52 protein-coding genes and 1 riboswitch are annotated in these 55,991 nt (G+C 70.9%); of the genes, 20 read left to right on the top strand and 32 right to left on the bottom strand.

Annotation, left to right across the window (positions count from 1 at the left end):
• Positions 1-62: 62 nt before the first annotated feature.
• The 4 genes from ACWEPL_RS42575 to ACWEPL_RS42560 all read right to left on the bottom strand — a co-directional run bounded on the left by ACWEPL_RS42575 (position 63) and on the right by ACWEPL_RS42560 (position 5,779).
• Positions 63-1,280 carry an alpha/beta hydrolase gene (locus tag ACWEPL_RS42575; RefSeq protein WP_452439526.1) on the bottom strand — a complete coding sequence of 406 codons (1,218 nt, stop codon included), beginning with the start codon at positions 1,278-1,280 and terminating at the stop codon, positions 63-65.
• Positions 1,281-1,761: 481 nt separating this feature from the next.
• A complete protein-coding gene (locus ACWEPL_RS42570) occupies positions 1,762-3,123 on the bottom strand; it encodes a phenylacetate--CoA ligase family protein (RefSeq protein WP_452439525.1) in 1,362 nt (453 codons plus the stop codon).
• A gap of 261 nt (positions 3,124-3,384) precedes the next feature.
• Positions 3,385-4,041, bottom strand: a complete 657-nt coding sequence (locus ACWEPL_RS42565) for a response regulator transcription factor (protein WP_350726749.1) — start codon at positions 4,039-4,041, stop codon at positions 3,385-3,387.
• A 19-nt stretch (positions 4,042-4,060) separates the two neighbouring features.
• Entirely contained in the window at positions 4,061-5,779 is a 1,719-nt protein-coding gene (locus ACWEPL_RS42560) for a sensor histidine kinase (protein WP_452439524.1), read from the bottom strand.
• Between the two features lie 177 nt (positions 5,780-5,956).
• Between ACWEPL_RS42560 and lon the strand changes: the two genes are divergently transcribed.
• Both lon and ACWEPL_RS42550 read left to right on the top strand, forming a co-directional pair.
• The gene (lon, locus tag ACWEPL_RS42555; protein WP_452439523.1) at positions 5,957-8,314 is read left to right on the top strand and encodes an endopeptidase La; all 2,358 of its coding nucleotides are present in this window, start codon (positions 5,957-5,959) and stop codon (positions 8,312-8,314) included.
• Between the two features lie 67 nt (positions 8,315-8,381).
• A complete protein-coding gene (locus ACWEPL_RS42550) occupies positions 8,382-9,509 on the top strand; it encodes a Fic family protein (protein WP_452439522.1) in 1,128 nt (375 codons plus the stop codon).
• Here ACWEPL_RS42550 and ACWEPL_RS42545 read toward each other — a convergent pair.
• Positions 9,506-9,931 carry a MarR family winged helix-turn-helix transcriptional regulator gene (locus ACWEPL_RS42545; RefSeq protein ID WP_452439521.1) on the bottom strand — a complete coding sequence of 142 codons (426 nt, stop codon included), beginning with the start codon at positions 9,929-9,931 and terminating at the stop codon, positions 9,506-9,508. The two genes, ACWEPL_RS42550 and ACWEPL_RS42545, sit on opposite strands and share 4 nt — an antisense overlap.
• 117 nt (positions 9,932-10,048) lie before the next feature.
• On the opposite strand from ACWEPL_RS42545, the gene ACWEPL_RS42540 reads away from it, so the two are divergent.
• From ACWEPL_RS42540 to ACWEPL_RS42510, 7 genes are all read left to right on the top strand, one after another.
• Complete coding sequence (locus tag ACWEPL_RS42540; RefSeq protein WP_452439520.1) at positions 10,049-11,053, top strand: FUSC family protein; 1,005 nt, start codon at positions 10,049-10,051, stop codon at positions 11,051-11,053.
• Positions 11,037-12,323 carry an alpha-amylase family glycosyl hydrolase gene (locus tag ACWEPL_RS42535; protein WP_452439519.1) on the top strand — a complete coding sequence of 429 codons (1,287 nt, stop codon included), beginning with the start codon at positions 11,037-11,039 and terminating at the stop codon, positions 12,321-12,323. The genes ACWEPL_RS42540 and ACWEPL_RS42535 overlap by 17 nt, the downstream gene beginning before the upstream one ends.
• A 266-nt stretch (positions 12,324-12,589) precedes the next feature.
• Entirely contained in the window at positions 12,590-13,543 is a 954-nt protein-coding gene (locus tag ACWEPL_RS42530; protein WP_363964191.1) for a methionine ABC transporter ATP-binding protein, read from the top strand.
• Entirely contained in the window at positions 13,540-14,196 is a 657-nt protein-coding gene (locus ACWEPL_RS42525) for a methionine ABC transporter permease (protein ID WP_363964193.1), read from the top strand. Before ACWEPL_RS42530 ends, ACWEPL_RS42525 begins: the two co-directional genes overlap by 4 nt.
• Before the next feature lie 9 nt (positions 14,197-14,205).
• Positions 14,206-15,039, top strand: coding sequence for a MetQ/NlpA family ABC transporter substrate-binding protein (locus ACWEPL_RS42520; protein WP_363964195.1), 834 nt, complete (start codon positions 14,206-14,208; stop codon positions 15,037-15,039).
• A gap of 102 nt (positions 15,040-15,141) precedes the next feature.
• Positions 15,142-16,677, top strand: a complete 1,536-nt coding sequence (locus tag ACWEPL_RS42515; RefSeq protein ID WP_452439518.1) for an AMP-binding protein — start codon at positions 15,142-15,144, stop codon at positions 16,675-16,677.
• 154 nt (positions 16,678-16,831) lie between these two features.
• The gene (locus ACWEPL_RS42510) at positions 16,832-18,067 is read left to right on the top strand and encodes a S1C family serine protease (protein ID WP_355192235.1); all 1,236 of its coding nucleotides are present in this window, start codon (positions 16,832-16,834) and stop codon (positions 18,065-18,067) included.
• 65 nt (positions 18,068-18,132) lie between these two features.
• Here the strand turns inward: ACWEPL_RS42510 and ACWEPL_RS42505 are convergent, their stop codons facing one another.
• From ACWEPL_RS42505 to ACWEPL_RS42470, 8 genes are all read right to left on the bottom strand, one after another.
• A complete protein-coding gene (locus ACWEPL_RS42505) occupies positions 18,133-18,873 on the bottom strand; it encodes an ABC transporter permease (protein ID WP_363964200.1) in 741 nt (246 codons plus the stop codon).
• A complete protein-coding gene (locus tag ACWEPL_RS42500; protein WP_452439517.1) occupies positions 18,866-19,747 on the bottom strand; it encodes an ABC transporter ATP-binding protein in 882 nt (293 codons plus the stop codon). The genes ACWEPL_RS42505 and ACWEPL_RS42500 overlap by 8 nt, the downstream gene beginning before the upstream one ends.
• Positions 19,744-20,067 carry a winged helix-turn-helix domain-containing protein gene (locus ACWEPL_RS42495; protein ID WP_350726774.1) on the bottom strand — a complete coding sequence of 108 codons (324 nt, stop codon included), beginning with the start codon at positions 20,065-20,067 and terminating at the stop codon, positions 19,744-19,746. Before ACWEPL_RS42495 ends, ACWEPL_RS42500 begins: the two co-directional genes overlap by 4 nt.
• Complete coding sequence (locus tag ACWEPL_RS42490) at positions 20,064-20,687, bottom strand: hypothetical protein (RefSeq protein WP_363964203.1); 624 nt, start codon at positions 20,685-20,687, stop codon at positions 20,064-20,066. Before ACWEPL_RS42490 ends, ACWEPL_RS42495 begins: the two co-directional genes overlap by 4 nt.
• Positions 20,688-20,769: 82 nt before the next feature.
• A complete protein-coding gene (gene cydC, locus ACWEPL_RS42485) occupies positions 20,770-22,446 on the bottom strand; it encodes a thiol reductant ABC exporter subunit CydC (protein WP_452439516.1) in 1,677 nt (558 codons plus the stop codon).
• On the bottom strand, positions 22,443-24,143 hold the full coding sequence (cydD, locus tag ACWEPL_RS42480) for a thiol reductant ABC exporter subunit CydD (protein ID WP_452439515.1): 1,701 nt from the start codon (positions 24,141-24,143) through the stop codon (positions 22,443-22,445). The genes cydC and cydD overlap by 4 nt, the downstream gene beginning before the upstream one ends.
• A gap of 16 nt (positions 24,144-24,159) precedes the next feature.
• Positions 24,160-24,924: a cytochrome d ubiquinol oxidase subunit II gene (locus tag ACWEPL_RS42475; RefSeq protein ID WP_350726782.1), complete on the bottom strand. Its 765-nt coding sequence runs from the start codon at positions 24,922-24,924 to the stop codon at positions 24,160-24,162.
• A gap of 13 nt (positions 24,925-24,937) precedes the next feature.
• Positions 24,938-26,107 (bottom strand): cytochrome ubiquinol oxidase subunit I, encoded by a 1,170-nt coding sequence (locus ACWEPL_RS42470; RefSeq protein WP_363964209.1) that lies wholly within the window; start codon positions 26,105-26,107, stop codon positions 24,938-24,940.
• Between the two features lie 156 nt (positions 26,108-26,263).
• Here ACWEPL_RS42470 and ACWEPL_RS42465 point away from each other — a divergent pair, with 156 nt between their 5' ends.
• Positions 26,264-26,629, top strand: coding sequence for a PadR family transcriptional regulator (locus ACWEPL_RS42465; RefSeq protein WP_350726786.1), 366 nt, complete (start codon positions 26,264-26,266; stop codon positions 26,627-26,629).
• Here ACWEPL_RS42465 and ACWEPL_RS42460 read toward each other — a convergent pair.
• On the bottom strand, positions 26,601-27,269 hold the full coding sequence (locus ACWEPL_RS42460) for a permease prefix domain 1-containing protein (RefSeq protein WP_350726788.1): 669 nt from the start codon (positions 27,267-27,269) through the stop codon (positions 26,601-26,603). The genes ACWEPL_RS42465 and ACWEPL_RS42460 overlap by 29 nt on opposite strands.
• Before the next feature lie 105 nt (positions 27,270-27,374).
• Between ACWEPL_RS42460 and ACWEPL_RS42455 the strand changes: the two genes are divergently transcribed.
• From ACWEPL_RS42455 to ACWEPL_RS42445, 3 genes are read left to right on the top strand one after another with little or no spacing between them, the layout of a single operon-like run.
• On the top strand, positions 27,375-27,728 hold the full coding sequence (locus tag ACWEPL_RS42455) for a VOC family protein (RefSeq protein WP_363964212.1): 354 nt from the start codon (positions 27,375-27,377) through the stop codon (positions 27,726-27,728).
• Positions 27,725-28,057 carry an ArsR/SmtB family transcription factor gene (locus ACWEPL_RS42450; RefSeq protein ID WP_350726792.1) on the top strand — a complete coding sequence of 111 codons (333 nt, stop codon included), beginning with the start codon at positions 27,725-27,727 and terminating at the stop codon, positions 28,055-28,057. Before ACWEPL_RS42455 ends, ACWEPL_RS42450 begins: the two co-directional genes overlap by 4 nt.
• Positions 28,047-28,502 (top strand): SRPBCC family protein, encoded by a 456-nt coding sequence (locus ACWEPL_RS42445; protein WP_363964214.1) that lies wholly within the window; start codon positions 28,047-28,049, stop codon positions 28,500-28,502. Before ACWEPL_RS42450 ends, ACWEPL_RS42445 begins: the two co-directional genes overlap by 11 nt.
• Here the strand turns inward: ACWEPL_RS42445 and ACWEPL_RS42440 are convergent.
• The gene (locus tag ACWEPL_RS42440) at positions 28,499-29,863 is read right to left on the bottom strand and encodes a pentapeptide repeat-containing protein (protein WP_452439514.1); all 1,365 of its coding nucleotides are present in this window, start codon (positions 29,861-29,863) and stop codon (positions 28,499-28,501) included. The genes ACWEPL_RS42445 and ACWEPL_RS42440 overlap by 4 nt on opposite strands.
• 756 nt (positions 29,864-30,619) lie before the next feature.
• Between ACWEPL_RS42440 and ACWEPL_RS42435 the strand changes: the two genes are divergently transcribed.
• Positions 30,620-30,985 carry a thioredoxin family protein gene (locus tag ACWEPL_RS42435; RefSeq protein WP_192792540.1) on the top strand — a complete coding sequence of 122 codons (366 nt, stop codon included), beginning with the start codon at positions 30,620-30,622 and terminating at the stop codon, positions 30,983-30,985.
• Between the two features lie 15 nt (positions 30,986-31,000).
• Here ACWEPL_RS42435 and ACWEPL_RS42430 read toward each other — a convergent pair whose 3' ends face one another.
• The 3 genes from ACWEPL_RS42430 to ACWEPL_RS42420 all read right to left on the bottom strand — a co-directional run bounded on the left by ACWEPL_RS42430 (position 31,001) and on the right by ACWEPL_RS42420 (position 34,837).
• Positions 31,001-31,768 carry an SAM-dependent methyltransferase gene (locus ACWEPL_RS42430; protein WP_363964220.1) on the bottom strand — a complete coding sequence of 256 codons (768 nt, stop codon included), beginning with the start codon at positions 31,766-31,768 and terminating at the stop codon, positions 31,001-31,003.
• 442 nt (positions 31,769-32,210) lie between these two features.
• Complete coding sequence (locus ACWEPL_RS42425) at positions 32,211-33,548, bottom strand: class II 3-deoxy-7-phosphoheptulonate synthase (protein ID WP_363964222.1); 1,338 nt, start codon at positions 33,546-33,548, stop codon at positions 32,211-32,213.
• 92 nt (positions 33,549-33,640) lie between these two features.
• The gene (locus tag ACWEPL_RS42420) at positions 33,641-34,837 is read right to left on the bottom strand and encodes an FAD-dependent oxidoreductase (RefSeq protein ID WP_363964224.1); all 1,197 of its coding nucleotides are present in this window, start codon (positions 34,835-34,837) and stop codon (positions 33,641-33,643) included.
• Positions 34,838-34,957: 120 nt separating this feature from the next.
• Between ACWEPL_RS42420 and ACWEPL_RS42415 the strand changes: the two genes are divergently transcribed.
• Positions 34,958-35,920 carry an anti-sigma factor gene (locus ACWEPL_RS42415; protein WP_452439513.1) on the top strand — a complete coding sequence of 321 codons (963 nt, stop codon included), beginning with the start codon at positions 34,958-34,960 and terminating at the stop codon, positions 35,918-35,920.
• Between the two features lie 51 nt (positions 35,921-35,971).
• Entirely contained in the window at positions 35,972-38,191 is a 2,220-nt protein-coding gene (locus ACWEPL_RS42410; protein WP_452439512.1) for a M64 family metallopeptidase, read from the top strand.
• Here the strand turns inward: ACWEPL_RS42410 and ACWEPL_RS42405 are convergent.
• From ACWEPL_RS42405 to ACWEPL_RS42360, 10 genes are all read right to left on the bottom strand, one after another.
• Positions 38,135-39,130: a phosphotransferase family protein gene (locus tag ACWEPL_RS42405; RefSeq protein WP_452439511.1), complete on the bottom strand. Its 996-nt coding sequence runs from the start codon at positions 39,128-39,130 to the stop codon at positions 38,135-38,137. The genes ACWEPL_RS42410 and ACWEPL_RS42405 overlap by 57 nt on opposite strands.
• 9 nt (positions 39,131-39,139) lie before the next feature.
• Entirely contained in the window at positions 39,140-40,138 is a 999-nt protein-coding gene (locus ACWEPL_RS42400; protein WP_363964229.1) for a LacI family DNA-binding transcriptional regulator, read from the bottom strand.
• Positions 40,119-41,528 (bottom strand): GH1 family beta-glucosidase, encoded by a 1,410-nt coding sequence (locus ACWEPL_RS42395; RefSeq protein WP_452439510.1) that lies wholly within the window; start codon positions 41,526-41,528, stop codon positions 40,119-40,121. Before ACWEPL_RS42395 ends, ACWEPL_RS42400 begins: the two co-directional genes overlap by 20 nt.
• A complete protein-coding gene (locus ACWEPL_RS42390) occupies positions 41,525-42,355 on the bottom strand; it encodes a carbohydrate ABC transporter permease (protein WP_350726814.1) in 831 nt (276 codons plus the stop codon). The genes ACWEPL_RS42395 and ACWEPL_RS42390 overlap by 4 nt, the downstream gene beginning before the upstream one ends.
• Positions 42,352-43,308 (bottom strand): carbohydrate ABC transporter permease, encoded by a 957-nt coding sequence (locus tag ACWEPL_RS42385; RefSeq protein WP_363964233.1) that lies wholly within the window; start codon positions 43,306-43,308, stop codon positions 42,352-42,354. The genes ACWEPL_RS42390 and ACWEPL_RS42385 overlap by 4 nt, the downstream gene beginning before the upstream one ends.
• Before the next feature lie 69 nt (positions 43,309-43,377).
• Positions 43,378-44,724 (bottom strand): ABC transporter substrate-binding protein, encoded by a 1,347-nt coding sequence (locus ACWEPL_RS42380; protein WP_350726817.1) that lies wholly within the window; start codon positions 44,722-44,724, stop codon positions 43,378-43,380.
• Positions 44,725-45,328: 604 nt separating this feature from the next.
• The gene (locus ACWEPL_RS42375; protein ID WP_452439509.1) at positions 45,329-46,612 is read right to left on the bottom strand and encodes an RNA polymerase sigma factor; all 1,284 of its coding nucleotides are present in this window, start codon (positions 46,610-46,612) and stop codon (positions 45,329-45,331) included.
• An 87-nt stretch (positions 46,613-46,699) separates the two neighbouring features.
• Positions 46,700-47,140: a YciI family protein gene (locus ACWEPL_RS42370; protein WP_452439508.1), complete on the bottom strand. Its 441-nt coding sequence runs from the start codon at positions 47,138-47,140 to the stop codon at positions 46,700-46,702.
• Between the two features lie 82 nt (positions 47,141-47,222).
• Positions 47,223-47,957: a TetR/AcrR family transcriptional regulator gene (locus ACWEPL_RS42365; protein ID WP_452439507.1), complete on the bottom strand. Its 735-nt coding sequence runs from the start codon at positions 47,955-47,957 to the stop codon at positions 47,223-47,225.
• Positions 47,958-48,021: 64 nt separating this feature from the next.
• On the bottom strand, positions 48,022-48,885 hold the full coding sequence (locus ACWEPL_RS42360; protein WP_452439506.1) for a LysR family transcriptional regulator: 864 nt from the start codon (positions 48,883-48,885) through the stop codon (positions 48,022-48,024).
• A gap of 71 nt (positions 48,886-48,956) precedes the next feature.
• On the opposite strand from ACWEPL_RS42360, the gene ACWEPL_RS42355 reads away from it, so the two are divergent.
• Positions 48,957-49,763 carry an alpha/beta fold hydrolase gene (locus ACWEPL_RS42355; RefSeq protein WP_452439505.1) on the top strand — a complete coding sequence of 269 codons (807 nt, stop codon included), beginning with the start codon at positions 48,957-48,959 and terminating at the stop codon, positions 49,761-49,763.
• Here the strand turns inward: ACWEPL_RS42355 and ACWEPL_RS42350 are convergent.
• The 4 genes from ACWEPL_RS42350 to ACWEPL_RS42335 form a co-directional block, all read right to left on the bottom strand.
• Positions 49,729-50,475 carry a YoaK family protein gene (locus ACWEPL_RS42350; protein WP_452439504.1) on the bottom strand — a complete coding sequence of 249 codons (747 nt, stop codon included), beginning with the start codon at positions 50,473-50,475 and terminating at the stop codon, positions 49,729-49,731. The genes ACWEPL_RS42355 and ACWEPL_RS42350 overlap by 35 nt on opposite strands.
• 283 nt (positions 50,476-50,758) lie before the next feature.
• Entirely contained in the window at positions 50,759-51,445 is a 687-nt protein-coding gene (locus ACWEPL_RS42345; RefSeq protein ID WP_452439503.1) for a CHAP domain-containing protein, read from the bottom strand.
• 13 nt (positions 51,446-51,458) lie between these two features.
• Positions 51,459-51,596, bottom strand: a riboswitch (cyclic di-AMP (ydaO/yuaA leader).
• A gap of 117 nt (positions 51,597-51,713) precedes the next feature.
• Positions 51,714-52,667 carry a Gfo/Idh/MocA family protein gene (locus tag ACWEPL_RS42340; RefSeq protein WP_452439502.1) on the bottom strand — a complete coding sequence of 318 codons (954 nt, stop codon included), beginning with the start codon at positions 52,665-52,667 and terminating at the stop codon, positions 51,714-51,716.
• 19 nt (positions 52,668-52,686) lie between these two features.
• The gene (locus tag ACWEPL_RS42335; RefSeq protein ID WP_452439501.1) at positions 52,687-53,508 is read right to left on the bottom strand and encodes an aldo/keto reductase; all 822 of its coding nucleotides are present in this window, start codon (positions 53,506-53,508) and stop codon (positions 52,687-52,689) included.
• A 97-nt stretch (positions 53,509-53,605) separates the two neighbouring features.
• On the opposite strand from ACWEPL_RS42335, the gene ACWEPL_RS42330 reads away from it, so the two are divergent.
• The 3 genes from ACWEPL_RS42330 to ACWEPL_RS42320 form a co-directional block, all read left to right on the top strand.
• The gene (locus tag ACWEPL_RS42330; protein ID WP_350726835.1) at positions 53,606-54,550 is read left to right on the top strand and encodes a hypothetical protein; all 945 of its coding nucleotides are present in this window, start codon (positions 53,606-53,608) and stop codon (positions 54,548-54,550) included.
• Positions 54,551-54,552: 2 nt separating this feature from the next.
• Positions 54,553-55,722, top strand: coding sequence for a DUF6716 putative glycosyltransferase (locus tag ACWEPL_RS42325; protein WP_452439529.1), 1,170 nt, complete (start codon positions 54,553-54,555; stop codon positions 55,720-55,722).
• Positions 55,723-55,797: 75 nt separating this feature from the next.
• Positions 55,798-55,991: hypothetical protein (locus ACWEPL_RS42320; protein WP_452439500.1), on the top strand; the 194-nt coding region annotated here is incomplete at its 3' end.

Raw genomic sequence — 55,991 nt, 5'->3', positions numbered from 1 at the left:
CTGATGACGACACCATGTCATCAAAATCCGGCTCTTCTGTCTCGTACCCAGGAAACACCACGTCAAGAGGTCACCTCGCCTTCGCGTCCGAGAGCGATGAGGGTCAGGTTACGCAGTGATGGGGTCCCGGGGGCGAAGTAGTCGCTGTGGCCGCCCGAGCCCACCGCGAAGACGCGAGCTCCGAACGAAGGGCTCATAGGGTCGGCGCCGAAGCCCACGGGCCCGAGCTTGACCTTCGGCACGAACCTGACCCAGTCGTTCTCGCCCAGCCCCGCCCACACCCGCAGCGGCACCACCGCCACACCTTCCGCGCCGCCCTGAGCACCCTTTACGCCTGCCGTGCTCCAGGAGTCGGGCAAGTCTGCCGCGTCCCCGGTATCGGGCGGGCCTGGCGTGCCTGTGGCGTCCGGCGAGTCCGCCTCCTGCGCGCCTTTGGGATCCTGTGCTCCGACCGAGCCTGTCGCCCTTCGGATGTCGTATGAGTCTGACGTGTCCTGGTCGTCCTGCGTGCCGGTCGTGCCGAGGGCGTCCTGCGGGTCTGTTGCACCTTGAGCGTCGTGTCCGCCTGTCATGCCATGAGTGGTGTCTGCGGTCGGCGCGCTGATGGCGGCTCGGGTGGTCTCTGCGGCGCGGACCGGAGGGGGCAGGGCGGCGGCTCGGGTGACTTCCGCGGTGTGGGCTGGTTGGGTCAGGGCGGTGGCTCGGGTGGTGTCTGCGGTGTGGGCTGGTTGGGTCAGGGCGGTGGCTCGGGTGGTCTCCGGGGGGCGGGCTGGCTGGGTCAGGGCGGTGGCGGAGGGTGTGTCGAGGCCGGGGCTGCCGAAGACCGCGAGGTCGGTCACGGGTAAGCCGGGGACGGCTTTGGCGCACAGGACCGAGCCGTAGCTGTGGCACAGCAATGCGATCGGAGCCGGGGTGCGCGCGTGGAGCTCCGTGATGGTGCGGCGCAGTGCGTGGGCACCTTTGACCGCCGCGTCGCTGGTGAGCACCCCCAGGCTCAGCGTAGGTGGGGAGTCGTAGCCCAGCCAGGCCACCACCGCCAGTCGCTCGTGCGGGGCGAGCCGCACGGCCTCCGCCAGCAGGGCCCTCGCCGCGCCTCCGGGTCGCTTTGTGCCGTCGTCGAACGTGGCGACCGTCGTGTCGGCGCCGGGCACGATGACCGCCACCCGGTCGGCCGTGGCCAGGTCGCCGTAGACCCGCACCAGTCGCCCGCCCGGTTGGCCCGGCCACACCACGAGCGCCCCCACCGTCACGAGCCCTGCGAGGAGAAGGTTTCTGAGCATGCTGGGAACGTTACGGAGAGTGGCCTGTCGTCCGCGTCACCGCAGGGTTTGACCTTTCCCGTAGTACCGGAGGGGGATACGGGACTACGGTGCGTGCCCGGCGGCCTGATGCCCGGCGGCCTGATGCCTGGCGATCGCCTTGAACGGGGCTCCGCCTCGGCGTACCCGTCCGGGGCCTTCTAACGGCGTGTGGAAGCGCGCGGCGTTCCGGCGGCGCTTCGGATCAGGCTTGGAGGACAGCTCGGCGAGCCGGCCACAGATCGCCGCTTCCTGCGCCGCCTCGCGTCGTCGGAGAACGCCGTGTGGAACGGGTGCCCGTACCCCGTCACCCCGCCCAGCCCGGCCCGCGATCCGACCGGTAGTGCCGGGCACTGTGTACGGCGACGGCCTGCGTGCGTACTCGCGAGAGACCGTCCATCCACGACTACAACCTGGCCACGGCCGAGCGGCGGGTCGTGGAGTTCCGCATCGCCCGCCCGGGTCAGCGGGTGTAACGGTGCTTGGCACCTGGGGGGAAGTACTCGGGGTCGCCGGACTCCCGTAGCCGGATGAACGGCACCTGCTGCGGGACGGGCACATAGTTGGCGAACTCGCTGTTCAGCCGCCGCAGCTGGGCCAGGACCGACCCGCCCACCGCCTGGGCGATCTCGTCGGTCGGTTTCTCGCCGGGCATCAGCTCCACCGTGATCGTCAGGTGCCGGTCCCGGTCGGCGTCCTCCACCACCTCCACCACGAACTTCCCGGTGACCGAGCCGCTGACCTCCGGCTGCTCCAGGCCGACCGCGATGTTCTCCGGGTAGACGTTCGCGCCGTAGTAGGACACGGTGAAGTGGCTGCGGCCGAAGACGTACACGAACGGCCGCTCCGGCCCTCCGGCCGCCGGCTCGAAGCCGTGCCGCCGGACGAAGTCCAGCATGTCCTCGTACGGCACCACGCCGCCCTCGTCGGCGATGTGGTAGCGGATCAGCGGGATGCCGTTGTCGCCGGAGAAGAGCAGGGTGCCCTCGTGCTCCTCGAAGAAGCGGACCTGCGGGTCGTACTGGATGAGCGTCGGAAGCCTGGACTCGCCGAACAGTTCCCTGGCCGTGTCCGGGCGCGTGGACAGGAAGCGCCGAATCTCGACGGACAGCGGGGTCTCGTTGCCCAGGACACCCGCGTCGGCGGTGCCGTACAGGGAGGCGATGCCCCGGACGGGGTCCGCGATCCCCGCCCGCCGCGCGACCAGCGTGCGCCATTCCTCGCTGAACACCTCGCCGGCCGTGACGAGCTTGATGTTCCAGTCGGCCCAGGGGAGGTCCTCGGTGTCGATGACGTTCTTGAGGAACGGCGGGTAGCCCAGGAGCACGACCTGGTCGAAGTGGGGCGCCAGCTCGGGGATGACCCGCAGGATCTCCCTCCGGTCGGTGCCGGGGGCGACCACGGTGATCGGGTAACCGCGTTCGGCCAGGTGGCGGCAGCAGTTGACGGTGAACAGGCCGCCGACCCAGGTGCCCAGGGCGAAGCAGACGACGGCGAGGGTACGGTGCTCGCGGGCGTCGAAGGAGTCCCTGAAGACCTCCTCGAAACGTGCGGCGATCACGCGCTCGTCCACCGCCGAGCGTGGCCAGAAGGACGGGACGCCGGTTGAGCCGGAGGACACGGCGATGATGTCCCCGATCGTGCCGTTCCTGCACAGGTCGGGGAGGGGGTGGCGGTGGGTGTAGTTCCCCTTGGACGTCATCGGCAGCCCGGCGAAATCCTGGGATGTCGAGATCTGCTCGGGGTTGATGTGGTTCTCCGCCAGAAAGGCCCTGTAGGCGGGAACGGTCGCCGCCACCTGATGGAAGAGCTCAACCGGGTCCATCAGCCGACTGTACGGCGGCGGCCCGTGCAGGGGAACGGGGGTTGTGTAAGGGAGGGGCGCCATCGGCAAGGCCGGCACGGAGGCGGGTCGGGTGAGGGGACGGGGCCGTGTAGGGGAGGGGCCACCGGGAAGGCCGGCACGGAGGCGGGTCGGGTGAAGGGGCGGGGTCGTGTAAGGGAGGGGGCCACCGGGAAGGCCGGCATGGATGCTGGTCGGGAGAGGGGGAACGGGGCCGCAAGGGAGTGGGTGCCACTCCCAGGGTTACTCGCCGGGGCGGACCAGGCCGGTCTCGTAGGCGAAGACGATCGCCTGGGCGCGGTCGCGCAGGCCGAGCTTCATCAGCACCCGCCCGACATGCGTCTTGACCGTCTGCTCCGCCACGAACAGCTTCTCCGCGATCTCCTGGTTGGACAGCGCCTGCGCGACCAGCGTCAGCACCTCCGTCTCGCGCTCGGTCAGCTCGGCCGGCCGCTTGCCCGTCACCGGTCGCGGCGCGCCCAGCTTGGCGAACTCGTGGATGAGCCGCTTGGTGATCGCCGGGGCGATGAGCGCCTCCCCGGCCGCGACCACCCGCACCGCCTCCACGAGCTGGGCGGCGGAGGCGTCCTTGAGCAGGAACCCGCTGGCCCCGGCCCGCAACGCCTCGTAGACGTAGTCGTCGAGGTCGAACGTCGTCAGGATGAGCACCTTCGGCGCCCCGCCGCGCGACAGGAGCTCCCTGGTCGCCTCCAGGCCGTTCATGACCGGCATGCGCACGTCCATGAGCACCACGTCGGGGCGCAGCGCCGAGGCCCGCTCCACGGCCTCCCGCCCGTTGGCCGCCTCGCCCACGACCTCGATGTCCGGCTGCCCGCTCAGGAACACGGTGAACCCCGTGCGCACCATCCCCTGGTCATCGGCGATCAGAACCCGGATCAAGCCCTCTCCCTCTCCATGGTCATCCGCCGTCGTCCCCTGTGATGAGGTGCTCATGGGCCTCCTCGTCGGCGTCGGTGACGGGCAGAGTGGCGCGTACTTCGAAGCCTCCACCCGCCACCGGACCGGCGTCGAGCGTGCCGCCGAGCAGCGTCGCCCGTTCGCGCATGCCCACCACCCCCTGACCGGCGCCGGGCCCCGCGCCGGGCGCGACGCTCGGGCCGTTGGCGACGCGCAGCCGCAGCTCACCGCGCCGGTGTGCGACGTCCAGCGCCACCGTCGAGCCGGGCGCGTGCCGCATCGCGTTGCTGAGCGACTCCTGCACGATCCGGTACGCCGACAGCCCCACGGCCGGAGGCAGCCGGTCGAGCGGGCCGGCGCGCTTGACGAGCACGGCCAGCCCGGCGGCGCGGGCGTTGGAGACCAGCTCGTCGAGCCGGTCGAGCCCGGGCTGAGGGGCGGTGTCGACGCGTCCGTCCTGATCGCGCAGCACGCCGAGAACCTGGCGCAGCTCGGCGATCGCCTCCAGCGACAGCCCCCGGATCTCCGCCAGCCCCGCCTCCAACTGGGCGGGATCGCCCCTGGCCTTGAGCGGCACCGCCTCCGCCTGGATCGCGATCACCGACATGTGGTGCGCGACCACGTCGTGCAGCTCCCTGGCGATGCGGGCCCGCTCCGCCAGCACCGCCTGCGCGCTCTCGGCCTGCCGGGTGCGCCGCTCCTCCGTCTTCAGCTTCGCCGTGGCGGAACGGCGGACCCGCACGTTGTAGCCGAACAGCACCGCCACCGACACGACGACCATGGCGACCGGCATCGAGTTGGGGTCGATGATCCAGGTGGCCAGGAACGTGACGACCCAGACGGCCACCGTGATCCGCCGGTCGCAGCGCACGGCCACGGAGTAGAGGACCAGCAGATAGGAGACGATCAGCCACGTCATGTACGGCATCTCGCCGTGAGGGAACCCGATCGTCCTGGTCACCCCGACGGCCACGGGCATCAGCGCGAACGACACCCGCCAGGCCGCCAGCGGCCACCGGTCGCGCAGGGCGATGGGCAGCGCGACCGCCACGGCGGTGAGGTAGACGAAGCCCTCCCAGATCGGCCCTTGTCGGTAAGGGCCGATCTGTGGGCCGAGGTTCCACGACCACACCGTGCTCAGCGTCTGCATGTAGAGCAGCAGCGCCAGTATCAGCTCCGCCACCTGGACGAGGCTGATCACGGTGACCGGGACGAGCAGCCTGAGCCACTGCGGCACCCCGAACGCCAGCCGCCGCACCTTCGGCGGCGGATCGGCGTCCCCCTGGAAGAAGGCGAGCCCGACCGCCCCCGAAACGGCCCACACGGCCCGTCCCGCCGACGCTCCGAGCCGCCCGAGGAATCCCCGTTCCGCCGACGCCCCTTGCCGCTCGAGGAACCCCCGTTCCGCCCACGCCCCGAGCCGCCCGAAGAGCCCCCGTTCGCCGCCGCTCCGTTCGCCGCCGCTCCGTTCGCCGCCGCTCCGTTCGCCGTCCGTGCTGGACGGTGACCGGCCGATCCGCTCGCCCGAACGCTCCCCGCCGCCACGCCGCCGGGCTGCCGCGTCATCGTCGTGCGGCTTGGCCGCCGCCTCGTCGCGACCCCCGCCTGGCACGCCTGCCCGCTCCTCGCCGCTCCCGCCTGGCGCGCCGGCCCGCTCCTCGGCGGCCGCGCCACGACGACGGCGGCGGCTGAGGAAGCGGCGGCGGGGGACGGAGATCACCTGGTCAAGGGTACGGGCGCGCGCCCCGCCAGGCGTCACACCAGGGTTTGATCCCGCACGTCCCCCTCAGGTATCGCTTACACAATTACGATCGCCGTGAGCGAACATCGGCAAGAGAGGGAACAACGAAGGGCTCCAATGAATTGAGTCGGTATAACTCAACCCTTTGGAGTTCGCATGAGTGAGAGCCTGATCCTTCCGGTCCTGCCACTGGACGACGAGGTCGTCCTGCCGGGCATGGTGGTTCCGCTGGACCTGTCCGACTCCGAGGTGCGGGCTGCCATCGACGCGGCTCGTGCATCCGGTGGCAACAAGCCGCGGGTCCTCCTCGTTCCCCGGATCGACGGCCGTTACGGCGCCATCGGCGTGCAGGCCGTTGTGGAGCAGGTCGGGAGGCTGCCCGGCGGCGAGCCCGCCGCCGTGGTTCGGGGCGTCAACCGCGTCCGCGTGGGCACCGGCACGACGGGCCCGGGTGCCGCGCTGTGGGTCGAGGCCGACACGATCGACACCGTCGCCGCCGGTGAGCGCGCTCAGGAGCTGGCCAAGGAGTACAAGGCGCTGGCCACCACGATCCTCCAGAAGCGCGGCGCCTGGCAGGTGGTCGACCAGGTCAACCAGATCGACGATCCCTCGGTGCTGGCCGACAGCTCCGGCTACACCCCCTGGCTGACCACGGCGCAGAAGGTCGAGCTGCTCGAAGCCGCCGACCCCGCCGAACGGCTGGCCAGGCTGATCGAGTGGTCCCGCGAGCACCTCGCCGAGCTCGACGTCGCCGAGACGATCCGCAAGGACGTCCAGGAGGGCATGGAGAAGCAGCAGCGTGAGTTCCTGCTGCGCCAGCAGCTCGCCGCCGTGCGCAAGGAGCTCAAGGAGCTCAACGGCGACACCGAGACCGAGGAAGAGGACTACCGGGCCCGCGTCGAGGCCGCCGACCTGCCGGAGAAGGTGCGCGAGGCCGCGCTCAAGGAGGTCGACAAGCTGGAGCGGACCTCCGACCAGTCCCCTGAGACCGGCTGGATCCGCACCTGGCTGGACACGGTGCTCGACATCCCCTGGAACGACCGTACCGAGGACAACTACGACATCACCGGCGCGCGGGCCGTGCTCGACACCGACCACACGGGCCTGTCCGACGTGAAGGACCGCATCATCGAGCACCTGGCCGTGCGCAAGCGCCGCCAGGACAAGGGCGTCGGCGTGGTGGGCGGCCGCCGCAGCGGCGCCGTGCTCGCCCTCGCCGGCCCTCCCGGAGTCGGCAAGACGTCTCTGGGCGAGTCCGTGGCCCGCGCGATGGGCCGCAAGTTCGTACGCGTCGCGCTCGGCGGCGTGCGCGACGAGGCCGAGATCCGCGGCCACCGGCGCACCTACGTCGGCGCGCTGCCCGGCCGCATCGTCCGCGCCATCCGCGAGGCCGGCTCGATGAACCCGGTCGTCCTGCTCGACGAGGTCGACAAGGTCGGCTCCGACTACCGCGGCGACCCGACGGCGGCCCTGCTGGAGGTGCTCGACCCGGCCCAGAACCACACGTTCCGCGACCACTACCTCGAGGTCGAGCTGGACCTGTCCGACGTGCTGTTCCTGGCCACGGCCAACGTGCTCGAGGCCATCCCCGGGCCGCTGCTCGACCGGATGGAGATCGTCACGCTCGACGGCTACACCGAGGACGAGAAGGTCGCGATCGCCCGCGACCACCTGCTGCCCAGGCAGCTGGAGCTGGCCGGGCTGAGCGCCGAGGAGGTCAAGGTCGAGGACGGCGCGCTGCGCAAGCTGGCCGCCGAGTACACCCGCGAGGCGGGCGTCCGGTCGCTGGAGCGCTCGGTCGCGAGGATCCTGCGCAAGGTGGCGGCCAAGGACGAGCTGCCCGTCACGGTCGGCGAGGGCGACCTCGTGGGCTACCTCGGGCGGCCGCGGTTCGTGCCGGAGTCGTCGCTGCCCGAGTCCACCCAGCGCACCTCGGTGCCGGGCGTGGCCACGGGCCTGGCGGTCACCGGAGCGGGCGGCGACGTCCTGTACGTCGAGGCGTCCATGGCCGACCCGGAGACCGGCGAGACCGGCCTCACGCTGACCGGCCAGCTGGGCGACGTGATGAAGGAGTCGGCCAGGATCGCGCTGTCCTACCTCCGCTCGCACGGGGCGGAGCTGGAGCTGCCGGTCACCGCGCTGAAGGACCGCTCGGTCCACGTCCACTTCCCGGCGGGCGCCGTGCCCAAGGACGGCCCCTCGGCCGGTGTGACGCTGACGACCGCGCTGGCCTCCCTCCTGTCGGGCCGTCTCGTACGCAGCGACGTGGCCATGACCGGCGAGATCTCCCTGACCGGGCGGGTCCTGCCGATCGGCGGCGTCAAGCAGAAGCTCCTGGCCGCGCACCGGGCGGGCATCACGACCGTTCTCATCCCGGCCCGCAACGAGCCGGACCTGGACGACGTGCCCGAGGAGGTTCGCAACGAGCTGACCATCCACGCGGTGAGCGACGTGCGCGAGGTTCTCGACATCGCGCTGACCCCGGCGCAGGTGGCCGCCACGGCAGCCGCCTAATCGGGGCATAAATGGGCGAATCATTCAGTCGTTTGACTGGATGATTCGCCCATGCTGTTATGTGGTCATGTTGTACGAGACCCCGGCGCTGGAGCCCGCGGACAAAGCAGTCCTCGAGGAGATCGAGGAGATGCGGCGCGATCTGAAATACCGGCTCGCCGAGACCCATCGGTGGGACGGGCAGCTGCGCAGGCAGTTGCAGGCGCGGGCGATCCAGGGCTCCAACTCGATCGAGGGCTACCAGGCCAGCGTCGAGGACATCCAGTCGATCATGGCGGGGGAGGAGCCGCTGGAGACGTCGACGTCGGTGGCTCAGGAGATCGCGGGTTACCAGCAGGCCCTGACGTATATCCAGGTGCTGTCGCGGGCGCCGGTGTTCCGCTACGACGCCGGGATGCTCAACGCGCTCAACTTCATGGTCATCGGTCACCATCGCAACAAGGGGCCGGGCGTCATCCGGCCGGGAGGCATCTTCATCCGTGACTCCGACACGGGGGAGGTCGTCTACGAGGGCCCCGACGTCGAGCTGGTCCCCGGCGCGATGAACGAGCTGGTCACCTGGCTGAACGAGGGCGACCTCGACGTCCCCGGCCATGTCCGGGCCGCCATGGCCCACTTCAACCTCGTCAAGATCCACCCGTGGCGTGACGGCAACGGCCGGATGTCGCGGGCGCTGCAGACGCTCGTCCTCGGCCGGGAGCAGATCCTGCTGCCCGAGTTCTGCTCCATCGAGGAGTGGCTCGGCCAGCAGCGCGTCACCCTCGACTACTACGACGTGCTGGGCGAGGCCGGAGGGCGGCGATGGGGCCCCCACGGGGACACGCTGCCGTGGGTGCGGTTCTGCTTGAAGGCGCACCACATGCAGGCCCAGCGGGTCCGCCAGCGTCTGGCCGAAGCCGGAGAGATCTGGATGCTCCTGGAGGAGCAGGTCGACGCCGACGGGCTCAACAGCCGTACCGTCTCCGCGCTCTACGAGGTCTTCGTGAACAGGCGGCTGCGCAGGAGCCGCTACCAGTCCGACGAGGGCCTCAGCCAGGGGCAGGCCGCGCGTGACCTGCGCGACCTGGCCGCCAAGGGCTGGCTCCGGCCGTACGGCGAGACCAAGGGCCGCTTCTACGCGCCGGGGCCCCGCATGGAGCGGATCAAGGCCGACTTCGCCGAGCGCGTCACCCCGCTGCGCGACCCGTACCGCTAGCGGAGCTGTTCGAGCAGGTCGGCGGCCACCGCCAGGATGCGGCACTCGGCGGGGGTGAGCTTGCCGGCCATGGCGTCGGCCAGCCACAGATCCGTGGTGCCGACCTGCTGGGTGAGCGCCGCCGTGCCGTCCTCCGTGAGGACGATGTGGTGCCTGCGGCGGTCGGTCTCGCCGCGCGAGCGGCGGATCAGGCCCTGCTCCTCCAGCGAGGCGAGCACGCGGGTGACGGACTGGGGCTGGAGGTGCTCGGCGGCGGCAAGCTCTCCCGCCGTCATCGCGCCGCGCCGGTGCAGGTGGCCGAGCAGGGAGAGCGCCAGGCGGCCGAGGCCGTGCGCGGGGCGCTCGTCGCGCAGCCGCCGCGCCAGGCCGATGGTCGCCCGGCGGAGTGCCACGGCGGTGACCCGCAGTTCCTCGTCGTCCATGATTATTACGATAGCACTTACTAATACGACAGCATCAAGCCACGAAAGCGCGCTCACTTACTACGCAATGCTTAGGAAATTGGGGTAGGCTCCCGCGTCGGGAGGTGCCGCGTGCGGATGGAGCTGCGACACATGGTCGCCGCCGGGCTGGGGCTCGGCGGGCCGGTCGCGTGGGGAGTCGCCTCGGGGTGGCCCGCGCCCGGCGCCCTGGCCGCCATCGGGGCCCTCGCCGTGAGCGGCCTCTTCGGAAACGAGGCCCGGCCGGGTCTGGTCCATGGCGCCGCCGCGGTGGCGGGCACGGCTGTGGCCGGGTTCGCCGGGGTCGTGGTCGCGGGGCGCGGGTGGCTCACCGCCGTCGCCGTCGTGCTGATCGCGGGCCTGCTCGCGGTGGCCGGCGGCATCAGCCGCCCCATGGCCGAGCACAGCACTCGCTTCATCGTCTTCATGGTCATCAGCACCGGCGTGGCCAAGGGCGTCGAGCCGGTCGCCGCCGCCGCGCTGTTCGCCGGAGGGGCGGCCTGGGGCCTGCTGGTCACCGCGCTCTGCCTCCACGCCCGGAAGGGGCCCGCCGAGCCGGGGGAGCCCCGGCCGGCTTCTCCTCCGGCGAGAGCGCTGCTGCGGCGCTGGTGGCGGACGCTGGGGAGCGCACCCGGGTGGCAGTACGCCATCCGCCTGACCACCTGCCTCGCCGCCGCCGAGGCCGTCGGGCTCCTGTGGCCGCAGCCGGCCGCGTCGTGGATCGCCGTCACCGTGGTGATCGTCGTCCGGCGCCGCCTGGACGGCGCGGCCAGGCGGTCGGTCGAGCGGGCCGCCGGCACCGCCGCCGGAGTCGTCGCCGGATCCGTTGTGTTGTTGTGGGTGCCGCCGTCGTGGCTGTTCGTGCTGCTCGTCGCCGCGCTGGCCGCGGTCAGGCCGATGCTCAAGGAGCGCAACTACACCCTGTACGCGACCGTCATGACCCCGCTCGTCCTGCTGCTCATGGAGAGCGGCGCACGTGTGCCACCCGCCACGATCGGGTACCGGCTGGCGGACACGGCCATCGGCTGCGTACTGGCCCTGGGGCTCGGGTATCTGCCCTGGGTGGTACGCCGGGAAAGGAGCGTTCGTGCCGTCGTGGACTGAACATGCGATCTGGTGGCACGTCTACCCGCTCGGCTTCACCGGAGCCCCCGCCACCGCAGAGCCTGCCGAAGGCATGCGGCACCGGCTGCGGCATCTCGAGTCATGGCTGGACTACGCGGTCGAGCTGGGCTGTTCGGGCCTGCAGCTCGGCCCGATCTTCGCCGCCGAGTCCCACGGCTATGACACCGTCGACCACCTCAGGATCGACCCGCGCCTCGGCGACGATCGGGACTTCGACTCCCTCGCCGCCCAGGCGCGCGACCGCGGGCTGCGGGTCGTCCTCGACGGCGTGTTCAACCACGTGGGCCGCTCCTTCGCGGCCGGCGAACGATGGTTCAAGCGCGCCCCCGGCGGCTACGAGGTCTTCGAGGGCCACCACGGGCTCGTCACGCTCGACCACGCCCAACCCGCCGTGCAGCAGTACGTGGCCGGCGTGCTCGACCACTGGCTCCGCCGCGGCGCCTCGGGGTGGCGGCTCGACGCCGCGTACGCCGTGCCGGCGTGGTTCTGGCGGAAGGTCCTGCCGGAGGTACGCCAACGGCACCCCGAGGCGTGGTTCGGCGGCGAGGTGATCCACGGCGATTACGCCGGTTACGTCAGCGAGTCGGGGCTCGACTCGGTCACCCAGTACGAGCTGTGGAAGGCCATCTGGAGCTCGCTCAACGACCGCAACCTCTTCGAGCTCGCCTGGGCCCTCGACCGCCACGACAAGCTGCTCGACACGTTCGTGCCGCTCACGTTCGTCGGGAACCACGACGTCACGAGGCTCGCCACCCGGCTCGACGACCCCCGCCACCTGGGCCACGCGCTGGCCGTGCTGTTCACCGTCGCGGGCCTGCCCAGCGTCTATTACGGGGACGAGCAGGCGTTCCAGGGGCTGAAGGAGGAACGGGCGGGCGGCGACGACGCGATCAGACCGGCGTTCCCCGCGGAGCCGGGCGGGCTGCCGCCGTACGGGACCGAGGTCTACCGGCTCCACCAGCGGCTCATCGGCTTCCGCAGGCGCCACCCGTGGCTGCACCGAGCCAGGACCACCGCCGAACAGCTCACCAACACCACCGTCGCGCTCCGCAGCCGCGGGGGACCCGGCGAGGAGGTCGTGACGCTGCTGAACCTCGGCGACCAGCCGCACCGCTTCCTCATCGGCGACGCGCGGGCCGCCTTCCAGGACGATCGGGGGGACCCGGCCGTGGTCCCGGCCCACGGCTGGCGCATCGTGACTCAGATCACCAAAGAAGTAGGGAATAAGGGGAGTCAAGGGATCCGTTGAATCGGGCGTGAACGAGGCATACGCGTACGACACGAGCGCCCACCGGGACGGCTTGTGTTGTCGTATGGGGCGAATGCCGAGCTGAAGCAGAGATCCGCCCGTTCCTCCTCGAAGGTCACCATGATCGCACCTTGTTTCGTGCTGCGCAGGCTGAGCCACCTGCCCTTCCACCCCGGCACCCGCTGACGCCTGCCCCTCTTCTTCCTTCATGTGATGTACGTTTCCGCGGCCCGCCGACGGGCCGCTCTCAGTCGTGGGGATATTCCGTGATCCAGGCTTCAGGCCTGCGCAAGCAGTACGGGGACACCGTGGCGCTGGACGGCGTCGACCTGCACGTGCGCGAAGGCGAGATCTACGGCGTGCTCGGCCAGAGCGGCGCCGGCAAGAGCACCCTCCTGCGCTGCGTCAACCTGCTCGAACGCCCCACCGCGGGCACCGTCACCGTCGCGGGGCAGGACCTGACCGCGCTGCGCAGCGCCGAGCTCAACCGCGCCCGCCAGCGCATCGGCATGATCCACCAGCACTTCGCGCTGCTGAACTCGCGCACGGTCGCGGGCAACGTCGCCTTCCCCCTGGAGATCATGGGCGTGCCCGGGGCCGAGCGCGACCGCCGCGTGGCCGAGCTGCTGGAGCTCGTCGGGCTCGCGGGCCGCGGCAAGGACCGCCCGAACCAGCTCTCCGGCGGCCAGAAGCAGCGGGTCGGCATCGCCAGGGCGCTCGCGGGCAACCCGTCCGTGCTGCTGTCGGACGAGGCCACCTCGGCGCTCGACCCGGCCACCACCCAGTCGATCCTCGCCCTGCTCAAGCGGCTCAACGCCGAGCTGGGCCTGACGATCCTGCTCATCACCCACGAGATGAACGTCGTCAAGAGCGTCTGCGACTCGGTCGCCATCATGGCGAACGGGCGCATCGAGGAGTCGGGCGCCATCGCCGACCTCATCCGCACCCCCGGATCGCGCTTGACCAGGGAGATCTTCCCGCTGCCCGAGCCCGCCCCGGCCGGCTCGGTGACGCTGACGTTCACCGGCGACCCGCGGCAGCCGGTGGTGTCGGAGGTGGTCAGGAAGTTCTCCGTGGACCTGAGCATCCTGGGCGGCTCGATCGAGGACCTCGCCGGCGGCTCGGTGGGCCGGCTGCGGGTCGCGCTCGACGGCGCCGAAACCGCCGCCGCGCTGGCGTACCTGCGTGACGCGGGCCTGATCGTGGAGGAAAGCGCATGAACTGGGACGAGATCCTGCCGCTGCTCGGTCCGGCGACGCTGGAGACGGCGCAGATGGTCGGCTGGTCGACGCTGTTCACGGCGCTGCTCGGGCTGCCGCTCGGCGTGGCGCTGGTGGTGTTCGACCGGAACGGGCTGCGGCCGGCGCCGGCGCTCAAGTCGGCCCTCGGGTTCGTGGTCAACATCGGGCGGTCCCTGCCGTTCATCGTGCTGATGATCGCGATCATCCCGTTCACCCGCCTCGTCGTCGGCACGACCATCGGGACGGCCGCGTTCGTGGTGCCGCTCACGGTCGGCGCGGTGCCGTTCTTCGCCCGCCTCGTCGAGACGGCGCTCAGGGAGGTCGGCCCGGACGTGGTGCAGGCCGCGCAGGCCATGGGCGCGAGCCGGGCCACCATCGTGCGCAAGGTCCTGCTGCCCGAGGCGCTGCCCGGGCTGGTCGCGGGCCTGACCGTGACCGTCGTCGCGCTCATCGGCTACAGCGCCATGGCCGGCACGCTCGGCGGCGGCGGGCTGGGCGACCTGGCGGTCCGGTACGGCTACCAGCGGTTCGAGACGCTGCTGATGATCGTGACGGTCGTCCTGCTTCTCATCATCGTGCAACTTCTGCAAAGCCTGGGCGACTGGGTCGCTCGGCGCCTATCTCACAAATAAGGAAAAATCATGAAATTTCGTTATATAGCGGGTGCTGTTGCGCTGGCCTTGTCGCTCGCCGCATGCGGAACGTCGCAGTCCGCGACGACGGCCACTGAGTCGGCCGCCGAGTCGGCCGACACCGTGCTGAAGGTGGGCGCCAGCCCGGTGCCGCACGCGGAGATCCTCAACTTCGTCAAGCAGAACCTGGCCCCGGCCGCCGGGCTCAAGCTCGAGGTCGTGGAGTTCACCGACTACGTGCAGCCGAACGTGCAGCTCGACGAGGGCCAGCTGAGCGCGAACTTCTTCCAGCACAAGCCGTACCTGGACGACTTCAACGCCTCCAAGGGCACCAAGCTGACCTTCGTCACGCCGGTGCACCTGGAGCCGCTGGGCCTCTACTCCAAGAAGATCACCTCCGTGTCCGCGCTGGCCGCCGGCGCGACCGTGGCCGTCCCGAACGACGCCACCAACCTGGGCCGCGCGCTCAAGCTGCTCGCCGACAACGGCCTGGTCAAGCTCAAGGACGGCGTCGGCACCGCCGCCACCGAGCGCGACGTGGTGGACAACCCGAAGAAGCTGCAGTTCAAGCCGCTCGAGGCCGCTCAGCTCCCGCGCTCGCTCGAGGACGTGGACGCCGCCGTCATCAACGGCAACTACGCCATCGAGGCGGGGCTCAAGCCGGCTTCGCAGGCGCTGGTGCTGGAGAAGACCGAGGGCAACCCGTACGTGAACGGCCTCGTCGTCAAGGCCGGCCACGAGAAGGACGCCAACATCGTCACGCTCGGGAAGCTGCTGCAGGACCAGAAGGTCAAGGACTTCATCAAGCAGAAGTACGAGGGCTCCGTCATCCCCGCCGAGTGACCCCACCCGCGCGAAGCCGCGTCGCCCGTCCCGCCGACACGCAAAGGGGATGGGCGGGCGCGCGGCCTGGCGTGGGCGCGGGGCACCGAATAGTGTTCGGTCATGTATCCGGGAGCCATCGCAGCAGTCACCCCAGACAAGCCCGCTGTGATCATGGCGGGCTCCGGACGGATCATCACCTACCGCGAGCTGGACGAGGAGTCGAACCGGCTGGCCCACCTGCTCCGCGCCGCCGGGCTGCGGCCCGGTGATCACATCGCGTTCATGCTCGCCAACCACCCGCTCTTCCTGGCCGTCGCCTGGGCGGCACAGCGCTCGGGGCTGTACTACACGCCGATCAGCTCCCGCCTGCAGACCGACGAGCTGGCCTACATCATCGGCAACTGCGGCGCCCGGGCGTTCATCTCCAGCGCCGACCTGGCCGCCGTCGCCACCTCGGTCACCGACGCCACGCCCGGGGTCGAGCTGCGGCTCATGCTGGACGGCACGGCCGAGGGCTTCGCGTCGTACGAGGAGGCGGTCGCCAAGCAGCCGGCCACCCCGATCGACGACGAGTGCATGGGCGTGGACATGCTCTACTCCTCGGGCACCACGGGACGGCCGAAGGGCGTCAAGATCCCCTCGGCGCACGGCCCGCTCACCGAGCCCGGCATGCTGCTCCAGCTCGTCCAGGCGCTGTTCGCGCCGTCGGCGGGCAGCGTCTACCTCTCGCCGGCCCCGCTCTACCACGCCGCCCCGCTGCGCTACAGCCTGACGTTCCAGCGGCTCGGGGCCACGGTGGTGGTGATGGAGCGCTTCGACCCCGAGCAGTTCCTGGCGCTGGTGGAGCGGTACGGGGTGACGCACGCGCAGCTCGTGCCCACGATGTTCATCAAGATGCTCAAACTGCCCGAGGAAACCCGGACAAAGTACGATATGTCCTCGCTCGCGTACGCGATCCACGCCGCCGCCCCCTGCCCCGTCCCCGTCAAGGAGCAGATGATCGACTGGTGGGGCCCGATCATCCACGAGTACTACGCGGGCACCGAGGGCAACGGCTTCCTCTACGTCAACTCCCAGGACTGGCTCCTGCACAAGGGCACGGTCGGCCGTTCCCTGCTCGGCATCGTGCACATCTGCGACGAGGACGGCAACGACCTGCCCCCGGGCGAGCACGGCACGATCTACTTCGAGAAGGGCGGCCGGTTCGAGTACCACGACGACCCGGGCAAGACCCGCTCCGCGGAAGACCCTCAAGGCAGGGGCTGGACCACGCTCGGCGACATCGGCCGCCTGGACGCCGACGGCTTCCTCTACCTCACCGACCGCCGCTCGTACATGATCATCTCCGGCGGCGTGAACATCTACCCGCAGGAGGCCGAGAACGTCCTGTCGGTGCATCCGAAGGTGGCCGACGTGGCGGTGTTCGGGGTGCCGGACGAGGAGATGGGCGAGCAGGTCAAGGCCGTGGTCGAGCCGGTCTCCATGGCCGAGGCCGGCCCGGGGCTGGAGGCGGAGCTGATCGCGTACTGCCGCGAGCGCCTGGCCCACTACAAGTGCCCGAAGTCGGTGGACTTCCGCGAGCAGTTGCCCCGCCACCCGACGGGCAAGCTCTACAAGCGCCTGCTCAGGGACGAGTACTGGCCGGCTTCCGGGTAAATTTTCCGCATTTTCTCCGGACCGTCGCCGGTGGTTCCACCTTGGCGGATAAGGCGCCCGTTCAGACTTCTCATAAAGCTCTGATCAGCGGCTTAACGTGCGCTTACGCGTCTCTTGGCACCCTGGAGTCATCGGTACTCGAGGGAGATGACAGATGAACGCGAACGAGCCTCACGAGCAGGGGACCGGCGGGTGGAGCCAGTTCGGCAGCAACCCGCCGGCCGCCGGGGGCTTTCCCCGGCGGGACACGCAGATCATGGACCAGCCGGCCCCGCCTTCCTCGCCACCGAAGAAGCTCGGCTTCGCCGCGGGTCGCAAGACCGTCGCCGGGCTCGCCCTGGCGGCCACGGCCATCGGCGGCGGCGTCGTGGGGGCCGTCGTCGCCAACGCGTTCCAGCCGACGCAGCTGGCCAGCAGCGCAACGCCGAGTCCCGTCTTCAAGTCGGCCTCCAACCAGCTCACCATCGCGCAGGTGGCCGCCAAGGTGCAGCCGACCGTCGTGATGATCCAGGGTCAGACCGGTGAGGGCTCCGGCGTCGTGCTGTCGGAGGACGGGCTCATCCTCACCAACAACCACGTGGTCGTGGGCGCCGGCGAGGGTGGCGGGCAGATGACCGTCAAGTTCAACGACGGCAAGACCGCCAAGGCCAGCGTCGTCGGCACCGACCCGGCCACCGACCTGGCCGTCATCAGGGCGGAAGGCGTGTCGGGGCTGAGCAAGGCCACGCTCGGCGACAGCGACATCGTCAAGGTCGGCGACCCCGTACTGGCCATCGGAAGCCCGCTCGGCCTCGACGGATCCGTCACCGCGGGCATCGTCAGCGCGCTCGACCGCACGCTCACCGTCGGCGGCGAGCAGCGGCAGCAGATCCCGCCCGGCTGGGGCTGGGGCCAGCAGCAGGACCAGGGGAGCGGGACCACCACGATCGCCGGCGCCATCCAGACCGACGCCTCGATCAACCCCGGCAACTCCGGCGGCGCGCTGGTGAACGCCGCGGGCGAGCTGATCGGCATCAACACCGCGATCGCCTCGGACGCCGCGGGCGGCGGCGTCGGCTTCGCCATCCCGGTCAACACCGCCAAGCAGGTCTCCGAGCAGCTCATCGGCAGCGGCAAGGTCAGCCACGCGTTCCTCGGCGTGAGCGTCACCGACGCGACCGGCGACGTGCCGGGAGCACTCGTCAGGCAGGTCACCGACGGGAGCCCGGCGGCCAAGGCGGGACTGCGGCAGGGAGATCTGATCACCAAGATCGGTGACAAGGCGGTTGACGGGGGAGATACTGTAGTTGGGCAGGTCAGAGGTTTTAAACCCGGCCAACAGGTCAAGATCACATACATGAGGGACGGCAAGACGGCCGACGTCACCGTGACCCTCGAAGAGAAGAAGTAACAAGGACCCCCTCCCGGACGGGTGTGCCGTTGAGATCGCTGCGGACTCGGCGGCACACCCCCCTTTCAGGAGAAGCGTCTGCCCTCGTCGCGGCGGTAGGCCCAGCCCGCGGCGAGGGCGAGGACGACCGTCCAGACGGCCAGCATGACGACGGCGACCACGTTCGGGGCGCGGTCCGCGGTCACCGCCCAGAGCAGCTCCGCCGCACCCCGGGTCGGCACGTACGGGGAGACGGCCTCGATGAAGCCGGGCAGGACCTGGGGCGGCAGCAGCAGCCCGCCCAGCACCGCCAGCGGGAAGAACAGGATCTGCGACACGGCGATCGCCGCCTTCGAGCTCAGCCGGAAGCCGATGAACAGGGCCAGCAGCATGAACGGGATCCCGCTGACGACCAGCACGGCCAGCCCGAGCAGCAGCTTCACCGGCGTGATGGTGGCCTCCGTGAGGAACGCCGCCACCAGCAGCACGGGGATCACCGAGATCAGCATGACGGCCACCGTCGTCAGGATCCGCCCGGCGAAGCGGGGGAACGGGCCCGCCGGGAGCGTGCGCAGGTACGGGTTCCAGGGCTGCTCGCGGTCCTGGGCGACGGTGATGCTGAGCCCGATCAACGCCCCCGACATGGCCCCGAAGAACATCAGCGACGCCGTCGCCATCGTGGCCTGCTGCGGATCCTGCCCCGCGAACGGCACCACGAAGGCCAGCATCGACACGGCCGGGAAGAACGCGCTGGCCAGGAGGCTGATGGGCACCCGCAGCTGCTCCAGCATGAGGTAGCGGGTGTGCGCGAGGACCAGGCTAGGCATGGGCCGTCTCCTTCGAGGTGATGGTGAGGAAGGCCTCTTCCAGGGTGGTCGGCCTGATCTCGAGGCCGGAGAACGGGGTGCCGCTGCGCACCAGCTCGACGACCAGCCGGTCGGGGTCGGTGGTCACCAGGTGGGTCCGGCCGTCCTCGTGCTCGGTGCCGATCACGCCGGGCAGCTCGGGCAGGTTCTCGGCGACGAGCGAGACGCGCCGCACGCCCACCATGTCGCGCACGGCCCGCACCGTGTCGTCGGCCAGCACGCGGCCGTGGCCCACCACCACGACCCGCTCGGCCAGGGCCTCGATCTCCTCCAGGTAGTGGCTGGTCAGCAGGACCGTGCCGCCGCCCTCGTGGAAGGATCTGACGCCCTCCCACAGCGAGCGCCTGGCCTCGACGTCCAGGCCGGTCGTGGGCTCGTCCAGGAAGACCAGCCGCGGGTCGCCCGCGAAGGCCAGCGCCACGGCCAGCCGCCGCTTCTGGCCGCCGGACAGGCCGCCGACCTGCCGTTTGGCCAGGTCGGCGAGGCCGAAGCGGGCCAGCAGCTCCCCTTTATCCGCCTTTTTGGGGAAATGTGAGGAGACGAAGTCGACGATCTCGCCGACGCGTAACGACTCGGGCAGCCCGGTCTCCTGCGGGGTCACGCCGATCCCGCGCCGCATGACCGGGTCCTGCGGGGAGCCGCCGAGCAGCTCGACCGTGCCGGACGTGGGGCGGCGCAGCCCCACGAACAGGTTGATCAGGGTGGACTTGCCCGCGCCGTTCGGGCCGAGCAGCCCGACGAGCTCGCCCGCCCGGATGTCGAGCGAGACGCCGTCGAGCGCGAGCACGTCGCCGTAGCGACGGGTGACCTCGATCGCCCTGGCGAGCATGGTCATGAGATTCCTCCAGCATTGTCGAGCAAGGCGCGGATCGCCTTGGTGTAGTCCTCGAAGGCAAGCCGTCCGCGCTTGGTGAGTGCCACGAACGTGACGGGGGTGCGCCCCTTGTGCGTCTTGACGATCTGGACGTATCCGGCGTCCTCCAGCTTGGTGAGGTGCACCGACAGGTTTCCCGCCGTCATGCCGAGCAGGTCCTTCAGCGAGGGGAAGGCCATCTCGTTCCCCTCGCCGAGCACGTTGAGCGCGGCGACCACCCGGAGCCTGGCCTGCGCGTGGATCACCGGGTCGAGCTCCGGCGGTGCGTTGTCCGTGCTCACCGGCAGCGCCTGAGCCACAGGCCCGCGACGATGAAGCCGCCTCCCAGCAGCACCGCCGTCAGCAGCGCGTGCCAGCCGGCGCCGAGGAGCACGCCCACGGCGTCGACGCCCGCCACCCACGCCCCGATGAAGAACATCGGCCAGTTGAGCCAGATCGCGCCCCCGGCCATGTGCATGACCGCGACGACCATGAGCGACGCGCCTCCCCAGACGAGGCCGCTCTCGGCGGGTGGCAGGAGGTCGCTCACCCTGGTGGCGATGACGACCACGAGCATCATCCCGGCGAACCACGCGTAGCCGTACATCGTGCCCCTGGCCGTGTGGTCGCCGCGGACGCCCTTGCTCATCCGCACGATCCCGAACGCGGCCACCGCCCCGGCCACGATCTGCGCGCCCATCAGCACCGCCAGCGCCTGCATCTGGGAGATCGGCGCGTACGGGCGGCCGTCGAGGCCGTAGTGGAGGAAGAACGCGGTGAACCCGAGCAGCCAGGCGACGCCCCAGGGGGCGTAGAGCAGGAGCGGGTCGCCGTGCAGCCACCTCCTGGTGGCGGCCCGCTGCTCCTCGATGAGGCGCAGCATCTCCTCAGGGCTGGTCACCTGGTCGTCGTCGCTCGTCATCGCAAACCCCTCGGTCCCTCAAACTGGTTTGTATTTTAAACCAGATTGCCACGCCAACTCAATCCCTCGTTCGTCAGGGGGTTCAGCGCCTGGTCAGGACCTCGGACTCCCACAGATCGCGGTAGTAGCCGGGCACCGAGACGAGCTCGTCATGCCGTCCGCGCTGGACGACCCGGCCCTCTTCGAGCACCACGACCTCGTCCACGCTCTCCAGCCCCTTGAGCCGGTGCGTCACGAGGAGTGTGGTGCGGTCGCGGGTGACGTCGAGCAGGTCGCCCATCAGCCGGTCGGCCGTCTCCTCGTCGAGCGCCTCGGCGGGCTCGTCGAGCAGCAGCACCGGCGGGTCGTACAGCAGAGCCCTGGCCAGGGCCAGGCGCTGCAGCTGGCCGCCGGACACGGTCCTGCCGTCCTCGCCCAGCTCGGCGTCCCACCCGGTCCGCTCGACCCAGCCGTCGAGCCTGGCGTCGCGTACGGCCCGCTCCAGCTCCTCCTCGCCGGCCTCCGGGCCCGCGAGGCGCAGGTTGTCCTTCAGGCTGGCGCGGAAGATGTACGGGTCCTGGGTGAGGCCGGTCATGAGCGTCCGCACGTCGTCGCCGGCGAGGTCGCGTACGTCCACGCCGTTGACGCGGATGCTGCCCGACTCCGGCTCGACCAGGCGCATCAGGGCGGCCAGCAGCGTGCTCTTGCCCGCCCCGCTGGGGCCCACGATCGCCACCCGCCTGCCGGGCGTGAGCGTCAGCGACACGCCGTCCAGAGCGGCCCGCGCGGACCCGTGGCGGACCACCAGGTCGTCGATCTCGACGGTCAGCGGGGCCTCGGGCCGGGGCGCGGGGCTGGCGGGCTCCGCGACGGCCGGGGTGGCGGCGCGGACCTCGCGCAGGCGGCGCAGCGCCGCCGTGATCCCGGCCAGGCGCTCGCCCGCCGCCGCCAGCGGCAGCACCGGCTCGAACGCCACCAGGGAGGTCAGCGCGAGCACGGCCGTCGCGACCGAGCCGGCGCCCGCGCCCTGCGCGAGCAGGACGACGGCCGCCACCGTCAGGCCCTGCACGAGGGTGCCCCCGGCCAGGGCGGCGGCGTGGACGCGGGCCTGGCGGCGTTCGAGCGCGGCCAGGGACTCGTCGGCGGCCAGCGCCTTGGCCAGCGCCTCCTCGTCCGCGCCGTAGGCGGCCAGGTCGGCGGAGCCGTGCACCAGGTCGGCCACCCGGCCCGCCAGCGCCGCCCTGGCCGGGGCGATCCTGGCCGACCAGCGCCGGGCCGCGGCGGCCGTACCGGCGGGCAGCGCCACCCCCGCCAGCACGAGCCCGGCCACCAGCACGAGCGCCGTCACCGGCAGGACGGCCAGCCCGATGACGACGGCCGCCAGCCCCGCCAGCGCCGCCGCCGCGGCGGGGAGCAGGCAGCGCACGAGCAGGTCCTGCACGGCCTCGGTGTCGTCGACCATGCGGCTGAGCAGGTCCGCGCCGCCGTGCCGGGGCTGCTGGGGCGGGATCAGGGCCCGGTAGAGCTGTTCGCGGGTGCCCGCCTGGGCGCGGAGCGCGACGTCGTGGCCGGTGAGGCGTTCGGCGTAGCGGAAGACGCCCTTGCTCGTGGCGAACGCCCTGGTCGCCACGATGGCCACGCTCAGGGCGGCCAGGCCCGGCTGCTGCGCGGCCCTGGTGATCAGCCAGGCGGCGGCGGCGATGAGCCCGAGTCCCGCCAGGTCCGCCGCCGCGCCCGCCAGCACGGCCCAGAGGAGCCGCGTGCCCATGCGCCGGTTCACCGGCCGCTCCCTTCGCCCCGCCGCGCCGCGGGCTCGGCTTTTCGGTGCACGCGGGTGGTGTCGGAGACGACGCGGCCCTCGTGCACCCGGATGACGCGGTCGGCCAGGTCGATCATGGCCGGGCGGTGCGCGACGATGACGGCCGTGCGGCCCTGGGCCAGGTCCGAGGTGGCCGCCACCACGGCGGCCTCGCTGCGCCCGTCCAGGCGGGCCGTGGGCTCGTCGAGCAGCAGCACCGAGGCCGCGGGCCGGCAGAAGGCCCGCGCCAGCGCGATCCGCTGCCGCTGACCGGCGGACAGGTTGGCGCCGCGCTCGCCCACCACCGTGTCGAACCCCTGCGGCAGCGCGTCCACGAAGTCGGCGTGCGCGGCGGCCGCGGCGCTGCGGACCTCCTCCAGGGAGGCCGCGGGAGCCCCGAGCCGGATGTTGCCGGCCACGGAGGTGGCGAACAGGTGGGGCCGCTGCGCCACGAACGCCAGCCGCGCCCGCCAGCTCCCCAGGTCGAGCTCGCGAAGGTCGGTGCCGTCGACGAGCACCCGGCCCTCCGACGGCCGGACGAACCCGAGGACGAGATGGAGCAGGGTGCTCTTGCCGCCGCCGCTCTCGCCGACCAGCGCCACGCGTTCCCCCGGGCCGATCGTGAGCGTGACGTCCTCCAGGGCCGCGACGTCACGGCCGGGGTAGCGCACGGTCACGTTCTCCAGGCGGATCTCCGGCGCCCCCTGCCCGGCCGGATAAACCCGCCCATATGCGGGCTCGGGCTCGTCCGCGCCGTCCAGCACGGCGAAGGCCGCGTCGGCCGCCGCCACCCCCTCCATCGAGGCGTGGAAGCGCGTCCCCATCGCCCGCAGCGGCAGGTACGCCTCCGGCGCCAGCAGCAGCACCAGCAGCGCCGTCGTCAGATCCAGCGACCCCCCGAGCAGCCGCAGCCCGATCGGCACCGCCACCAGCGCCAGCGACAGCGACGCGCACAGCTCCAGCACCAGCGACGACAGGAACGCCACCCGCAACGTCCGCATCGTCGCGTTCCGGTGCGCGTCCGCGACCTGCTGGATGACGCCCGCCTGGTAGCGGGCCCGGCCGAAGGCCCGCAGGGTGGGCAGCCCGCGCACCACGTCGAGGAAGTGGCCGCCGAGCCGCGACAGGGCCAGGAACTGGCGCTCGGTGACGGCCTTGGTGGTCATGCCGACCAGGGCGCCGAAGACGGGGATCAGGGGCAGCGTGATCAGGACGATGAGCGCGCTCGCCAGGTCGGCGGCGAACAGCCGTACCAGCACCGCGAGCGGCACCACCCCGGCCACCGCGATCGACGGCAGGTAGCCGGTCAGGTACGCGTCGAGCCCGTCCAGGCCGCGCCCCGTGAGCGTGACCAGCTCGCCCGAGCGGTGCTGCGTGAGCCGCCCGGGGCCCAGGTCGCGCAGCCGGGCCAGCAGCCGGTGGCGCAGCGCCGACTTCACGCCGGTGGCGGTGCGCCCGGCGAAGACGCCCTGCGTCCAGGCCAGCAGCGCCCGCACGCCCACCACCGCCGCCAGCCCCGCCAGGGCGACGGCGGTGAACCTGCCGGACAGCACCCCGGCCAGCAACTCGGCCTGCACCAGCACGAGCAGCCCGGCCAGCACCGCCGCGACCATGGTCACGGCCAGGTGGCGACGGACCGACCGCTCGGCCCGCATGAGCCGTAGGAGATCCTTGTGCACGAGCCCTCAGAAGCCCTCAGAAGAACGACGGAAGCGGGACGGCGTCCTTCCCTGGGCGGAAAGTGCGCCACACCCATACTTGCGCGCCCAGGACGATGGGTGCGAACGGCAGCACCATGACACTGAGCACATTCAACGTGGCCGCCGGCGCGCTGTTCGCCAGCAGGTACGGCATCGCGCCCACGAGCACGCCCACCGCCGGGACCGCCGCCACGACTCCCGACACCACCAGGGCCCGCCCCGACCTGGACGCCCCGAAGACCCCGGGCGCCCGCCACGCCAGGAACGTCCACCCGTGGAAGGCGAACAGCAGCGTCACGACCGCCCCCAGCATCACCCCCACCGGGTGCACCACCGGGCCAGCGAACCCCGTGGCCGCCGCGTGGATCGTCATGCCCCACCCGAACGACAGCCCCAGAGACCCGAACGCGATCATCGCGTCCCAGAACCCCCGCCACCTGAACCCGTCCAGCCTGCGCCGGAACCACAGCCCCGCGTCCCGCAGGATCCAGCTCAGCAGCATGGCCACCACCAGCGGGTACAGCTTGAACAGCACCTCGCCCTCGAGCAGCGGATAGACGCCGAACAGCGTCCCGGCGACCGCCACCAGCCACACCTCGTTGGCCAGCACGTACGGCGCCATCGCGGCCACCATGCGGTCGCGGCCCTCGCGGGTCCTGCCCAGCAGCGGCAGCAGCAGCCCCACCCCCAGGTCGAACCCCTCAAGGGCGAAATATCCGGCCAGCAGCACGGCGAAGAGAACGAACCAGATCACTTCCATGTCGGCACCTCACTCAGTAACTCAGCGCGGGGGAGCGGGTCTCACCGGCGGGGACGGCGCCCAGGGCCACGTCGCGCGGCCCGCGCCGGACGATCCTGGCGATGAGCACGTAGTCGACGACCGCCAGCAGCCCCAGCACGCCCGCGAACCCGACGAGCGAGGCCGTGACCATGCCCGAGGTCAGCCCGGGGGACATGGCGTCGGCCACGGTGAGCTTCTCCCAGATCATCCACGGCTGCCGGCCGACCTCCCGCGCCAGCCAGCCCATGATCGCCAGCACGAACGGCAGCGGCGTCATCAGCATGAGCAGCGGATGCGTCCACCGCCAGCGCGGCAGCACGGCGATCATCGGCAGCATCACGAACAGCACGACCAGCGCGAGCAACTGCCCGAACTCGATCATCAACCCGAGCGGGAGCGCCGCGCCCACGTTGTCGCTGAACTTCCCCTCCTGGACCCCGGCGAACTGCGCGTACCCGAACCCGGTCGTCACGAAGATCCCGAGCGCCGCCGCGACCACGCCGGTCCGCAGCGACCTGGTGAAGAACTCCACGTGCTCGGTACGGCGGCGCAACTGGTACGCGCTCGCCCCCACCAGCACCATGGCCCCCGTGAACAGCCCCGCCCCGATGACGTGCGGGAAGGAGAAGATCAGGCTCTTGTTCGTGAGCAGGGCGCCGAAGTCGACCAGCTCCAGGCGGTCGCCGCGGGCGACGGAGCCGACCGGGTTCTGCAGGAACGAGTTGGCGAGCATGATGTAGAAGGCGCTCGCGTACGCGGTCAGCGTCACGAGCCAGATGCAGGCCAGATGCGCCCATTTCGGCAGCCGCCCCCAGCCGAAGATCCACAGGCCCAGGAACGTGGACTCCAGGAAGAAGGCCACCAGGGTCTCCATGGCCAGCGGCGCGCCGAACACGTCACCGGCGTAGTGGGACAGGCCGCTCCAGGAGAGGCCGAACTGGAACTCCATCACCAGCCCGGTCACGATGCCCAGCGCGTAGTTGACGACGTAGATCTGACCCCAGAAGCGGGTCATGGCCTCGTGGAGCGGTTTGCCCGAGATCGCCCAGCGCATGTTCATGATCGCCACCAGTGGCGCCAGGCCCAGGGTGAGCACGACGAACAGGAAGTGGAGGCTTCCCGTCACGGCGAACTGTGTCCGGGCCAGTTCGAGTACATCCATCGCGAACTCCGTTGTTGTGTCTGCCTACATATAGAGAGCCTACATGTAGACTGCCTACATGAGCGCACACGTCCGCACTTCGGCCGATGTCCCCCGGACGGAGGGGCGGGGCGCGGAGCATGCCGGGTCGCCCGTGCGGTGTCTAGGATCGGAATCATGAATCCGGACGCGCTGCGCGGGCACATGGACGCGCTCCTGCTCTCCGTGCTGGAGCGGGAGCCGCTGCACGGCTACGCCATCATCGAGGCGCTGCTGGAGCGCAGCGGCGGCGCGCTGAACGTGCCGACGGGCACCGTCTACCCGGCCCTGCGCAGGCTGGAGCGCATCGGCTACCTGTCCAGCGAGTGGGCCACGGTGGGCGGGCGCAAGCGCCGTACCTACCGGCTGACGGATTCGGGCAGGAAGCAGCTCGAAGGGGAGCGCTCGGCGTGGCAGGAGTTCGCCAGCGTGATCGGCGGCGTGCTCCGCGCGGACGCCGTGGAGGCCGGGGAGGTCAGCGGCGCGCGAAGGGCGGCCGGCTGATGCGCAGGCAGCGCGTCGCGCCGTAGATCTGCAGGCCCCAGCAGGCGGACGTCACCGCGTTGGCCAGCATGGAGGGCAGGACGTCCAGATGGCTCGCCCCGTTCGAGCCCAGGGTCAGCAGCATGCCCAGCGCCACGGTGACGGGCAGCATGCCCCAGACGAGCACGCCCAGCGACCTGGTCACCAGCCGCGGCCGGCGGATCCACCGGGCGCCCCGGCTCAGCGCGAACAGCGCGAGCCCGCCGTAGAGCCCGACGCAGAGCTGCAGGACGTCGAGCAGGCGCGAGACGGGCCGGTACCAGGCGGGCGCGAGGCGCCAGGCCTGGTCGTCGCCGGGATAGATGCGCCAGATCACCGACCACATCAGCGCGGTGATCGGCACGCTGATGAACAGCAGGAAGCCCAGCCGGCGCCCCGCCACGGCGGTCAGCTCGGACTGGTAGCCGGGGGCGACCTCCGCGACCTCCCCGAACTCCGCCACCGCGACCCGCTCGGCCTCCGCCCGTGCGAGCCCCTCGGCCTCCAGCGCGTCGGCGGTGTCGGTCAGGCTGTCGCGCGCCTCGACGACCAGATCGCGCTTCGCCCCCTGCGGGCCGGCCAGGGCGCTGTCGAGCTCCGCCACGTAGTCGTCGATACGCATGGCCCCCAGTCTACGGAGGACGATCTCGGTCTCCCATCGGGGAATTCCCCGATATTTCCGGGGCCGGGTTGATGTGTAGGAAAATTCCTACGTATAGTGTCCCACATGCCGATTTCTCAGATCCTCACCATCACCGTGCCCGTCGCCGACCAGGAGCGGGCGCTGGCCTTCTACACCGGCGTCCTCGACTTCGAGGTGCGCACCGACAACCCGTTCCCGATGGGCCGCTGGCTCACCGTCGCCCCCAAGGGGTCCGGGACCGCGCTGCTGCTGGCCTCCTGGTTCCCCGGCATGGCCCCGATCGGCGGCCTGGTGGTGGCCGCGCCCGACCTCGACGTCCTGGCCGCGCGGCTGCGCGAGCACGGCGTCTCGTTCGAGGGGCCGAGCGACGAGCCGTGGGGGCGTCAGCTGCTGTTCCAGGACCCGTTCGGCAACGGGTTCGTGGTCAGCCAGGCATGACGGCCGACCACGTGTTCACCGCGCTGGCCAGCCCGGCCAGGCGGGAGCTGCTGCGCCTGTTGCTCGACGAGGGAGCCCAGCCCGCCGGCCGGCTGGCCGAGCGGTTCGACATGAGCAGGCCCAGCGTGTCGGAGCACCTCAAGGTGCTCAGGGACGCCGGGCTGGTGGCCGAGAGCCGCAAGGGGCGGGAGCGGCACTACCGGCTGGAGGCGGCACCGCTCATGGAGATCCGCGACTGGCTCACCCCGTACGAACGGTTCTGGCGGGAGAAGCTGGCCGACCTCACGACCCTGCTGGACGAGATGGAGGACGACGACCATGCCCCGTGACACGGCGGCCGAGGACCTGCGCGCGATCAGGATCGACCAGTTCATCGCGCATCCCCCGAGGAAGGTGTGGCGGGCGCTCACCGAGCCCGAGCTGGTCGCCCGCTGGCTCATGCCCAACGACTTCAGGCCCGAGGTGGGGCACCGGTTCACGTTCACCACGGAGCCCAAGCCGCAGGTGGGCTTCGACGGGATCGTCTACTGCGAGGTGCTGGAGCTGGAGCCGGAGAAGCTGCTCAAGATCAGCTGGAGCGACCACAAGCGGGCCGACTGGACGGTCACCTGGCGGCTGGAGCCCGAGGGCAAGGGCACCCGGCTGTTCCTCGATCACGAGGGCTTCGACCCGGGCGACGAGTTGCAGCAGCTCTCCCGCCGCATCATGGGCGGCGGCTGGCGCTCGCGCCACTTCCGCGCGATCGCCGCCGTCGTGGAGGAGCTGGACGCCTAAGGGTTCAGGGCCGGGCTCGGCGGCTCCGCCCGGCGTTCGGCGTGCGAGGTGGACGTCCACATGACGGCGGCCGTGGTGATCGCCAGCAGCAGCGCGAACCAGCCCGCCGCCCGCCCCATGCGCATGCCGTACCCGCACAGGAGCCAGGAGACGGACAGCCACCAGCGGTGACCGGCCTGGCGCCGCATCTCCATGGCCGCGAACGCGAAGTCGGCCGAGGTGGCGCGGTCGCTGGGCTGCAGCCCGGCGTAGAGGTCGGCCAGCCGGTCGGGTGTGGCGCCGGGGTCGCCCGCCGCCTCCCAGCCGCGCATGGTGTGCTCGTCGGCCAGCGCGCGCCGGCGGGAGAACCAGCGCAGCATCGGCCAGCGCAGGCTCACCCGCAGGCCGCGCGGCGTCAGCGCGAACGTGCAGTCCTTGACCCGCACCGCCGACGGATGGGCCAGCCCGGCGAACCTGCACGCCGACAGGTCCAGCCCGTACAGTGCCAGGTCGCTCGCGTTCACCTGCCGCAGCGAGGTCAGCACGGACCTGCCCCGGCCGGTCACGGTGGCGGGGCCGCGCAGCACCGCGCCCTCCAGGTCGGCCTGGGAGTCGGTCAGCCGCAGCGTCGTCGCGCCCGCCACCTCGACGCCGCGCAGGTCGACGCCGCACCGGGACACCGCCACGTCCAGGAGCCCGTCGGCGCGGGCCCTGGCCGCCGACAGCCTGCCGGTGGCCGAGAGGTACGCGTCGGCGGCGAAGTGCGCGGCCTCGAACCCGGCGTGCCCGCTGACCTTGCGGAAGGACAGGGTACGGCCGAAGCGCGCCCCTCTGAAGGCGGCCCCGTCGCCCAGCCTGGCCCCGTCGAAGGTGGCGTACCCGTCGAACCTGGCCCGCTCGCACGACAGCCCGTGGCCGAAGACGGCCTGGCTGAACAGCGCGTCGCGGGACATCACGGCCCGGTCGAGGGAGACGTGCCCGCGCACGGTGACGCCGTGGAAGGACAGCTCGCGGGTGAACCTGGCGCCGGCCAGCGACACGTTGCCCTCGAAGCGGGCGCCGAAGAACGAGGCCAGCCGCTCGAACCTGGCGCCGTCGAGCGACACGTCGCCCGTGAACGTCACGCCGGACAGCCTTACGTCGCCGGTGAACCTGACCCGGTCGAGCCGGGCCCTGCCGGGCCTGCCGCCGGCGGCTTCGAGCACCCGGGACAGCAACTCGGCGCTGACGGTGGTGCCGCGCAGGTCGAGCAGGCGGCCGGGGGAGATCTCGTCGAGGGCCTGGGGGAGTTCGTCGGGTGCGAGGTGTGCGAGGCAGATGCCGGTCGTCCGGCTGGCGATTCCGGTGCAGGCAGCGGAATGCGCGCAGGTGACCCAGTCCATGAAGAGGTCATACCCGCCGGAGACGGTGTCAAGGTTCGATGTTTTAATGTTCTATCCGCTTTTAGGTGGAAATATGCGTTCTAAATAGGCTCTAAAGTGCCGGGCATGCGCGCTTTATCCAGAGCCTCCCTTGTTGCCCTGATTGTGGTGGCTCTCTCCCGCCTCGCCCGCCGTGGCGGCTCCCGCATCCCCTTGTGACACCCCTGCCACCCACCGGATCGCGCAGGTGCAGGGCAGCGGGGAGACGACCCCGCTGCCCGGCCAGACGGACGGGTCGAGGGCGTCGTCACCGGCGACTTCCAGCGGACCGGCCCGCCCGGCCTCTACCGGCCGGACGCGTTCCGCTCCTCCGACCACGACCCGCTGGTCATCGGCCTGACCCTGCCGGGGTGATGAATGTCACAACGCCCGCCCGCCCAGGTCTCGCGCGGGGCAGCGCAAATAGGATGGATCTTCCGAACCCCCTGGGAGAGGGTGAGCGTGCATTGGCGCACGTTGATCGACCCCGGACGCGCGCGCCGCGCGTCGGGACCTACGACGGTGGCGATCACTCGGGCACGCGCGAGGTGGTGCGGCTGATCAGGGAGCCGGCCCCGCGGGAGGTCGTCTTCGACGGCACCCGATGCATGACGTCAGGCGCGCGGTCCTGCCCCGACCCCGGCCTTCTGCGGCCGTCCGCATGGACACTGGAATGCCGGTGAGAGGGTAGGGGTTCATAACCATGGACAGTTTTCAGCGAGGGACGAGGAGCCACTTGTGGCGACCATCGAAGTAACAGAGCAGAACTTCAACGACATCGCCGACAAGGGGATCGTGCTGCTCGACTTCTGGGCGGAGTGGTGCCCGCCGTGCAAGAAGTTCGGTCCGATCTTCGAGCAGGCCTCGGGCCTGCACGAGGACATCACGTTCGGCAAGATCGACACCGACGCCGAGCAGGGGCTCGCCCAGGGCTTCGACATCACCTCGATCCCCACGCTCATGGCCATCCGCGACGGCATCGTGGTCTTCGCCCAGGCCGGCGCCATCCCGGCGCCCGCACTGGAGGACCTGATCAGGCAGGTGCGGGCGCTCGACATGGACGCCATCAGGGCCGAGCTCGCCGAGGAGATGAAGCAGAACTGACCCTTCCCAGGGGTCTCAGGGCTTGCGGGCGACCCCGACGTACCCGAATGTGATCCCGTTGCCGGGCGCGTCCGGGTCGTCGGGCCTCCAGCCGTTCGGGTACGTCAGCCCGGGCTCCTCCAGCTCGTACCCCTCGAAGAAGCGCATGATCTCCTCACTCGTCCGCAGGCTCAGCGCGGCCGTGGCCCGCCGATAGATCTCGATGGCCTGCGGGGTGGTGTCCGGCGTGGTGTCGATGGCATGGCTGATCACCAGCCGGCTCCCGGGCGCGCTCGCCGCCCGCAGCTTGGCCACCATGTCGTACGCGACGTAGTCCGGGATGAAGTGCAGGATCGCCAGCATCAGGAACGCCACCGGCCGGTCGAAGTCGATCACGTCGCCCAGCTTGTGCAGCAGCGTGTCGGTCTCGCGTACGTCCGCCTGCAGGAAGTGCACGTCCTCGGTCCTGGCCAGCAGCGCCCTGCCGTGCACGCAGACCACGGGGTCGTTGTCCACGTAGATGACCCGCGCCTCGGGGGCGATCTCGTGCGTGTTCCCCTGGGTCGGCAGGCCCGCGCCGAGGTCGACGATCTGCCGCACCCCCGAATCGACCAGGTGCCGCACGGCGCGGCGCAGGAACGCCCTGTTCGCGCGGGCGCCCTCCTTGGTGTTGGGGAACGTCTGCAGGATCTGCTCGGCGGCTGCCCGGTCGGCCGCGAAGTTGTCCTTGCCGTCGAGGAAGTAGTCGTACATCCGCGCGACGTTGGGGACGTTAGGGTCCACCCCCTCCGGGGCACTGTCCACGATTTCTCCTGAAATATCGCCCTATTTGCGGGCGATCATAGCGGCGGTTTACCCGGTTTCCCCGGAATTTGGTTCTACTCGCGGTACCAGTGAGACGTACATCACGTATCACCATCACCCCCCGCCCCACACCCCTCGCACCCCGTGACACAGCCCTCCGGCGGGCCCCCTGAGACCCACCCGACACCGCACCCCCGACCGCGCCGCCGCGGGTGAGCCGCCGCCATCGGACGGGCGTCGTCGCGGGAGAGGCCCCCGCATTTCACCCGACCGCCGCCGCGCTGCCGGCCGTGCGCTGGACCCTCTGGCGCCGCGGCCGCTCGCGCAGGGGCGGCACGTCGAAGTGAGGCGGGCGGCAAAGGCGGGCGTCGAAGTGGGGCGGGCAGCAGAAAGGGGACGCGGGCCTGGAAGGCGGGCGCGTCCCCTTGAATGCGCGGTGAGGTCAGCCGCGGTAGAGCTCGGCGACGCGGAAGGCGAGGTCGAGGGACTGGCTGCGGTTGAGCCGCGGGTCGCAGGCCGTCTCGTAGCGGGTCGCGAGGTCGTCCTCGGCGATCTCGTGCCCGCCGCCCACGCACTCCGTCACGTCGTCACCGGTGAACTCGATGTGGATCCCGCCGGGATGCGTGCCCAGCGACCGGTGCACCTCGAAGAAGCCCGCCACCTCGTCCAGCACGTCGTCGAGCCGGCGGGTCTTGTGCCCGCTGGGCGCCTCGAAGGTGTTGCCGTGCATCGGGTCGCAGATCCACGCCACCCGCGCCCCCGTGGCCGTGACCTCCTTGACCAGGGCCGGCAGGTGCTCGCGGATCTTGGAGGCGCCCATGCGGGTGATGAACGTGAGCCGCCCCGCCTCGTTGCCCGGGTTGAGCTTCTCGATGAGGCCCAGGGCCTCGTCCGGCGACGTGGTGGGCCCGAGCTTGACGCCGATCGGGTTGCGGATGCGGGCGAAGAAGTCGACGTGCGCCCCGTCGAGCTGGCGGGTGCGCTCGCCGATCCAGACCATGTGCGCCGACACGTCGTACGGCAGCCCCGTACGCGAGTCGATGCGCGTGAGCGCGCGGTCGTAGTCGAGGATGAGCGCCTCGTGCGAGGAGTAGAACTCCACGGTGTGGAACTCCTCGGGATCGGCCCCGCAGGCACGCATGAACGCGAGCGCCTGGTCGATCTCCCTGGCCAGCTGCTCGTAGCGGCGCCCGGCGGGCGACTCGGCCACGAAGTCCTGGTTCCACGCGTGCACCTGGCGCAGGTCGGCGTAGCCGCCCTTGGTGAACGCGCGGGCGAGGTTGAGGGTCACGGCCGAGGAGTGGTACGCCTTGAGCAGCCGCCACGGATCGGGCCGGCGAGACTCGGCGGTGAAGTCGAACCCGTTGACCATGTCGCCCCGGTAGGCGGGCAGCTCGATCCCGTCACGGGTCTCGCTGCCCTTGGAACGCGGCTTGGCGAACTGGCCCGCGACCCGGCCGATCTTCACGACCGGCACCTTGCCCGCGTACGTCAGCACGATCGCCATCTGCAGCAGCGTCTTGAGCTTGTTGCGCACGTTGTCGGCGGTCGCGCCGGAGAAGGTCTCCGCGCAGTCGCCGCCCTGCAGGACGAAGGCCTCGCCCCGGGCGACTGCGGCCAGCTGCTCCTTGAGCTGGTCGCACTCGCCGGCGAAGACCAGTGGGGGCAGGCCGCCGAGCTCGGCGACGACCTTGTCGAGCTCGCCGCGGTCGGGCCAGTCAGGTTGCTGCGCCGCGGAGAGGGCTCGCCAGGAATCGAGATCCACGAGATTGCTGCTCACGAGATACGAGGGTAATCCACTGGCCACGGGCCCACGGACCTCGTTGTCCACGTTGTGAGAATGCAGTTATACCCCTGGGGACTCTGAGGCGGTCAAACTTCCTTTACGGACACGTGCTCGGGCCGCACCCCCAGCCCGATGAAACGCCGGGCCACCCGCCTGAGCAGGGGGATCCGCGTGAGGTCGCGGGGCATCCTGGACGGGTCGAGCCTGTTGCTGAGGGCCCGCTTGATCACCAGATTCTGGACCACCCGCTGGGCCGCCTGCGTGACGCGCGTGGGCGGCATCCGCCGCTTCTGCACCAGGCGCAGGGTGGATTCGGGGATCGGCGCGCCGGACCTGAGCGAGCCGGCCAGCAGGTTGGCGGTGGCGACCGCGTCCTGGACGGCCAGGTTGATCCCCACCCCGAACACCGGCGACATGGCGTGCGCGGCGTCCCCGATGCACAGGAATCCGGGCCGGTGCCAGCGGTGCAGCCGGTTGAGCGCGACGGTGAGCACGCTGACGTCGTCGTAGCTCCCGATCTGCCCGATCCGGTCGGCCAGCCACGGCAGCAGCTCCGCGACCGGCTCGCGGAGCGCGTCGATCCCGGCGCGCACCAGCTCGTCGAACCCGCCCTTGGGGATCGCGTACGCGAGTTGCCAATAACTTTGCCGGTTGATGGACACCATCATGCGTCCGCCGGAGATCCGCAGGAACGAGTCGTCACGGTCGGACGGGTGCCGGGGCAGCCGGAACCACACCACGTCCATCGGCGCGCCGAGCTCCTCCGGCACGAGCCCGGCGCGCTCGCGCAGGGTCGAGTGCCGCCCGTCGGCGGCGACGGTGAGGTCGGCCCTGATCTCGTGCTCGCCCGACTCGTCCCGATAGCGCAGGCCGCGCACGGTCTGGCCGTCGCGGATCAGGTCGTACGCCTCCGCGTTCATCAGCAGCCGGAAACTCGGATACCGGGTGGCGGCCGACGTGATGAGGTTGAGGAAATCCCATTGCGGTACGAACGCGATGTAGTCGTACTTGCCGGGCAGCCCGCGCAGGCTCGCCAGCCTGGCGTCGCCGCGGTCGGTCACCATGCTGATCCCGTACGCCTTGCGATGGGGGATCTTCAGGAACTCCTCGGCCAGCCCCAGCTCGTCGAGGACCTGCAGCGTGGACGGATGGATCGTGTCGCCCCGGAAGTCACGCAGGAAGTCGCCGTGCTTCTCCAGCAGCGTGACCTCGACTCCTGCCCTGGCCAGGAGCAGCGCCAGCATCGCGCCGGCCGGTCCGCCCCCTGCTACTACACAGCTCATAATTCATCACCCGATGAGATTGTCTCACGCCATGGGAAAAGAGCAAGCCCTCGCAGCCATCCGACATGCCCGAGCCGCCGAAGTACATGCGTGAGCCGCCTCTCACAAAGGGAGTGGATGATGACGGACGAACTCCACACCCTCTCGGGCGCCTACGCCGTGCACGCACTGCCGTACGCCGAGTGGGTGCTGTACGAGGAGCACCTGCTGGCGTGCTCGGCCTGCTGGATGGAGGTCCGGCGGCTGCGGGAGACGGCGGCCAGGCTCGCCGAGGCGGTGGCCGAGCCGCCGCCCGCCACGCTTCGGCAGCGCCTGCTCGATGCCGCCCACGAGCTGCGGCGGCCCGAGGAACGCCCGGAGCGGGGGTCAGGAGCGGTGCCCGACGACAGCCCGACCATCTGGCGGCCCCCGGCGTCACGCACGCCCGCAGCCCCGCCTGTGGCCCCGCACGTACCCTCATCCGCGCCCCCGTCCGCGCCCCCGTCCGCGTCCCCTTCCGAGCCGGAGGACTCGCCGACGCTCAGGATCCCGTCCGAGCCCGAGCAGCACCCCCCGTTCAGGACCGCGCCGGAGCTCCCGGCGGCTCGCGAGGGCGGCCGCGTCGTGCTCCTCAGGCGCCGCCGGGCCAGGGTGACGGCGGGCCTGGCGGCCGTGGCCGCGGCGGCCGCGGTCGCGCTCGGAGCCGTCGCCGTGGATGCCCGCCGCGACCTGAGCGACCTGACCGCCAGGAACGACGAGGTGATCGCCGTGCTGGCCGCGCCCGACGCCGAGACGGTACGTCAGCCCGCCACCTCCGGCGGCACCGGCACGGTCGTGATCTCCCGCGCCAGGGGACGCATGGTGTTCGCCTCGTCCGGCCTGGCCGAACTGCCCCGCTCCAAGGGATACGAATTGTGGCTGATGGGCCCGGACGGCCCCCGCCCCGCCGGGATGCTCGACCGGGCCGAGGGCGGCCTGACCGCACCCCTGCTGATCACGCCGGAGCGGGGGGACGACCGCGTGGCGCTCACGGTCGAGCCGGCGGCCGGTTCCGGCAGGCCCACGACCCAGCCGATCCTGCTGGCCGAGCTCCCTGAGGCCTGACACGCAGTTAGGGACTTGGTCACGCGCGTTTGATCGTAGATAGTGCAGGGCATGCGTATCTTCGCGGCCCTGGCGCTGGCCGCCGCACTGTTACCCGTGTTACCCGTGCCCGCGGCGGCCGCCGCGGCGGGCGCGGCCACCGTGGTGCCCGTCCAGGTCACGGGCTCCCCGGCCAGGCGATTCAACCTGATCATCATGGGGGACGGCTACACCGAGCCGGAACAGGCCAAATTCCGGGCCGACGTGGACCGGCACCTCAACGTGATGTGGTCGATCGAGCCGTTCAAGACGTATCGCAACTACATCAACGTCTACCGCGTGGACATCGTCTCCGGCGAGTCGGGCATCAGCTGCGACCCCGGACTGGACTCGCCGAAGAAGGTCACCCCGCTCGGCATGGGCTTCTGGGGCCGCTGCAACCCCGGCAGCGTCCAGCGCCTGATCACCATGGACAACACCGCCGCCACCCGCTACGCCGACCTGGTCACCGGCACCTCCTCCGGCAACCGGCAGATCCTCGCGCTCGGCAACAGCGGCACGTACGGCGGCGCCGGCGGCTCGTACGCCACCGCCTCGGGCAGCAACAGCATGTCCGCCCTGATCAGCCCGCACGAGCTGGGCCACTCCCTGGGCGGCCTCCAGGACGAGTACGACTACTACCAGCGCGGCGTCCCCGGCGGCGCCTACCCGGGAGCCGAGCCGTCCAGCCCCCACCACACCCTGCTGACCGAGCAGCAGATGAAGGACCAGCAGAAGAAGTGGTGGCGCTGGCTGGGCGAGCCCAGCGAGTCGGGCGGCCCCATCGGCCGCTACGAGGGCGGCCTGTACTACACGACCGGCGTCTGGCGGCCCAGCCGGCACTCGATGATGAAGACCCTCGGCTACGCCTACGACCAGGTCAGCCGCGAGGTCATGGTCCAGCGCATCACCGCCAAGACCATGGTCATCCAGGACGCCACGCCCAACCAGCAGCCCGTCGGCGCCGACCGGGTGCTGTGGGTCGAGCCGATGCGCCCCGTCGGCCACTCGCTGACGACCGCCTGGAACGTGGACGGCAAGGACCTCGCGAGCCACGAGGACGCCCTCGACCTGCGCACCCTCGGCCTGACTCCGGGCACGCACACCGTCACGGCCACCGTCTCGGACCCGACCGAGTTCGTCAGGGACCCGGCGATCAGGGCGGCCATCACCAAGTCCCGCACCTGGACGGTGGACACGTCGCTGACCACCCCGCCGGACGGCGCCGAGCCCGCGTTCGTCTCCTCCACCCCCACCGACCGGCCGCTGGGCCGCGCCGACGTCGTGTACGTGGAGACCACCCATCCGGCCGCGACCGTACCCGAGGTGACGTGGACCGTGGACGGCCGCCCGGCGGGCACCGGCACCGACCTCGACCTGGGCAGGCTGAACCTGCAACCGGGCACGCACGCCCTCACCGCCGCCCTCGGCGGCCAGACCCTCAACTGGCAGATCGACGCGAGCCTGCCCGCCACCCGCTACGAGCTGTCCGAGCCGCTCGCCGCGGTCGGCGACGCCTACGTCTACAACGGCCCCTTCTCCATGCGGCTGGCGGGCGAGGACGACCGCGGCGGCTACGTGGTCTCGGAGTCCAGGGTGGACGGGGACGGCTGGTTCAACTACTTCGGCTGGCCCACCTCCTCGGAGCTGCCGTGGACGTTCAGCGAGGAGGGCACGGTCATCGACTCCCTCGTGTACGGGAAGCTGCCGCGCGGCCGGCACACGATCGAGTACCGCTCGATCGACGCCGCGGGCAACCAGGGCACGCCGAAGAGCTTCACCGTCACCACGATCGCCCCGCCGCCCGCCTGCACCCGCACGGTCACCGGCGTCTACCAGGGCGCCCTCGTCGCCGCCGACGGCGTCACCTGCCTGGACGGCGCCCAGATCAGCGGGCCCATCACGGTGAAGCCCGGAGCCTCGCTCGTGGTCAAGGGCGGCCGGATCGCCGGCACGCTGACCGCGGCGCAGCCCGCCGCCGTGCACCTGCTCAAGGCCTCCCTCACCGGCGCGCTCAACGTCAGCGGCGCCAAGGCGCTGACCATCGTGGGCGCCGACCTGCGCGGAGCCGTCCTGCTGACCGGCAACACCGCGCCGATCCTGTCGGGCAGCACGATCAGCGGCGCGCTGCTGTGCACGGGTGACAAACCCGTCGACCTCGGCGTGCCCAACAAGGGCGCGAGAGCGTGCATCCGGCTAGCCGCGGCCGCCAGGGGAGGCGCCTACGAGGCGGTCGAGCACCGCGGTAAGTGAGCCGAACGAGGCCTCGCGGAGCCTGGCGTACTCCTCCTCCGGATACTGCCGGGGTCCGTTCTCCACCAGCAGGATCAGGTAGAGATAGGCGCGGTAGAGGTCGATGCGGGTGCGCGCCGCCGGGGTGAGCTCCAGCGGCGTCACCTCGCGGTAGCCCGCCAGCAGCGGGTCGTCCTCCGCCAGCTCGCCGAAGATCGTCGGCGTGACGAACTCGGCGAGCGGGTCGCCCCAGAAGGCCCGTTCGTGGTCGATGATGGCCTGGATCCGGGGCGGGCCGCTGACGTCGAGGAAGACGTTGCCCGGCCAGACGTCGAAGTGCACCAGCCGCGGCGTCGTCACCTCGTCCAGCACCGGCGACGCCGCCTCGATCAGCGCCATGATCTCCCCGGGGGAGCGCGGCAGCGGCGTCGGATAGCGCTCGGTGTCGCCGACCAGCGCCTCCACCATCGCCAGGAACGCCTGCCGCCAGGTGGCGCCGACGATCCCGGCGTGCGGGTAGCCGAAGACCTCGCCGCTCACCGCGTTGAACCTGGCCAGGTGGCGGCCCAGCTCCCGGCGCAGCGCCTCCTCGCCCTCCGGCTTGACGTCGTTCCACGAGACCCCGTCGAGCGCGTCGAGCAGCAGGTAGTCGCCGCCCAGCACCGGGTCGTCGAACTCGGCGCGCAGCAGCGTCGCCACCGGCACGCCCGCCTGCGCCGCCAGCTCGTACGCGGCGGCCTCCATGCGCAGCAGGTTGCGCTCGTAGCTGAGCTGGTCGAGGTCGGGCGGCGGGGACAGCTTGAGCACCACCTCGCGTCCGTCGTCCAGCTTGAGCCGCCAGACGGCGTTGGCGTAGCCGTCGGTGAGCTCGGTGACGGCCACGACGCCCGTGCCCAGCGCGCGGCGGAGCAGGGCGTCGAGCTCGGCGTCGGATAAGCGGCGCTTGGTTCTACTGTCCACGGGAGCCTTTCACGCTGACTGCCGGCGTACCAGGTGGGTGTCGAGGATCACGACCGGCTGGCGCAGCTCCTCGCCGTTGATCCGGGCCACCAGCAGCTGCGCCATCTGCCGGCCCATCTGCTCGGTCGGCTGGTGGACGGTGGTCAGCGGCGGGTCGGCGTGCAGCGCGGCCTTGGAGTCGTCGAACCCGATCACCGCCACGTCCTCCGGGATCGCCCGCCCCGCCGCCTTGAGCACGCGCATCGCGCCCAGGGCCATCGGGTCGGACGCGGCGAAGACCGCGTCGAGATCGGGATGGCTCGCCAGCAGCTGGGTCATCGCCGCCGAGCCGCTCTCCTCCGAGAAGTCGCCGTACACCACCAGCTCCGGCAGCCCGGCGGGCAACAGCGCGTCGCGATAGCCGGCCAGACGGTCGACGCCCACGCCCATGTCCTGATGACCGGCGATGGTGGCGATGCGCGTGCGGCCGAGGCCCAGCAGGTGTTTGACCGCCTGCCGGGCCCCCGCCCGGTTGTCCATGTCGACGTAGCTGTAGGGGTCGAGCCCGACGGGCCGGCCGCCGAGCACGGTCGGCACGCCCATCTCCTCGAGCCGCCCCGGCAGCGGGTCGGCGCCGTGCAGCGACAGGAGCAGCACGCCGTCGACGTGCTGCCCGGTCAGGTAGTGCTCCAGCCGGTCGTACTCCTCGGTGGTGCGGGCCATCGCCAGGATGAGCTGCAGCCCGGTCTCCGACAGCGCCGAGCCGATGCCGCGGATGGTGCCCGCGAAGAACGGGTCGTCGAACACCCGCAGCTGCGACTCGGACACCACCAGGGCCACCGCGTCGGTGCGGCGCGTCACCAGGGCGCGCGCCGCACGGTTGGGCACGTAGCCCAGCTCGCGGATGGCCAGCTCCACGGCCTCGCGGGCCTTGGCGCTGACGTTCGGCGAGCCGTTGATGACTCTAGACACCGTGCCCCGGCCCACCCCGGCCCGAGCCGCGACTGCCTCAAGAGTCGGTCGGTTCATGGCGCCTATTCTGCCGGATGATCTCCGAGTACCAGAGCGCGCTGTCCTTGATCAGCCGTTCCTGCGTCTCGAAGTCCACGCGCACCAGGCCGAACCGCTTGCCGTAGCCCCAGGCCCACTCGAAGTTGTCCATCAGTGACCAGGCGAAATAGCCCTCCAGGGGCACGCCGGCCTCGATGGCCGCCTTGCAGGCGCCGAGGTGCGCCTCCACGTACGCCTGCCGCTCCCGGTCGTGGATCCGGCCGTCCTCGATCACGTCCTCGAAGGCGGCGCCGTTCTCGGAGACCACCATGGGGATCGGCGGGTACTCCCGCGCGATCCTCGTGAGCACCTCCACCAGGCCGCTCTCGTCGATCTCCCAGCCCATCGCGGTGACCGGGTAGCCGGCGCTGACGAACGACACGTGCTCGCTGCCCACCCACGGCGAGGCCGAGTCCGTGGGGGCCGCCGCCGCCGACTGCCTGCCGCCTGGTGCTCCCGAGACCGTGAAGCGGCTGTAGTAGTTGACGAGCAGCAGGTCGATGGGTGCGTTGATGGTCTTCATGTCGCCGGGCTCGATGAAGTCGATCTCGAGCGGCAGGTCGGCCAGCACGTCCTCCGGATAGCGGCCGGTGAGCAGCGCGTCCAGGAAGAACCTGTTCTGCAGCCCGTCGATGCGCCGGGCGGCCTCCAGGTCCTCCGCGCTGTCGGTCGCGGGGGTGACCGCGTACAGGTTCACGCAGCCGCCGACGCGCCGGGCGTCCATCGCCTGGACGGCCAGCCCGTGCGCCAGGTTGAGGTGGTGCGCGCCCCTGATCGCGTTCTGCGGCTCACGCCTGCCGGGGGCGTGCTCCCCCGAGGCGTAGCCGAGGAACGCGGCGCACCACGGCTCGTTGACGGTGCTGAAGGTGTGGATGTGGTCCTTCAGCGCCTCGTGCACGACCGCGGCGTAGTCGGCGAAGCGGTAGGCCGTGTCGCGGTTGGGCCAGCCGCCCTTGTCCTCCAGCTCCTGGGGCAGGTCCCAGTGGTAGAGGGTGAGCCAGGGGTCGATGGAGTGCCGGCGGAGCTCGTCGGCGAGCCGCTTGTAGAAGTCCAGACCCTTCTGGTTGGTCCGGCCGGAGCCGGTGGGCTGGATGCGGGGCCAGGAGACCGAGAAGCGGTAGGCCGACAGGCCCAGCTCCGCCATGATCCGGACGTCTTCCCGGTACCGGTGGTAGTGGTCGATGGCCACGTCCGCGTTGTGGCCGTTGAGAATCCGGCCCGGCGTCTTGGTGAAGGTGTCCCAGATGGAGACGCCGCGCCCGTCCTCGTCGACCGCGCCCTCGATCTGGTACGCCGAGGTCGCCGCGCCCCACGTGAAGCCCGCAGGGAAGCGCAGCCCGGCACGCGTCTGTTCCTCTTGTGTCGTCACGCCTTGACCGCACCTTCCATGAGGCCGCCGACGATCTGGCGGCCGAATGCGACGAATACTGCGATGAGCGGAATGATGGACAACGCCGTTCCCGCGAAGATCAACGTGTAGTTCGTGGAGAACCTGGCGTTGAGCGAGGTGATCGCGATCTGCACGGTCGGGTTGTCCGGGGTCAGCACGATCAGCGGCCACATGAAGTCGTTCCACATGAGCATGAACGTGTTGATGCCGAGCACCGCCATGCCCGGACGTACGGCGGGCAGGACGACGTTCCACCAGATCCGCAGCGTGGCGGCGCCGTCCACCCGGGCGGCCTCGACCAGCTCCATCGGCACGGCCTGGCGAGTGTACTGCGTCATCAGGAACACGCCGAACCCGTTGAGCAGGTACGGGAGGATGACCGCCTTGAGCGTGCCGGTCCACTCCAGGCTCACCATGAGCCGGTAGAGGGGCACCACGCCCATCTGCTGCAACGGCACCGCCATCGTCAGCAGCACGAGCACCAGCAGCAGGTTCCTGCCCTTGAAGCTCAGGTTCGCGAAGGCGAAGCCGGCCAGCGTGGAGATGATCACCACGGAGACGGTGACGATGCTCGACACGATGAACGAGTTCGTCAGGCCCAGCAGGAACTTGGCGTCCTCGTTGTTGAGCACCGCGACGATGTTCTCGCCCAGGTTCCCGCCCGGCAGGAACGGCGGCGGCATCGCGACGGCGTCGGCGTTCGTACGGGAGGCGATGACGAGCATCCAGTACAGAGGGAACGCCGACAGCAGGACGGCCAGGGCCAGCATGAGCCGGGTGGCGAGGGTCGGGGAGAAGTTGTTCATCGGGTGCCCCCGATCCTGCGCACGAACAGGAAGTTGATCGCCGCTCCTATGAGGATGAGCAGGAACAGCAGCCAGGCGGCCGCCGCGGCGTAGCCGTAGTCGAACTCGCGGAAGCCCTGCTTGACGATGAACATGGCCACCGTCTGGAACTGTCCCTGCGAGCCGCCGTCGACGTTGCCGTTGTAGAACGTGGTCGGCTCGGAGAACAGCGTCAGGCCGCCGATCGTGGAGTTGAGCACCACGAAGATCATCGTCGGGCGCAGCATCGGCAGCGTGATCTGCCAGAACTGCCTGCGCCGCGACGCGCCGTCGATCGCGGCGGCCTCGTACAGGTCGCGGGGGATCGTCTGCATGCCGGCCAGGAAGATGATCGCGTTGTAGCCGGTCCAGCGCCAGTCGACCATGGTGGCGATGGCGATCCACGACGGGATGCGCTCGGCCCGCCAGTTCGTCTTGTCCACGCCGAACCCGCTCAGGATCCAGTTGACCAGGCCCCAGTCGCGGGCGTACAGCTGCGTGAACACCACCGCGACCGCGACCACCGACGTGACCAGCGGCAGCAGCACGCTCATGCGGATGGCCAGGCGGAGCTTCAGGCGCTTGTTCAGCGCGTTGGCCAGGAGCAGCGCGAGGATCATCTGGGGGACGGTGGCGAGGATGAACATGCCCACCGTGTTGACCACGGCGTTCCAGAAGTCCTCGTCCCCGAGCAGGGCGGTGTAGTTGCCCAGCCCGGTCCACTCCACGGTCCCGGCCAGGTCGTAGTCGTAGAGCGAGTAGTACAGGGTGAAGGCCAACGGGAAGAGCCCGAAGGCGGCGAACAGCAGGAAATAAGGGGACACCAGGGCGTACGGCATCGCTTTGACGTCGAATCGTGAACGCCAGCGGTGGCCGGGCGGACGGGCGCGGCGATGGTTGTTCCGCGCCGCCCGCGGAAGGGTGTCGAGGCTCATAACGGAACCTTTCGGCAGCTTGTCGTCGGCAACACGCCCGGCCCGCTGCTCGCGGGCCGGGCGGGGAGACTAGCCCGCGGCCTTCACCGCGTCGTCGACCAGCTGCTGCCAGGCCTTGTCGTACGGGACGGAGCCGTCGTCCATGCCCTGGATGACGGACTCGATGGCGTTCTTGACCTGGGCGTGCTTCACGCCGAGGAAGACCGGCTGCAGGCTCGACGCGGACTTGGCGAAGATCTCACCGATGGGGGCGTCGTTGAAGAACTCGTTCTTCGCCCCCTGCACGGCCGGGTCCTGCTGGGCCTTCGTGTTGCTCGGCATGTTGCCGAAGTCCGTGAAGATGCTCGCCTCGGTCTGCGCGTTGGTCAGGAAGTCGGCGACCATCGCGGCTTCCTTCGGGTGCTTCGACTGCTTGGGCACGGCCAGCCAGGAGCCGCCCCAGTTGCCGCCGCCGCCCGGCACGCTGGCCACGTCCCACTTGCCCTTGCCGCCGTCGCCGGCGTTGCCGCTGACCACGCCGAGCATCCAGGACGGGCAGCCGACCGTGGCGAACGCGCCCTTCTGGGTGCCCGCCGCCCACTCGTCGGTGAAGTTGCGCAGCTTGGCGGTCAGGCCCTGCTGGCTCATCTTCGTGGCGAAGTCGAAGCCCGCCTTCACCGCCGGGTTCTTGTCGACGATGAGGTTGTTGTCCTTGTCGAAGTACGTCACGTTGCCGTTCTTGGCCGCCTCCTGGTAGAGGACGACCTGGTAGAGCGTGTTCGTGCCGTCGGCGAACTTGGTGCCCTTGACCTTCGACTGGAACGTCTTGGCGACGTTCATGAACTCGTCCCAGGTCGGCCAGAGCGCGCTGACCTTGTCACGCTCGGTCGGCAGCCCGGCCTTCTTGAACAGGTCCGTGCGGTAGCAGAGGCTCATGCCGCCGATGTCGGTGCCCAGGCCGAACAGCTTGCCGTCGGCCGTGACGCCGTTCTCCCACTTCCACGCCGGGAAGTCCGCCTTGCGGGACTCCAGGCCGTACTCCTTGAGGTCGGCCCACCATTCGGGATGGGCCTTGGCCAGGCCCATGCCGCCCTCGTCGATGCCGACCACGTCGCCGGCGCCGTTGCCGGCCTGCAACCACTGGATCATCTGCGGCCAGTACTGCTGCTCGAACTGGTCGGTCAGGTGCTCTTCCTTGATCTGGATGTCCTTGTGCTCGGCGTTCCACTTCGTGATGGCGTTCTTGTAGCCGAAGTTGGTGCCGCCGCCAAAGGTCTGAACGCGGATGGTGACCGGCTCAGCCGCCGCGGAGGAGGCGGGAGCGCTGCTGGACCCCGTCGCGGTGCCGCCGCCGGAGCTGCAGGACGCGACGGTCAGCGCCGCCACGGCCAGGGCAGAGGCCGCGGCGAGACCGCCGCGACGCTTGCTGATCATCATGGGTGGACCCCTTCTCGGGTGAATGTTGGGGGAGTGCACCGCGGCTCGCGCTCCGCCGCGGTGGGAGTCTTTGGGAGCGCTCCCACAAAGGGTGCACTTACGTGGTCTGCACGTCAATCCACCGAAACGCAACCGTTACCAATGAGGCGGTTTGTCACTCTAGAACAGGATTTTTCGCGTTATACCTCGCAAAGGGCGGCTTGGGAGCGCTCCCACCTCAAGAGGCATCTTTTGTGTCGCATCAAGGGCATGTCACCCGCACCCACCACGCTTTCTCCCGGTCACACCACCAGTGAGAACCCCAGTCGGAAGCCCGGGGCCGCACCCGTGGTTCGGGGCGAACAGCACGGCCTTCCGCAATGAGGGCGCTGCGCGCGACGGAGCTCCAGACAGCGCCTCCCAGGGGGGCTCACGCCCCCCTTCGACCCCCCAACCCCGCTCGCTACGCTCGCCGACCCCGCCCGTCGAACAGGTCCTGGAGGGTGTGGGCGGGTTACCGCGCGGGTGGCCCAGGAACCGGGACCCACCCGTACGGAGTAGTGTGGCCCTCCGTGGTGCAGCGCCAAGCCTGAACGCGGAGGCGCCACCCTGTGGGTCGCCCGCCCTATGTGCGGCAGGCGGTGGCGCGTTCCTGGAGGAGGGTGCGTTCGCGGGCGTTGCGGGTCATGTCCGCCGCTCTCTCGAACTCGGTGCGGGCCTCCTCCGTCCGGCCCAGCTTGAACAGCAGGTCTCCTCGTACGCTCGGCAGCAGGTGATAGCCCTTGAGAGACGGCTCGTCGGCGATCTGGTCGAGGAGTTGGAGGCCGACCGCCGGGCCGTAGGCCATGGAGAGGGCGACGGCCCGGTTGAGTTCGACGATGGGGGAGCGGGACAGCTTGGCCAGCGCCTCGTACAGGCTCGCGATGCGTACCCAGTCGGTGTCCTCCGGGTTGAGAGCGCGCGCGTGGCAGGCGGCGATGGCGGCCTGGAGGGTGTACGGGCCGAGCGTGCCGTCCCCCAGCTTCTCGGCCTGGTCCAGGGCGGTGAGGCCGCGGTGGATGAGGAGCCGGTCCCAGCGGGCGCGGTTCTGGTCGAGGAGGAGGATGGGCTCGCCGGACGGGCTCACCCGGGCCGCCGATCTGGACGCCTGGATCTCCATGAGGGCGACCAGGCCGTGCACCTCCGGCTCCTTGGGCATCAGGCCGGCCAGGACCCGGCCCAGCCGGAGCGCGTCCTCGCACAGGGCGGGACGCATCCAGTCGTCGCCGGCCGTCGCCGAATAGCCCTCGTTGAAGATCAGATAGATGACCTCCAGGACCGATTCCAGGAGCGCCGACAGCTCGGTGGCTTGGGGGACCTCGAAGGGGATCTCCTTGTCGGCCAGGGTCCGTTTGGCGCGGACGATCCGCTGCGCCACCGTGGACTCCGGGACCAGGAACGCCCGGGCGATCTCGTCGGTGGTCAGGCCGCCGAGCACGCGGAGCGTGAGGGCCACCCGGGCCTCCACGGAGAGCGCCGGGTGGCACGCCGTGAACACCAGCCGCAGGAGGTCGTCCTCGATCTCGTCCACCTCGGGCAGGTCCTCGTCCGTGTCGAGCCGGTGGCCGAGCTCGATCAGGTTACGTTCGAGGCGTTCGTTCCTGCGGATCAGGTCGATGGCGCGGCGCTTCGACACCGTCATCAGCCAGGCGCCGGGGTTGCGGGGCACGCCGGACTCCGGCCACTGCTCCAGGGCGGCGACCAGCGCGTCCTGGGCCAGTTCCTCGGCCAGGCCGACGTCGCGCACCAGCCCGGCGAGCCCGGCGATGAGCCGGGCCGCCTCGATCCGCCACACCGCCTCGATGGCCCGATGGGTCTCCGTCCCGCGGCGGGGGGTGGCTTGGGCCAGGTCGTCGGTGTCGGAAGCCATCACCGGCCCATGAGAGCAGCACGAAGGCGCCGATGGCAACCCGCGTCCCGTCCCCTGAGAGTGCCGGGGCGGGCGCGTGCGGGTGGGTCAGGGGTTGGGCGTGTCGGCGCCGAGGCGGTCGCGTAGTGCTTGTTCGCGTTCCCGCTCGCTCGCGGGCAGCGAATCGTCCGGTACGTCCGAAGCGTCGAACACCCGCCACACGTCCAGCCCGATCCCGTCGTACCCCGGCGGCACCGGCACGCGCATCGCCCATTCGATCGCCTCTTCCCGGGACTTGACCTGGATCAGCCAGAAGCCGGCGATGAGCTCCTTGGCCTCGGCGAAGGGGCCGTCGATCACGGTCGCCTTGCCGCCGCTGTACGCGATCTGGGCCCCCTGCGAGCTCGGGTAGAGCCCTTCGGCCGCCAGCAGCACGCCCGCCTTGGTCAGCGCCTCGTTGTAGGCGTGCATGTTGTCCACGACCTCCTGGCTGGGCAGCGCCCCGGCCTCGGTCTCCGCGTTGGCCTTGCCGACGATCATGAATTTCATGGGCGTCTCTCTTTCGTCTGGTTCGAGCTCCCGTCGAACGCGTCGAACGGCGACAGGCGGGATCGACACGTACGCGAGAGATTCATCGCGCGAACAGCCGGGCCGCGATGCCGTCCAGAACGTACTCGAGCCCGGTCTCGAACTGCCAGCCCGGCCGGTCCTTGTGCCTGCCCTCGTAGATGTACTGCCGGAAGCCGGGGTGGCGGCCGGTGTCGAGGAGGTACGTGAGCTGCGGGGCCATGCTGAGGTAGACCTGCTGCTCGCTGGACCAGCCCTGACCCGCCATGAGCCGGCGCATCGCGATCTCGGCGCCGGTGACTCCATGCGTGTAGGAGCCGACGGTGTTGACGACGGTCATCTTGGTGTCGGCGTCCAGGTCAAGGCCGTCGACGGCGCGCAGCGCGCGTTCCGCCACCGCCAGGCGGTTGGGGGTGACGGCGAGCATCGCGCTCGGCGGGAGCTGGGCGAGCCAGAGGTGCTTCAGCATCAGCTCGCGCGTCCTGACGGCGATCTCCCGCAGCGTCTCCCGCCATCCCGCCGTCTCGCCGGGCAGCTCCAGCTCGCCGTAGGCGTGGTCGGCCATCAGCTCCAGCAGCTCATCCTTGCCCGACACGTACCGGTACGCGGCCATCGGGGCGACGCCCAGCTCGGTGGCCAGCCGCCGCATGGTGATGGCGTCGAGGCCCTCCGCGTCCGCGACGCCCACGGCGGCGGTGGCGATGCGGTGCGGGGACAGGGTCCGGCGGGGGGCGGGCGCCGGGCGCTCGAGGCGGGCCCACAGCGGGGGCCTGTCATCGGGCTTGCGCGGGGCAGCCATGGATCGCCCTCCTCGCGACGAGTTGGTGTACAACGTATCAGAAGTAGACGACGTACACGCTGATCTACAATGTAAAGGAGCCGAGCTGGTCGAGAAAGGCGCGTGTGGTCGGGGGGCAGTCGTCCGCCGACGGAACGGCCAGGGCCAGCGAACGGGTCATCTTCGGCTCCAGGGGCCGGGTGACGACGGTGCCCAGGTCGGTGGGGAGGCCGAGGGTCGGGACGATGCTGACGCCCAGCCCCGCGGCCACCATCTCCAGGATGGCGGCGGGCCCGCTGGCCTCGAAGGCGACGTCGAGCCGTACCTGGGCCGTCAGCGCCGCACCCATGATGAGGGGACGGCAGCCGGCGGTGGTCAGGATGAACGGCCTGCCCTCCAGATCGGCGAGAGTGACGGCCGGGCGGGCGGCCAGGGGGTGGTCGGCGGGCAGCACGGCGACCATGTCGTGGGTGCTCAGGTGGACGGTGTGCAGGCCGGGCGCGGGGAGGGTGACGACGCCGACCTCGGCGGCGCCGCGGTGCAGCCATTCGCGGATGTCGTCGTCCATGCCCTCGAAGAGGCGTACGCGGACCTGCGGGTAGCGGTCGGTGAACGCGCGCAGCAGCTTGGCGACGAGCGTGCCGGTGGCGCTGGGGAGACTGGCCAGGCGGAGTTCGCCGGTGATCTGGCCGCTGGCGGCGGCCACGTCGGCGCGGATGAGGTCGAAGTGGCGCAGGGTCTCGCGGGCGCGGGCGAGGGCTCGCCGGCCGGCCTCGGTGAGGGCGATGCCGTCGCGGTGGCGGACGAACAGGGCGGCGCCGAGCTCGCGTTCGAGGGCGGCGATGGCGCGGCTGACCGCGGGCTGGGACATGCCGGTGTGCTCGGCGGCGGCGGTGAAGCCGCCGTGTTCGGCGACCGCGACCAGGGCCCTAAGCTGCGCCAATGTCATAGCGACATACCTTAATTGGTATTTGACGGGGACGCTTCCAGAACATGATGGTTATGTCCATGTTCGAGCGAATGACGATCGAAGTCGACGGCCGCGTGGCCAGCTATCTGACGTCGGGCGAGCGGGGCCCGGTGGTGTTGCTGTTGCACGGCACGTACTGGAGCCGGGTCTGGGCGCCGGTGATCGACGGGCTGGCGGCGGCGGGGCTGCGTCCTGTGGCGGTGGATCTGCCGGGGCTGGGGCGTTCCGGCGGGGAGCTGACGGCGGAGACGGCGGCGGTTCCGGCGCTGGCGGCGTGGGTGGCCCGGTTCGCGGCCGCGGTCGGCGCGGGGGAGCGGCTCTCGGTGGCGGGGCACGACATCGGCGGTGCGGTCGCCCAGCACCTGCTGGTGGAGGGGAGGCCAGAGGTGCGGCGGCTGGCGCTGGTCAACTCGGTCACATACGACTCCTGGCCGGTGCCCGGCGTGGCCCGTTACCGGGATCCGGCCGTGGTGGCGGCCACGACCGTGGAGGAACTGCTGGCCGCCCGCCGCAAGGCGGTCACCACCGCGCTCGCCCGGCCGGCCACCGAGGCGGAGCTGGCCGATTACCTTGATCCGTGGAACGACCCGCGGGTGAGCCGGTCGTGGATGGCGCTGGCGGGCGCGGCCGACAGCCGTTACACGCTGGACCTGGTGCCCGCACTCAGGGCCGATGGGACGCCGAAGCTGCTGGTGTGGGGGGAGGACGACACGTTCCAGGAGGTCCGGTACGCCGAGCGCTTCGCCGCCGAGGTGCCGAACACGACGCTGGTGCGCGTTCCCGGGGCGGGGCACATCCCGATGGAGAACGATCCGGCCGGGGTCACCCGGGCGCTGGCGGAGTTCTTTCTCGGCTGAGACCGCTGCGGGCGACGAGGGCGACGGTGGTGAGCAGGGCCAGGGCGGCCGCCAGGGCGGGTGCGGGGCCGGTCGTGAGGTGGAGGAGGGCGCCGGTCAGGGCGCCGAGGAACATCGCGGCAATGGAGGCGGATCGACGCAGGGCGGCCCGGCCCGGCGTGTCGGCGGCCAGGCTCGTGAGGGTCGTGGTGAGGACGTTGGTGACCAGGTCGGGTACGCCGAGCGCGCGTACGGACGCGTTCTGCAGGCCCATGCCGCAGGCGAGCAGCACGATGAGGGCCGCCTGGGACCAGGTCGTGCGGTGTCCGGCCGTGAGGGCGATCGCGAGGGTGGCGGCGACGAGGAGCGCGTGTACGGCGGTGGCGGCGGCGAACGCCCGCCGCGGGTTCGCGGTCCGCCTGATCACCCGGCCGGCGCTCCAGGCACCGGCTCCGAAGGCGACGAGGGCCGCCGGGGAGGCCCATCTGGACATCTGGGCCTCCCCGGCCAGGGCGAAGCTGAGGAAGACGATGTTGCCGGTCATGTTGGCGACGAAGACGCGGCCCAGGCCGAGGAAGCTGACGGCGTCCACGAGGCCGGTGACGAAGGCCAGGAGGATCAGCAGGGCGGGCAGGACGCCGTGCGGGTTGGCGCCGCGCGGGAAGAGCCCGTCGGCGATCCGTCGCAGCCCACTCCGCACCAGCCTTCCGGGGCGTCTGCGCGCGGCTGGCATGGTGGGCGGCTCCTTGGCGAGGTCGCGGGCGGTTCGCCTCGGGTCTTCCCCGGTGACGGGCCGCCGCACTCGCGGGGGGTGAAACGCGACGGCCGAACGGCACCGGTCGCCGGGTTCCGCTCGGCACGCCGCCGCACTCGCCGGGGGTGAAACGCGACGAGCGCGCGTCCCGTTGCGGGACGCGCGCTCGTTCGGCGCTGGGGGAAGGCCGGCCAGGAGGTGCCTGGGGGAGTCCGGTCAGTAGGCGCCTGGGGGAAGTCCAGCCTGGAGGGGGACAGTCCGGTCAGGAACGGTACTGGGGGTAGCCGTAGCCGACGACCTGGGACTTGGGACGGACGCGCTCCTCGACCTTGCCGTTGCCGGTGTTGCCCTCGACGGTCGAGATGGTGCCGTCGCCGTTGTCCTTCTCGACGAACCCGACGTGCTTGATGTCGTTGAGGTTCTTGCTGCCGCTCCACGAGAAGTACACGATGGCGCCGGGCTTGGCCTCGGTGCCGAAGCGGTGGTTGGCCTGGAACCACTTGGCGTGGGCGACGGTCCAGGCGTCCCAGCCGATCTGCGAGCGGGCGCCGGTCTGGTCGCCCACCCAGGAGACGAACATCGCGCACCAGGCGGCGTTCAGGTAGTCGGCGCGGCTGCCGCCGTCACGGGCGATGGTCTCCGCGGCGCGCTGCGAGTTGGCGTACCAGCGCTGGAACTTGGTGCCGCCGCCGGCCGCGTTCTCGGTGATGCCGACCTGGGACTTGGCGAGGGCCAGGACCTCGCCGGCGGTGACGCCGGCCTTGGCCTCGCGCGAGCGCTCGGCGTGGTCGGCGACGGTGGCGGTGCCGGCGACGGTGTCGATCGGCTGCTTGTCCGCTGCGGTGGCGCTGGTCATGTGGGCGCCGAACGCGGTCCCGAGGATGGTGGCGCCGAGAAGGGCGCGGGCGATGTTGGTCTTCGCAGCGGAGGTAAAGCGGATGTTGGCCATCGAGGGGGTTTACTCCTTGCTTCCATGCCGCTTACCGGGTTAGCTGACGGGTTCGGACGTGGAAGCTGCCCTACGGCACCGAAGTGCCGATTCACCCCAAAGGACGTGGGTCCCCGGTTCCGCCCGAGGGCGGATTCAGCGGTCACAGGACGTTCCTGTGATGTGTCTTGCGATGGTCGGACAAGTCCGGACAAACCGGACGTATGTCTCAAGAATGCCTCAAACGTAATGCATAAGGCAAGAGCGTTACAAATCGATAAAGGCCCAGCTAGGCGACCTGCCTGCGAGCCTCGGCCAGAAGCCCCATCATGGCAAGGGATTCGTCGAGCGGCATGATCGAACTTTCGGTCCTGCCTTCGGCCGTCGCGGCCCGGACCTCGCGGAGCTCCCCGGCGTACCCGTTGTCCGCCGGATCGAGGATGTACTCCTCCGGCTCCATGGAGGGCCCGGAGAGCAGAATCCGCGGCGTGGCCCAGAACGGTGCCTGGAGGTCCGCCCGCATCTGAGTCCCTACAACACTGGCATGGTTCGGGTAATTCCCGAGCAACGAAGTCTCCACGAGAGCCTTCCTGCCACCGGGGTAGAGCAGCACGCCGCCGGCCTCCGCGTCGACGCCGTTGGGCGCCAGAGTGCCGGTGATCCGCAGGTCGGAGGGCATGCCGAGGATCAGCTGGGCCAGCCCGAACGGGTAGATCCCCAGGTCCAGGAGCGCCCCGCCGCCGAGCTCCGGCGCCCACAGCCGGTGCTCCGGGTCGTAGGACTTGGCGAAGCCGAAGGAGGCGTGCACCGAGCGGAGGTCGCCGAAGCGCTCGTCGGCCGCGATCTTCTGGACGAGCGGGTTGAACCGCATCCACATCGCTTCCATCAGGAACACGCCCGCCTCGCGCGCCAGGCGTACCATCTTCTCCGCGTCGTCCACGGTGGCGGCCAGCGGCTTCTCGCACAGCACGGCCTTGCCCGCGGCGATGGCGACCTCGGCCACCTCCAGGTGCTGGGCGTGCGGCGTCGCCACGTAGATCGCGTCCACGGCCGGGTCGGCGCAGAGCCGCTCATAGGAGTCGTACGCGGACTCCGCCCCCAGCGTGGCGGCCAGCGCCTGCGCCCGCCCCATGTTCCTCGATCCGACGGCGGCCACCCGCATGCCCGGTTCGGCCGCGATGGCCGCCCCGACGGTCCGCGCAATATTCCCTGTCGCCGCTATGCCCCACGCAAAATCCCGCACGCGGGAGATCGTAGACGAGTCAGGTCATGTTGAACGTGTCGGGGTCGGGTCCGATCCGCTGGCCCCTGTTCATCGCGCCGATGGCGGCCATGTCCTCGGCGTCGAGGATGAAGTCGAAGACGCCGATGTTCTCGGCGATGCGCGCCGGGGTGACCGACTTGGGGATCGCGACGTGGCCGAGCTGCAGGTGCCAGCGGAGCACGATCTGCGCGGGCGTCTTGCCGCACTTGTCCGACAGCTTGGCCAGCGCGGGGTCGTTCAGCAGGCCCTGGCCCTGGCCGAGCGGGCTCCACGCCTCGGTGAGGATGCCGTTGGCCTCGTGGAAGGCGCGCAGCTCGCGCTGCTGGAGGTACGGGTGCAGCTCGATCTGGTTGATGGAGGGAACGAGGTCGGTCTCGTTCATGAGGCGGGTGAGGTGGGCGATGCTGAAGTTGGAGGTGCCGATGGCCTTGGCCCGCCCGTCACGGTAGATCTTCTCGATCGCCTTCCACGCCTGCACGTACTTGTCCTGCTGCGGCACCGGCCAGTGGATGAGGAAAAGGTCGATGTAGTCGAGGCCGAGCCGGGCCAGGGACTCGTCGAAGGCCGCCTCCGCGCGGCCGTGGTCGGCGTTCCACAGCTTGGTGGTCACGAACAGCTTCCGGCGCGGGAGCTCACTTTCGCGTACGGCCTGCCCCACGCCTTCTTCGTTGCCGTACGCGGCGGCGGTGTCCACGTGCCGGTAACCGGCCTTGAGCGCGGTCGCGACGGCCTTGGCGGCCTCGTCGGCGGGGACCTGCCAGACGCCGTAGCCGAGCTGCGGGATCTGCACGCCGTCGGTGTTGAGCATGAGCGAGTTCATACTCTCCATTGTTCACGTCGCGTTTCTGGTGGCTTAAGGCGGCGGGGCTAGCTTGAAGCGGTCGTGAACGGGCCATCACCCGGCTGGGAGGACAGGAGTGGTCGAACAGGCGTCGGCCTGGGTGGAGTCACCGCTCCAGATGCTGTGCGCCGTCGAGGCCCATTACGCGGGCGTGCTCGGCCCCGAGACGGTGGTCGTGCCGCGTGCCGGTCTGAGGCCGTTGAAGGCCACGCGTCGGGAGCTGAGGTCTCTGGGGCTGCCCGACGGCCTGGAGCTGGCGGAGCCGCGTGAGCGCATGCCCAGGCGCGTGCAGGCCGTCGGTGACGCCTTCTCCGGCAGGGTGCAGGTGCGCTGGCTCACCTCGCGTCCCGGACGCATCGTCATCGTGGACGACGGGCTGGCCACGCTCCGGCTGCTGGAGCTGCTGGCCGCGGGGCCGTACCGGCCGTTGCTGCGGGCCAGGGCCCAGCCGACCAAGCTGCGCTCCGTGCTGGGCCTGGCGGCCGCGCTGCGGCTGCGCCTGAGCGACGTGTCGGTCTTCACCGCCCTGCCCGTGGACGAGGCCCTGGCGGACGGCGTACGGCAGGCCGGGATCAACCTGGTACGCCACCAGTTCGACTGGCTGCGTGCCCAGCCGCCCAGCGCGGAGGGGCCCGCGGAGCGCACGGTCGTCCTCGGCACCTCGCTCGTCCGCAACGGGCTCGTGCACCGCGACCACTACCTGCGCTGGCTGACGGACCTGGCGGCCCAGGAGCCGCTCGCGTACTACCCGCACCGCCGCGAGGACCCCGTGGACGTGGCCCTCATCAGGGAGCGCCCCGGCATCACCGTGCACGACGTGGGCGCGCCGGCCGAGCTGACGCTGCGCGGCCTGGACGCGGGCCAGCGCGTGCTCAGCCTGCCCTCGACCGCGATCACCTCGCTGCGGGTGCTGCTCAGCCCGCGCGGTGTCGCCGTGGAGCCCGTGGACGTTCCTGACGACTGGTGGACCAGCAGGGCGGCCCCCGCCCTTCGCTCGCATCTGACAGGAGTGTCCGGTTGAAAGTGTTGGCGGTCGCCGACTCCGACTCGTATCTGAAGTGGGCGGCCTGCCTGCTCGGCGACCTTCCCCCCGGTGGCACGGCGGAGCTCGTGGTGGTGCGCACGCCGATCGCGCCCTCGCCGGAGCAGATCGCCGCCGCCGTGGGCGGTCTGGAGCCGCCGCCGGTGGTCTCGGCGCGGTCCGTGCGGCGGCTGGCCGAGCGCATGCGCCCGGACGTGGTGCTGGTGGCCTGCACGGGCCCGGTGGTGGACGTGCTGGTGGCCGACGTGCTCGGCGACCTGCGGCCGCGGCCGGTGTTCGTGAGCGGGCTGCCGGGCATCTCGGTGCCGGCGACGGAGAAGGCGTGGTTGTTCCGCAGCGGGTGCGACCTGTTCGTGGTGCACAGCGAGCGTGAGGTGGCCGAGTTCTCGGAGATCGCCGGCCGGCTCGGCGGGGGAGGGGCGGTGGGGCTGGCCAGGCTGCCGTTCCTGCGCTCCGACGTGGTCGCCGGGGGCGGGAACCGGGTCGTGTTCGCCACCCAGGCCAAGGTGCCGCGGGAGCGCCAGGACCGCGAGCGGATCCTGCTGGCGCTGGCCGAGCTGGCCCGGCTGCGGCCCGAGCTGGACGTGGTGGTCAAGCTGCGGGCCCTTGAGGACGAGCGGCAGACGCACAACGAGCGCCACCACTACCAGCGGCTGTGGCGGGAGATGGGCGAGCCGGGGCGGGTGGAGTTCGCGGCGGGGTCGATGCACGACCAGCTCGAACGGGCGGCCGGGTTCGTCACGGTGAGCTCGACGGCGGCGCTGGAGGCGATCGCGCTGGGCGTGCCGTCGCTGGTGCTGGAGGACTTCGGCGTCAGCGCCGAGATGATCAACCTGGTGTTCGAGGGCAGCGGGCTGCTGGGCACGCTCGACGACCTGGCGAAGGGCGGCTTCCGGGCGGCCTCTCCCGAGTGGTGCGAGGCCAACTACTTCCACCCGCCGGCGCACAACGACTGGGCCGGGCGGCTGGCCGGGCTGGTGGCGGGAGGGCCGCGCGTACCGGCCCGATCGCTGCTGGACGGGCCGGAGCACGCGGCGGCGCGGCGGCGGGCCAGGCTGCGGGTGGAGGTGCATCCCTCGATGCTGCGGGCCGGCTACCGGGCCAAGCGCCGCATGCGCCGCATGCGCCGATACCTCAAGGCCCTCGGCTGACCGCCGCCCTCCCGACCCGGCGAGCCCACCGCCCCACCTGAGCGGCACGCCCGTCCCTCCGAGGGACCGCTTGAGGTGCGGCTCACACGCGCCCGTTTCCCCGAAGGACCGCCTGAGGCGCGGCCATTCGCGCTTCTTTCCCCCGAAAGGACCGCAACCCCGGACGGCGGGAGAGCCCGGATCACGATCCGGCACGTGCTGCGCAACAGCGTGGGCACTGCGGTCGTCGCGGTGGGCCTGCAGGTCGGCAACCTGCTCGCCGGCGCCGT

It is taken from the genome of Nonomuraea sp. NPDC004186, assembly GCF_053603495.1.
This window is presented reverse-complemented; position numbering and strand designations above follow the sequence as displayed.

What these genes read in the sequence shown, in the direction of transcription:
- ACWEPL_RS42575 (WP_452439526.1), bottom strand. Translation starts at nt 1,280, where the DNA reads ATGCTCAGAAACCTTCTCCTCGCAGGGCTCGTGACGGTGGGGGCGCTC.
- ACWEPL_RS42570 (WP_452439525.1), bottom strand. Translation starts at nt 3,123, where the DNA reads ATGGACCCGGTTGAGCTCTTCCATCAGGTGGCGGCGACCGTTCCCGCC.
- lon (WP_452439523.1), top strand. Translation starts at nt 5,957, where the DNA reads ATGAGTGAGAGCCTGATCCTTCCGGTCCTGCCACTGGACGACGAGGTC.
- ACWEPL_RS42550 (WP_452439522.1), top strand. Translation starts at nt 8,382, where the DNA reads ATGTTGTACGAGACCCCGGCGCTGGAGCCCGCGGACAAAGCAGTCCTC.
- ACWEPL_RS42545 (WP_452439521.1), bottom strand. Translation starts at nt 9,931, where the DNA reads ATGGACGACGAGGAACTGCGGGTCACCGCCGTGGCACTCCGCCGGGCG.
- ACWEPL_RS42540 (WP_452439520.1), top strand. Translation starts at nt 10,049, where the DNA reads ATGGAGCTGCGACACATGGTCGCCGCCGGGCTGGGGCTCGGCGGGCCG.
- ACWEPL_RS42525 (WP_363964193.1), top strand. Translation starts at nt 13,540, where the DNA reads ATGAACTGGGACGAGATCCTGCCGCTGCTCGGTCCGGCGACGCTGGAG.
- ACWEPL_RS42520 (WP_363964195.1), top strand. Translation starts at nt 14,206, where the DNA reads ATGAAATTTCGTTATATAGCGGGTGCTGTTGCGCTGGCCTTGTCGCTC.
- ACWEPL_RS42515 (WP_452439518.1), top strand. Translation starts at nt 15,142, where the DNA reads ATGTATCCGGGAGCCATCGCAGCAGTCACCCCAGACAAGCCCGCTGTG.
- ACWEPL_RS42510 (WP_355192235.1), top strand. Translation starts at nt 16,832, where the DNA reads ATGAACGCGAACGAGCCTCACGAGCAGGGGACCGGCGGGTGGAGCCAG.
- ACWEPL_RS42505 (WP_363964200.1), bottom strand. Translation starts at nt 18,873, where the DNA reads ATGCCTAGCCTGGTCCTCGCGCACACCCGCTACCTCATGCTGGAGCAG.
- ACWEPL_RS42500 (WP_452439517.1), bottom strand. Translation starts at nt 19,747, where the DNA reads ATGACCATGCTCGCCAGGGCGATCGAGGTCACCCGTCGCTACGGCGAC.
- ACWEPL_RS42490 (WP_363964203.1), bottom strand. Translation starts at nt 20,687, where the DNA reads ATGACGAGCGACGACGACCAGGTGACCAGCCCTGAGGAGATGCTGCGC.
- ACWEPL_RS42475 (WP_350726782.1), bottom strand. Translation starts at nt 24,924, where the DNA reads ATGGAAGTGATCTGGTTCGTTCTCTTCGCCGTGCTGCTGGCCGGATAT.
- ACWEPL_RS42470 (WP_363964209.1), bottom strand. Translation starts at nt 26,107, where the DNA reads ATGGATGTACTCGAACTGGCCCGGACACAGTTCGCCGTGACGGGAAGC.
- ACWEPL_RS42465 (WP_350726786.1), top strand. Translation starts at nt 26,264, where the DNA reads ATGAATCCGGACGCGCTGCGCGGGCACATGGACGCGCTCCTGCTCTCC.
- ACWEPL_RS42460 (WP_350726788.1), bottom strand. Translation starts at nt 27,269, where the DNA reads ATGCGTATCGACGACTACGTGGCGGAGCTCGACAGCGCCCTGGCCGGC.
- ACWEPL_RS42455 (WP_363964212.1), top strand. Translation starts at nt 27,375, where the DNA reads ATGCCGATTTCTCAGATCCTCACCATCACCGTGCCCGTCGCCGACCAG.
- ACWEPL_RS42450 (WP_350726792.1), top strand. Translation starts at nt 27,725, where the DNA reads ATGACGGCCGACCACGTGTTCACCGCGCTGGCCAGCCCGGCCAGGCGG.
- ACWEPL_RS42445 (WP_363964214.1), top strand. Translation starts at nt 28,047, where the DNA reads ATGCCCCGTGACACGGCGGCCGAGGACCTGCGCGCGATCAGGATCGAC.
- ACWEPL_RS42440 (WP_452439514.1), bottom strand. Translation starts at nt 29,863, where the DNA reads ATGGACTGGGTCACCTGCGCGCATTCCGCTGCCTGCACCGGAATCGCC.
- ACWEPL_RS42420 (WP_363964224.1), bottom strand. Translation starts at nt 34,837, where the DNA reads ATGAGCTGTGTAGTAGCAGGGGGCGGACCGGCCGGCGCGATGCTGGCG.
- ACWEPL_RS42415 (WP_452439513.1), top strand. Translation starts at nt 34,958, where the DNA reads ATGACGGACGAACTCCACACCCTCTCGGGCGCCTACGCCGTGCACGCA.
- ACWEPL_RS42410 (WP_452439512.1), top strand. Translation starts at nt 35,972, where the DNA reads ATGCGTATCTTCGCGGCCCTGGCGCTGGCCGCCGCACTGTTACCCGTG.
- ACWEPL_RS42400 (WP_363964229.1), bottom strand. Translation starts at nt 40,138, where the DNA reads ATGAACCGACCGACTCTTGAGGCAGTCGCGGCTCGGGCCGGGGTGGGC.
- ACWEPL_RS42390 (WP_350726814.1), bottom strand. Translation starts at nt 42,355, where the DNA reads ATGAACAACTTCTCCCCGACCCTCGCCACCCGGCTCATGCTGGCCCTG.
- ACWEPL_RS42385 (WP_363964233.1), bottom strand. Translation starts at nt 43,308, where the DNA reads ATGAGCCTCGACACCCTTCCGCGGGCGGCGCGGAACAACCATCGCCGC.
- ACWEPL_RS42380 (WP_350726817.1), bottom strand. Translation starts at nt 44,724, where the DNA reads ATGATGATCAGCAAGCGTCGCGGCGGTCTCGCCGCGGCCTCTGCCCTG.
- ACWEPL_RS42375 (WP_452439509.1), bottom strand. Translation starts at nt 46,612, where the DNA reads ATGGCTTCCGACACCGACGACCTGGCCCAAGCCACCCCCCGCCGCGGG.
- ACWEPL_RS42370 (WP_452439508.1), bottom strand. Translation starts at nt 47,140, where the DNA reads ATGAAATTCATGATCGTCGGCAAGGCCAACGCGGAGACCGAGGCCGGG.
- ACWEPL_RS42365 (WP_452439507.1), bottom strand. Translation starts at nt 47,957, where the DNA reads ATGGCTGCCCCGCGCAAGCCCGATGACAGGCCCCCGCTGTGGGCCCGC.
- ACWEPL_RS42360 (WP_452439506.1), bottom strand. Translation starts at nt 48,885, where the DNA reads ATGACATTGGCGCAGCTTAGGGCCCTGGTCGCGGTCGCCGAACACGGC.
- ACWEPL_RS42355 (WP_452439505.1), top strand. Translation starts at nt 48,957, where the DNA reads ATGACGATCGAAGTCGACGGCCGCGTGGCCAGCTATCTGACGTCGGGC.
- ACWEPL_RS42350 (WP_452439504.1), bottom strand. Translation starts at nt 50,475, where the DNA reads ATGCCAGCCGCGCGCAGACGCCCCGGAAGGCTGGTGCGGAGTGGGCTG.
- ACWEPL_RS42345 (WP_452439503.1), bottom strand. Translation starts at nt 51,445, where the DNA reads ATGGCCAACATCCGCTTTACCTCCGCTGCGAAGACCAACATCGCCCGC.
- ACWEPL_RS42335 (WP_452439501.1), bottom strand. Translation starts at nt 53,508, where the DNA reads ATGAACTCGCTCATGCTCAACACCGACGGCGTGCAGATCCCGCAGCTC.